Consider the following 57,671-nt stretch of genomic DNA (forward strand, 5'->3'; position numbering starts at 1 on the left):
TTCACCATCCACAAGAAGCTGCGTGCCCTTCTTGAGAAGCGCAAAGAGATGTCGCTGTCCGGCGGCATCGACTGGGGCTTCGCCGAGCTGCTGGCCTTCGGCTCGCTGCTCATGGACGGAATTCCTGTCCGCCTCGCCGGCCAGGACTCGCGTCGCGGCACATTCGTGCAGCGCCATTCGGTGCTCATCGACGCCGTCAACGGCAACGAGTGGACGCCGCTGCAGAATCTCAGCGACGAACAGGCCCGGTTCTGGGTCTACGACTCGCTGTTGAGCGAGTACGCGGCAGTCGGCTTCGAATACGGGTATTCGGTCGAGCGCAAGGATGCCCTGGTCGCCTGGGAAGCACAGTTCGGTGACTTCGCGCAGGGTGCCCAATCCGTCATCGACGAGTTCATCTCGTCCTCGGAGCAGAAGTGGCAGCAGAACTCCGGCGTCGTCATGCTCCTGCCCCACGGATACGAGGGACAGGGACCGGACCACTCCTCTGCTCGCATCGAGCGCTACCTGCAGCTGTGTGCTGAGTCGAACATGACGGTGGCTCTGCCATCGAGCGGTGCGTCGTACTTCCACCTGCTGCGTCGCCACGCGATGACGACGAACAAGCGTCCGCTCATCGTCTTCACACCGAAGTCGATGCTGCGGCTCAAGGCCGCGGCCAACTCTCCCGAGGACTTCACCTCGGGAACGTTCGAGGCCGTCATCGACGATGCCGTCGTCGATCCAGAGAAGGTCGACCGCGTCGTGATGGTCTCCGGCAAGCTCTACTGGGAGCTGCTGGCTCAGCGGGAGAAGCGTGAAGACACGAAGACTGCACTCGTGCGCGTCGAACAGCTCTACCCGCTCGACGAGGACTCCATCACGGCTCTGCTCGACCGGTACCCCGACAGCGCCGAGCTGGTCTGGGCACAGGAAGAGCCTGAAAACCAGGGAGCCTGGCCGTTCATGGCGCTGAACATGCCACAGCTGCTGGGTGACCGTGAGATCACCGTGATCTCACGTCCCGCCTCCGCTGCGACTGCCACCGGACTCAAGCATGTCCACGAAGTCCAGCAGCAGGAAGTCATCGACCGGATCTTCCGCCGGTGAGCACCGTGACTCCGACGACCGTTGCTGTGATCGGTGGCCCCCTGGTCGCCGGTCACGGCGATGGTCGTGGCCTCGGGTGGGTTGGACGCGTCACTGCCAGGACGTTGCCCAGCCTGCCCGATCTCAAGGTCTTCCCTTTGGCGGTGCCGCACGAGGACTCTTCAGGTCTGCATGCTCGCACCATCGCCGAGGCGTCCCTGAGGTTCACCTCGGACGGTGACAATCGGTTGGTCCTGGCTTTGGGTTCGGGCGATCTCGATTCGGGTCGTTCCGTCGCCCGCGCCCGTCTCGATGTGGCCAATGTTCTCGACGAGGCACTGGCACGAAAGGTTTCGGCGTTCGTCATCGGGCCTCCCCCTGAGTACAGCTCCGAACGCAATCGCGGAATCGCTGAGCTCAATACGAGCTTCTCCGATGTCGCAAAACGACGCGGCATCGCCTATGTCGATACATTCACGCCACTGCTCGGCCATCCTGTGTGGCAGCGCGAGATCGCATCCTCGCGCGAGCATCTTCCCGGACAGGAAGGCTACGGTCTGTTGGCCTGGCTGGTTCTGCACCGGGGGTGGTTCCCGTGGCTCGGTGTCCAAGATGCCATGGGCGATTCCTGACCTTCACACAGCCGTACGAGTCTGGTCTCTGGGACCCGAGTGACACTTTGCCCGGGCACAGTGGTCATGAAAGAATGAAGAATCTAGCGAAGGAGTGAAATCATGAGCAAGCGTAGCCGTAAGCGTCACGACCGCCGCCGTAACAAGGCGAACCATGGCAAGCGTCCCCTCGGCTGATTCGTTCGAATCGACGAGGATACGTGAAGAGGGCGGGGAGAATGGATATTCTCCCCGCCCTCTTCATTTGCCTGTAACAGGCGACTACGCTCCGGCTCCGGGCCAGACGGACTGTTCAGTGGCGATGCGCTGACGAATCTTCTCACGCAACCCCATCGGTGCCTCTTCCCGGCTGCAGGACCTGCGCACCAGCTCCTTGAGCAGTGCCTCGATCTCATACTCGTCGTGACATGACGGACATTGTTCGAGGTGGACAGAGATCTCACGGATCTCCGTCGTCGTCAGCTCTCCGTCAAGATAATGGTAGATGCGCGTCAGAGACTCTGCACGCACACTCTCACAGCATTCATCGCTCATTTCGCACCTCCCGCAGGTTTGGAGAAGCCGCGATCTGCTGCGTAATCGGCCAACCTGTCACGCAGCTGACGGCGCCCCCGGTGCAAGCGCGACATCACGGTGCCGATCGGCGTATCCATGATCTCAGCGATCTCCTTGTACGGCAGACCTTCGACGTCTGCGTAGTAGACGACCATGCGGAAATCCTCCGGAAGCTCCGACAACGCGTCTTTGACGTCGGAGTCGGGCAGATGGTCGAGTGCTTCGAGCTCCGCCGATCGGCCACCGGAGGAGGAATGGCTCGCGGCCTGGGCGATCTGCCAGTCCTCGATGTCCTCACTGCCGTGTTCGAGTGGCTGGCGCTGCTTCTTCCGGTAGTTGTTGATGAACGTGTTCGTCAGAATCCGGTACAGCCATGCCTTGAGGTTGGTTCCCGGCTTGTATTGGTGGAACGCCGCATAGGCCTTCGCGTAGGCCTCTTGGACGAGATCCTCGGCATCGGCAGGGTTTCGGGTCATCCGCAACGCAGCTGCGTAGAGCTGATTGAGATATTCCAGAGCGTCACGCTCGAAACGGGCCGAACGCTCGGCCTTGGTCTCGGGGACTTCTTTGACTGATTCGGTCATCGTAGTCAATGGTACGCCCGTTCTCTCTAGGACGGCAGTGGCGTTCACAGACTTCTCCTTCTGCCTTTCGACTCGGCACCGGCAGGATCGCCTCACCAGTGCGTGTTCCCTCATTCAACACCGGGGCGAGCCCCCACTATTCCCGGACAGCCGTTATGCTTGCCAGTGAGATGCCCGACACGTAGGAAGGACCATAGTGTCTCCAATCAGATTCCTCGCACGGCCCATGCTGGCCGCCGGCTACATCAGCAACGGGGTCGACCGTCTGCGCCGACCAGAAGCGGCAGCCGCATCGATCGGTCCGCTGCTGAATTTGGCACGCAAACAGATCGACGTGCCCATCGACGCACCTACCTTGGCACGCGCCACAGGAGCGGCTCAGGTCGCTGCGGGATCGTTGCTGGCTATCGGCAGATTCCCCCGCGTCAGCGCCACGATCCTCGTCGGCACTTACCTCCTCGACACCGTCGGTGAGCGTATCGCTGCGGATAAGACGACGTCGAAGGAAGACAAACGGGCGCGCACAGAGCGCACCCTGATCCGCACCTCGATGCTCGGCGGCGCACTGCTGGCCAGTGTCGACACAGCGGGCAAGCCAGGACTCTGGTGGCGCACACAGCATGCCGCCGAAGATCTCTGGTCCTCGGTCGAAGACACCTCGAAACAGGCAATGAGTGCGCTTGGCGTTGACTGACACACCCGATCTCACTGCACCCGCCACCGGCGACTGGCTGGCCCCAGCCGCCGGTGGCGGCGTCACCGCGAATGTCAGCGTTCCCGGTTCGAAGTCCCTGACCAACCGCTATCTCATCCTCGCGGCTCTGGCCGATTCCGAGTCGATCGTGCGCGGATGGCTGCGCAGCCGTGACACGGTGCTCATGGTCGAGGCGCTGAGAGCGCTCGGGGCCGACATCGATGAAGTCGACGGCAGTCTGCACATCACCCCCATTGACTTCTCCGCACACCGCGAAGGTCCTCCGATCACCATCGACTGCGGTCTGGCCGGAACCGTGATGCGCTTCGTTCCTCCGCTCGCCGCCGCCACCGGACGTGAGATCGTCCTCGATGGTGACGAGCAGGCCAGGGTCAGGCCGATGTCAGTCATCATCGAGGCTCTGACCCGCCTCGGCGCTTCCATCACTGCAGAGAACAATCTGCTGCCGATGACGATCCACGCACAATCCCACCTTCGTGGTGGGCACCTTGAGATCGACGCCAGCGCCTCCAGCCAATTCGTGTCGGGGATGCTCCTGACCGCCCCTGCGCTGCCCCTGGGAATCGAGCTCGTCAATCGCGGCGATTCTGTGCCCAGCCGGGCCCACGTCGATATGACCATCGAAGTCCTCGCCGATGCGGGGGTCGACGTCACAGAGCCCGAACCCGAACGATGGATCGTCGAGCCTGGCCTGCCGCGCGGGCTCGACGTCCACGTCGAACCGGATCTGTCGAACGCAGCGGCCTTCGTCGCCGCTGCTCTGGCCACCAACGGCGACGTCACCGTTCTCGACTGGCCAGCTCATACGACACAGGCCGGAGACGGATTCCGAGCCATTGCCGAAGCCTTCGGCGGTACTGTGACCCTGGACCGCAACGGTCTGCGGGTCCAGGGGCCCGAAGTCCTGCGAGCAGTCGACCTCGATCTCTCTGCTATCGGTGAACTCACGCCCGTCGTAGCTGCCCTGGCGGCACTGGCCGACGGCACGTCCAAGCTGACGGGGATCGGTCATCTCCGAGGGCATGAGACCGATCGGCTCTCTGCCCTGCGCCGCGAGCTCGGTGCCATCGGCGTCGACGTGGACGAACAGCCGACGTCTCTGACGATCACCGGTTCGGCCCCGCGCCGCGGAACGTGGCACACGTACAACGATCACCGGATGGTCATGGCCGGAGCCATTCTCGGTCTGCACGTCGATGGACTGGTCATCGAGAACGCCGACACTGTGGCGAAGACACTGCCCGAATTCACCCAGCTGTGGGAAGACATGCTGAGTCGGCGCGCCTGAGATGGCACGGATCTACCGCGACGAGGACTACCGCCCTCGCCCGAGCAGGCGCGGATCTAGGCCACGGACGAAGAACAGGCCGAACCACGACGAGGCGATCGAGGGACTCGTCACTGCCGTTGACCGCGGGCGATATCGAGTAGTCGTCGCCGATCATACCGGCGACGTTCGTGATTCCGGTGGGGCAGGTGCCACCACCTCAAACGTCACGGCTGTACGAGCCTCCCACCTGCGCAAGGACGCAGTGGTGCCCGGCGACATCGTCAAACTCGTCGGCGATACCTCGGGCAGCAAGGGATCATTGGCGCGACTGGTCGAGATCACAGAGCGGCGGTCCCTGCTGCGTCGCAGCGCCGACGACACGGATCCGACGGAACGAGTGATCGTTGCCAATGTCGATGTCATGGGCATCGTCACCGCCACCGAGGATCCGGAGCCCTCATACGGGCTCATCGATCGGGCACTGACAGCGGCTTTCGACGCCGGCATCGCTCCCCTGCTCATCGTGACCAAGACCGACCTGAGACCGGCCGATGACATCATTGAGCGGTTCTCGCAGACCGGAGTCGAGATCGTGTCATCCGGGCTCAGACCCGACGGAACACTGACCGATGCGACTGTGTTCGATCGTCTGCAGGGCCAGATCAGCGTCTTGGTCGGACATTCGGGTGTGGGAAAGTCGACTCTGATGAATGCGCTGGTCCCCCGCGCTGAGAGAGCCACGGGCCATGTCAATGACGTCACCGGGCGCGGTCGGCACACCTCGTCGTCGGCGATCTGCCTTCGTCTTGACGGTGGCGGCTGGCTCGTCGACACACCCGGCGTCCGCAGCTTCGGACTCGCCCACGTCGATCGGGGCACGCTCATCTCAGCCTTCCCTGAACTCGTCCAAGCCACCGCCGAGTGCCCACGCGGGTGCACCCATCAGGCCGATGCGCCGGGCTGTCGGCTCGACGCCTGGGTCGCTGCCGGCAATGCGGGACCCGGCGGAGTCTCACGGTTGGAGTCGCTGCGCAGGCTGCTGCCCTCGACTGGATAAGGTGGAGGAATGAACGACCTCGACCTGGCAACCGAACTCGCCGACCTCGCAGACTCCATCAGCTACCGTCATTTCGTGGCCCAGGACTTCACCGTCGAGACCAAACCCGATCTGACTCCCGTCACCGAATGCGACAGGGCTGTGGAGTCCGCGATCATGGAACGCCTCCACCGCGAACGACCGGCCGACAGTGTCCTCGGAGAGGAATTCGGTTCCCACGGAAGTTCACCGAGGCGGTGGATCATCGACCCGATCGACGGCACTAAGAACTTCGTCCGCGGAGTTCCCATCTGGGCCACCCTGATCTCGCTCTACGACGGCGAGACGCCGATCCTCGGCGTGGTCTCCGCTCCCGCTCTCGGACGCCGCTGGTGGGCCCAGGCAGGTCAAGGAGCATTCACCTCGGCGCTGGGAGAGGCCGCCAAACGCATCCACGTCTCCGACGTCGAGTCCCTCGGGGATGCCTCGATGTCCTACGCTTCGCTGTCCGGCTGGAAGGCCCTCGGGGTCCTCGACGAATTCCTTCTCCTGTGTGAGAGCCTGTGGCGGACTCGAGGCTACGGCGACTTCTACTCATACATGCTTCTGGCCGAAGGTGCGGTCGACATCGCATGCGAACCCGAACTCGAGCTCTACGACATGGGTGCGCTGGTTCCGATCGTTCGGGAAGCCGGTGGGACGTTCACAAACACGGCAGGGGTCAGCGGACCCTTCGGCGGCAATGCCCTGGCCAGCAATTCGCGCCTGCATGAACGTGCCCTTGATTCGCTGGGACGAATTGCTCCTGCCGCCCGTCCTCCCCGCACTCAAGTATGAGTTCGCACCGAAACCCAATCATTTCAGAGGAAGAGGAACCGATGCCCGATGTGATGCGTGCCGATCTCTGGCATTCTATGGCTGATGCAGCCGGTCTGATCAGGGCCGACGGAACAATCGGTGAAACCATCTACGGACAGATGACGGCATTGGCCGAGCGGACCGGAGCCGTGAATCTGGGGCAGGGCGCACCGGGCACTGCCCCTCCTGCCGAGCTCATCGACGCCGCTGCTGATGCCATGCGCGAGGGATACAACCAGTACGCTCCGGGACGGGGCTTTCCTGCTCTGCTCGAGGCTGTGGCTCAACAGCGGCGGCGGGACTTCGGTCACGAGATCTCGGCGGAGGACGTGCTGTATACGTGTGGGGCCACAGAAGGCCTCACCGCAGCCATTCTCGCGCTCCTGCCCCGTGGAGGCACCGTTCTCACTTTCGAGCCGTTCTACGACGGCTACCCGGCGGCTGTCGCCGCGGCGGGAGGCTCATTGGTCACTGTGCCGATCCTGCCCACCGACACGGGAGGCTTCGAACCGGACTGGGTTCGCTTCGACGACGCTGTCGGTGATGCCGAATCCACTCCTTCGATCATCATTGTCAACACCCCGCACAATCCCACTGGGTTCATGTTCAGCGCCGAAGACCTGGCTCGAATCGGCCATGCGGCAGTCGCCGCGGATGCTTGGGTTCTCACCGACGAGGTTTACGAGCAGCTCATCCTCGACGACGCGCCGCACGTGGCTCCGGCGGTTGCCATGGACGACAGTTCACGGGTTGTCACTGTCTCTTCGGCGGGGAAGTCATGGAACGCAACCGGCTGGAAGGTCGGATGGGTGATTGCTGAGCCCCAGGCCCTCCGCGCTATCCAAGCAGTCAAACAATTCCTCACGTTCACCGCGAGCGGCCCCCTGCAGATAGGTGTGGCGCGCAGCCTGGCCGACAACTCCGACTTCATCACCGAGAACCGTGCCTCGCTGCAGCAGCGCGCAGACGTTTTGGTGCCGGCATGTCGTGCCGTTGCCGGAATCATCGCGTCAACGCCGGCAGCCGGGTACTTCACCGTCGTCGACTTCTCGGCCCTGACCGATCTTGACGCCTTCGAGCTCAACGACCTGTTGGCCAGGCGGTACTCGATCGTCGGGATTCCCGTTCCTGCCCTGTGCCGGACTGGGTCCCCTGCACATACGGCATACCGGTCATCCATCCGCTACTCATTCTGCAAGTCTGCAGCCGATGTCGATCGCGGGGCACAGCTGTTCTACGACCTCGCCGCCGAGTTGGACCAGAATCCCGATGCGTTGCGCAGGGAGAGCTGATCTCACTGGCGCCGCTTGAGCACTGAAACAACTGCCCAGCGCAGATAGAGCAGGGGGCGGATCGCATTGCTGCGATCCGCCCCCATTCTTTGTTCGATGCGACCGCCTCGGCGTCAGTGCACCGGTGGCAGTATCAGGCGGTTCAGGCCTTGACGAGCTCGAGTTCGAGTTCGATCTTGATCTTGTTGGAGACGAGCAGCTCGCCGCCGCCGAGAACAGCATTGAACTCCATGCCGAAGTCCTTGCGATCGACCTTGGCGACAGCCGAGAGGCCTGCAACCTGGTTCTCGTTGGGATCAGTGGCAACTCCGCTGAATTCGGTGGCGAAGGCGACTTCCTTGGTCACGCCGCGCATGGTGAGGTCTCCGATGAGTTCGAACTCATCGTTGGACGCTGCATTGATCCCGGTGGACTTGAAAGTCAGTTTCGGGTTGGTCTCTGCCTCGAAGAAGTCAGCACTCTTGAGGTGACCGTCGCGCTGAGGATTGCGGGTGCTGATCGATTCGACGTCAGCCTCGGCGGTGACCGTGCTGTCTTCGAGGTTCTCCCCGACGTTGACGGTGCCCGCGATGTCTTCGAAGTGTCCGCGGACCTTCGAGACGCCGGCGTGGCGAGCGGTGAACGTGAACTCGGAGTGTACGGGGTCGATGTTCCAGGTTCCTGCGGTGAGTCCCTGTGGAAGAGCAGTCATGATTTCTCCTTTTGGTTGAAATTTGAAGTACAAGTGTGACTATAGTTTAGTTTTCAACCATCTGCAAGCCTGAGTCGTCATTGATTTCAGACTGCGTATCTCAGGTGAACGGCAGGTGGACATGTGGCGGACGTCACCTGGCTTCGGTTTGGCCTGCAGGAAACAGCTCGTGTAGAGTAGAGAACACGACGCGGGGTGGAGCAGTTCGGTAGCTCGCCGGGCTCATAACCCGGAGGTCGCAAGTTCAAATCTTGCCCCCGCCACGTTGTGAATGTGCCGCAGCATCGTTGATTCGATGTTGCGGCACATTTTTTGTTTCTGCCTCGCCTCTGTTTCTGACTCACTTCTCCTGGGAGTCCGACTCCACGGGGCACCAGAGAGCAATTGCGCGAAATGCACCCGATTATGCTTCTGACTTGCGAGGACGTAGTATTTAACGAGTAAACAAACGCCGCGGGGTGGAGCAGTTCGGTAGCTCGCCGGGCTCATAACCCGGAGGTCGCAAGTTCAAATCTTGCCCCCGCCACCAAAGTGGCAGAATCCCCAGTCAGTTCTTCTGGCTGGGGATTCTTCGTCTTCACTTCGACATGGACGCCCAACGCATCTCAAAAGGCTGAGCTCCAGCAATGGCAAGGTTATGCTTACCTTGTGACCATTTCTTCCCGCAGCACGCGCGCCGTGGCCGCGACCGCACTGACAGTCCTCCTGCTCACCAGCGCCTGCACCTCCGGCGCCGACACCGACAAGGACGAGGGCACCGGCAAGAAGGACGTCGCCACCGGTGGCAAAGCCTTCGCCACGGCAGACAAGGAAACCGCGAAGCTTGGCAGCGACGCCGAGCCCGGAGCATTCCCACGCACGGTGAGACATGCCAATGGCACCACCGAGATAGCAGAGCGGCCCAAACGCGTCGTCGTCCTCGACACCGGTGAGCTCGACGATGTCCTCGCTTTGGGCATCACGCCCGTCGGCATGGTCACAACCGAGGGGGCACACGCAGTGCCGTCCTATCTTGCCGATCAGGTCAAGGGCGTCGACACGGTCGGAACTATCAACGAACTCAACCTAGAGGCGATTGCCGAACTCGAGCCAGACCTGATTCTCGGTAGCCAGCTGCGTGCCGACACCCTCTACGAAGAACTCGATTCCATCGCACCCACCGTATTCTCGATTCGTCCGGGGTTCCCCTGGAAGGAGAACTTCGCTCTCGTCGGCGAAGCATTGGGTATGGAAGATGAAGCAGCAGACACGCTCAACGACTACACGAGAGCCACCGACGATCTCGATGAGGCAGTCGAAGGCAGACCGACGATATCGCTCGTACGCTTCATGCCCGAGAGACTGCGGCTGTACGGCAACAAGTCCCTGATCGGCGTCATCCTCGATGACGCCGGGTTCGCTCGTCCCGAAGCCCAGGACATTGCTGAACTCGCGGTGGAGATCTCTCCGGAGAACCTCGATCAGGCCGGTGGCGACTACGTCTTCTACACCAGTTATGGCGACCCTGCGGCAACCGGTGAGACCACAGCACTCTCCGGCAGCCAGTGGACGGGCCTGTCGGCCGTTGAGGACGGCAGAGCCTTCCGAGTCGATGACGACGTATGGTTCCTCGGATTGGGCCCCATCGGCGCGGGGCAGATCGTCGATGACCTCGACAGCTATCTGACCGACTGACTGAACGGGAAGAACGTCTCCTCCCCCATTGCGCTGACCGTCCTCTGAGAACCAGCACAGAAGTCGAGCCCTTGGAATCCGATCGGATTCCAAGGGCTCGACTCATTCAGCGTCGACCGGTGCAGACGTCAGTTGCCTCCGCCCTGATCGGCCGGGGCACTGGCCGGAGCCGAAGCTCCGTCCTTTGAACCATCCTCGGCCAGAGACGGATCGGCTGCCACCGCATCCTCAATCGCATTTTTGAGACGATCTTGAGCCTTTCCGTACTTCTCGAAATCGCCCTCCTTCAGGGCTGCGTCGGAGTCCTCCATCGCCTTCTTGGCTTCCTGCAGCGCCTCGTTGAGGTTCTGGTCAGCAGGCTTGGCACCGGAGTCACCGCCGCTGCTCGACCCACCTGACTCGCCGGAGCCGCTGTCCTCAGTGCCGGCGTCTCCGGCCTTGGCACCGGAGTCGCCGCCGAAGACCTGGTCGAGAGCCTCATCCAGGGTCGGAGCGAATCCGATGTCCTCACCGAAGGCCACCAGCACGTGTTGGAGCAGTGGGTAGGACGTGTCGCCGGCGGACCGGACGTAGACGGGCTGCACGTAGAGCAGGCCGCCGCCGACGGGCAGCGTCAGCAGGTTGCCGTTCTGAACTTCAGACTCGCCCTGACGCAGCAGGTTCAGGCTGCGCTGCACATCGGGGGCAGTGTTGAAGTTGTTCTGTGCCTGACCCGGACCGGGCACCGTCGTGTTACGCGGCAACTGCAGAAGACGGAGCTTGCCGTAGCCATCTGCCACTTCTCCCTTGGAACTGCCGGCGTCGGCATCCGCTGACAGGAAGCCGGTCAGGTTATTCCGTGCCTGCCCTTCAGAAGAGCGCGCTGGAATGTAGGAGCTCGTGAGCGAGAACGACGGAGTCTTCTGGCCCGGCATCTGCAGAGTCATGTAGAACGGAGGCTGCGTCAGACCGCTGTTGGCCTCCTTCGTCGGATCCGTGGGCAGCGTCCAGAAGTCCTGGCCGGTGTAGAACTCACTGGCCGTGGTCACGTGGTACTTCGTGAGCAGATCACGCTGCACCTTGAACAGATCTTCCGGATACCGCACGTGGCTCATCAGGTCACCCGACATCTCTGACGACGGTTTGATGAGGTCAGGGAATATCTTCATCCACGTCTTGAGGACGGGATCGTCTTTGTCCCACTGGAACATGTCGACCGTGCCGTCATAGGCATCGACCGTGATCTTGACGGAGTTCCGAATGTAGTTGACCTCTTCATCCGGAAGTGTGGCCACCGCGTTGGGCGCAGTTGCCGTCACTGAATCCTCGGTCGCCTCCTGCAGCGGCTGAGGCGTCGAATACGGGTAGTCCTTTGCCGTCGTGTAACCGTCAAGGATCCACTTGATCTTGCCGTCGACGACAGCGGGGTACGGGTCGCCGTCGATCTTGAGGAACGGTGCCAGCTTCTGCACGCGCTCACGTGGGTGACGCTCGTACAGGATCTGCGACTCATCGTTGACTGCATCGGAGAGCAGAATCTGCTCATCCTGATACTTCAGCGCGTAGGCCAGACGGTTGAACAGGTTGCCCAAGGTCGGACCGCCGTCGCCGGTGAACGTGTTATTCACCTGGCCCGAACCGCTTTCCTCATCGGAGGGATAATCGAGCTCCCGTGGTGTCGCGCCCTTCTCGCCGCCGACGATCGAGTAGTCCGGTGAGTTCTCACCGAAATACACGCGCGGCTCGTATTCGGGGAACTCCCCCTTAGGCGGAATATCGGACTCCATGAACAACGGCTCACCATCAGGGCTGCGCTGGTTGCCATTGGCGGCAACGACACCGAACCCGTGGGTGTAGACGATCGCACGGTTGTACCAGCTCTGGTTATTCACCGAGTCCGGGGCCAACTCACGAACCGCGATCACAGTGTCGCGCATATCGCCGTCGATCTCGTAGCGATCGACGTCGAGCTGCTCTGGGAAGGAGTAGTAGGGCCTGACCTGCTGCAGCTGGCGGAACGTGTCCGAGACCAGGTTCGGGTCGAGAAGACGGATCGACGCAGCGGTCTCAGCGTCTGCCCGCAGAGCGCCCTTCTCACCGCTGGTGCTCGGCTCATACGCAGTCACATCGATGTCGTCGAAGTCGAAGCCATCACGAGTCGCATCGATGTTGTGCTGAATGTACTCGGATTCCAGGCTCTGCTGAGAAGGGCCGACCTGGAACTGCTGGACCATCGCGGGATAGGCGATGATCGAGATGCCGCCGAGGACGATGAGCGTCGCGGTCGCGATCAATGAGATCCGCCAGTTCCCCTTCCAAGCCGTATAGACGAACAGGAACGCCACCAACACCGCTGCTATTGCAACGATGGCCATGGCCGGCAGCGCCGCCCTGTCATCGGTGTAGGTCACACCGGGAACGATGCCGCCGGTTGACGTCATCCGTTCGTACCTGGCCAGCCACAGACGGCCCGCCTGAACGAGGACCAGAACGCTGACGGTGATTCCCAGCTGCCACTGGGCCGTCTTCGTGAGGATGACACCCTTCTGCTCCCCTGGACGGATGCCGCCGAAGAGATAATGCCCGACGAGTGCGGCGATAAGCGCCAGCAGAACGGCCATCCCCACTTGATCTCCGATCAGTCGCAGACCGGGCAGAACGAAGACGAAGAACGACTTATCCATCCCGAACTGGGCGTCCTGCGAACCGAAGGAGGTCGAGTTCATCCACTGGAGAACGGTGTTCCAGTGCGAGGAAGCGGTGATTCCGCTGAGCACGCCGACGACTGCTGGGATGGCGAATGTCGCGACCCTGCGCAGCGGTTCGATAGCTTCACGGTACCGGTCGAGGTTCTCCTGACGCGGAGTGGTCGGCGCGTACACCGGACGATTGCGGAAGGCCAGATGCAGGCTCAGCCAGACTGGGACCGCCATGACCACGAATCCGGCCGCGAATGTCAGTCCGCGGGTGAACCACATGGTGCGGAACACCTGCGAGGCATCGATCTGTTTGAACCACAGGATTTCGGTGTACACCTGCGTGAATGAGATGAAAGCAACGAGCAGAATCGCCACTGACACGAGAGTGAGCAATAGGGGCGAACGTCTGGGCCGGTTCGTCGGCATTCGTGCGGAGGTGGGTGAGGACGGAGAGCTCACTACTGCCCTTTCTCGTTGTTGTCGGCGCTGCCAGCTGAACACTTCTTGAGATCCGAAGTGTCTCCGGCTGCGTACTGCTCCACGGCATTCTGCGCATCATCGAGCGTGTCGATGCGCGCCACCGTGATCTTGGACTGATCGGCAGCCTCGATGACCTCTGCGCAGTTGTCTGCGGGCGAGAGGAAGAGCTTCGCACCCTTCGCAGTCGAGGCCGCTACCTTCTGTCGAGCCCCACCGATGGGGCCCACATTTCCTGCAGGATCGATCTCGCCGGTCCCTGCCACATGCTTTCCACCGGTCATAGCACCGGGCGTGAGTTCGTCGACGATCGCCAATGCGAACATGGTGCCCGCTGAGGGGCCGCCGATGCCTTCGACGTTGAAGGCCACATCGACTGGGAACTCAAAGTCCTGTTTCATGCTGATACCGATGGCTTTGCGCCCGTCGATCGTCTCTGGTTTCAGCGCGACATCGACGTTCTTCCCACCGCGTTCGACAACGAGGTCGACCGAGTCGGAGGATTGAACCGTCTCACTCATCACCTGTGCAGCTGCCGGATCGGAATCCAATTTCTTCCCGTTCACGGAAATGATCCGGTCGCCCTTGCGCAGTGCCGCCTCGGCCGGCGAATCGGGAACCACATCACCGACGAGGAGGTGGACCTTATACGGTTTGTCGAGCTGTCCCATTGCTGCGGCAACGGCCACGTCCTGGCTGGATGACATCTCCACCGCATTGGAAGCGGCCACGTCTTCCCGCGTCGTATCAAGCGGGTAGTAGGCCTCCGTGGGGATGACCGTCTCCTTGCCGTGGAGCAGAGCGCCCAGCGCCTGCGAAGCATAGGTATCCCGGCCCGGGCCGCCGCTCACAGCCACTGTGAGCATATCGATGCGGCCACTGGTGGGGTAGGTTTTGGCACCGGAGACGTCGATCATGGGGTTGTCCTGGTAGTCACCGAGGGTGTTGAACACCGGCCCCGGCAGCTGCAGCATGTATGGCACCGGCAGCAAAACCGCAAGAGCGATGAGGATGTATGTCATGACCCCTGAAGTCGTGGTCAGACGTGGAGCGCGTCGTCGAGTGTCGCCACGCGTCGGTGCTGCGGGCACCGGCACGGCCCGAGGGGCATTAGCTGTCATGTGATCCTTTCGCTGCACCGCCCAACTAGTCTAGTTGAAACCTGACCGTGAGTTTCACAGACTCCTTTCGCCCGGTGCGAACATCATCCGAAACCTCCCGGAATTGGGAAGCTTCCCACATGCGGAACCGTTAACGTATAAGACAAACCGATCCTTGGGGGCTTTGAGAAAAATGAGCGATGACAACAACAACGAGCAGAATCCGTTCGAGCAGATCTTCGGAATGCTGTTCGGAGCGAACGGTCCCGGCTCCGGTCAGGGCGATGACAAGGACGGCAATCCTGGTGCGCAGGGTTTCCAGATCGACCCGGCGATGATGTCGACCATCATGAATCAGATGCAGGGTCTCTTCGGACAGGGAGCCGATCCCCAGGCGCAGGCGACGTCGATCGCGCAGAAGGCCGTTCCGACCCCTGACCCTGCGGTGGGTCAGGAATCCGTCAAAGCGACCACAGATGCCTTCCGACTTGCTGAACTGTGGCTCGCCGAGGCGACCGAATTCTCTGTGGCCAATCGAACGGCACGTACTCTGACCCGCGCGGAGTGGGTCAGTGAGACCATGCCGGGGTGGCAGAAATTCGTTCTCCCGATCAAAGAGAACATGTCCACTGCCCTGACAGAGACCCTTGAAACTCAGGTTCCGGCAGAGATGAAGGGCATCCTCGCCGGTGCCTCATCGATGTTCGGCTCGATGAGCGATTCGATGTTCGCCATGCAGATCGGTCAGGCAGTGGGTGCGTTGTCGGAGAGCGTTCTCACCGGCACCGAGGTGGGACTGCCCCTGCTGCCTCATGACAGCGCAGTGCTCGTGGAGACCAACGTGGAGAAGTTCGCCTCCGAGATCGACGTCGACGCCTCGGAAGTCAGGATCTACCTGGCCGCCCAGGAACTCGCGCACCTCGCACTGTTCGAACGCGCTCCCTGGCTCAGCGCACAGGTCGAAACTGCACTGACCCGCTATGCGCAGGGTCTGAAGGTCGACACTTCACAGATTGAGGACATGGCTTCGCAGGTCGATCCGTCCAACATCTCCGACCTCAGCGACAATATCCGTCAGGGCCTGTTCAATCCTCCGACCACCGAGGATCAGAAGAAGGCACTGACGAATCTGGAGAACCTCCTCGCAGTCATCGCGGGCTGGGTCGACGTGGTCGTCTATTCCGCCTGTGCGCATCTTCCCGGACGCGATCAGATCCGTGAGGCCCTGCGCCGCCGCCGAGCCACGGCAGGCCCTGCCGAGAAGACTTTCTCAACCTTGGTCGGCTTGGAGTTCAATCCACGGCGTCTGCGCGACGCTGCGGCTCTGTTCGGATACCTCGAGACCCAGGGAGGCACCGGGGCCAGAGACAAGGTGTTCTCCCACCCCGACCTGTTGCCGACTACACAGGACCTCGACGACCCGTTGGGCTACTCCGAACGCCGGCACGCCGAATGGACGAGCGAATCCACCCTTGACGAAGCACTGAGTCGAATTCTTGACGAAGGCATTGAAGGCACCGAGTCCAGCGAAGAATCGGAGCCGCAGAACGATGCCGGCTCAGATACCGACGCATCCGATGCCGACTCAGATTCCGACGGTGGATCAGACGACGGCGATGAGACCGGCGGTCGCAGCGAGAACTGAATGATTCATCTCGACACAGCTCGCGCCGAGATCGGTGCCACATCAACGCCGACTGACTTCGCGGCCGACTTCGAACGCCTGTTCTCTGCCGTCGGTGACGGAGCACTGCGCCGCGGGGTCGGCGCTGAGCATGTCACTGCCAGCTGCCTCGTCTTCGACCCTGACACCGAGTCCGTGCTTCTCAACCACCACCGCAAGGCTGGCCTCTGGGGTCAGTTCGGTGGGCACCTCGAGGCCGAGGACGACAGTCTGCGCTCAGCGGCACGCAGAGAGGCCATGGAGGAGAGCGGGCTGAGCCGGCTGACCTGGTTCTCACCTGCCCCGATCGATCTCCATGTGCATGATCTCTCGGCTTCGTTCGGCGCCTGTGAACGTCATTTCGACGTGGTGTTCGCCGCAGTCGCTTCCGTGGATCAGGTCCCCGTCGTCTCCGACGAGTCCCTCGCAGTGAAGTGGTTCCCGCTCAGCGCGCTGCCATCCTCACTCATACCCGATCTCGTCGTACGACTGCCGAAGCTCTACCGGGCAGGGGTGGCATCCCAGCAGCTCAGCGACCGCCACCCCGGCTGAACTGCTCCCCCGCACTGAAACCCTCAAGGTAGAGCTTCGCGTCCGCCTGCCTGGGGTGCCTGTCCGCCAACTCGTGGAATGCCCTGGAATGCGGGCCTATCTGCAGATGCGCAAGTTCATGGACGATGACTGTCTCCAACACCCAACGAGGCACTGTCTGCAGACGGTGGGAAACCCTGATGTCGCCTGACGACGTCGTCGTCGATGCCCATCGACTGATGTTCTGATTCGTCACCCACCTGATCGACTGCGGACGCAGACGTCCGTCGAAATAGCGCTGGCTCATCTCATCCGCCAGAGAGACGAGGTCGGCCGCCGAAGAATGGTCCCTGGCGGCAAGCCGATTGAAGAGATCGGTCAACGACCGAATATTGTGCTCCACGCTGTATCTCACAGGCGTGCTGAGAACGTATGTATCCACTTCCTTCGAGACCGAGATGGTCTTCTTCCGACGTGTAGAGCGGCGCACTTCGATCTCTCCGCGGGCAATCGCCCGCAGCACGTCCTCTTCGGTCCATCGCTGTTGAGTTGCCACAGACCAATCATAGGAAATTCAACGGACATTATTTCGCTCGTCTCTAGTTGTGAGTTTCCTGAGTATCGATATTCTGCACTGCCTGCCGGGCTGTCCACAGGCCGAATTGCCCGCCATGGGCTCCAGGTGCGGAAGTGACCTACGCTTTCACTCTCCGCGGAGCAACTCCTTCAATTATTCAAGGCACCTTTTCTCCACAGCTCATGGCGAGATATCCACAGGTTATCCACACGCTGTTGACTCGTCTGTGCATGAACCGACATTGACGGGGCGGCAAATGCAGAATAGGTTCTATGATTGACCCCGGAAAACCCGGAGATGCGTGCGGAAGGGGAAGCTGCACGAGTCTCCGCGAGCGCCTGGGGCACACAGCGGTTGAGGGCACGTCGGAATGCATTTTCCGGCTTGCCCTCAACTGTTTTCCACAGGGTTTTCCACAGTTCCATCTCGGCCATGGCGGATGTCGTCCACCTTCACTACTGTGGAAGTTCGAGGCGTTCGAGGCGAGGTGGAGACATGTTCCGAATTTTTCCCAGTGTGCCGATCACATGGCGTTCACCATCGTGCGTGCAGTTCGGCGTCGATGATCCTGCCCTCATCGACGGTCTCCTGCCCGCAGATGTCGCTCTCGTCGAGGAGCTGCGGATGGGTGTCGGTTCAGCCCAGTACTACTCGAGAGCTCAGGATCTCGGTGCCGACCTGGGCCGGGCGAGCTCGCTGATCACACTGCTCGATGAAGCAGGCGTCATGGTTCCCGACGATTCCGATGCCGTCATGACGACGAAGAGTTCGCCGCTGTTGGCGACTGCGCAGATCTTCGCCCTCTCACCAGATCGTGTATCGCGGGTCCTAGGAGATTCGCCGATTCTGGTGGTGGGGCCGCTGAGAGCCGTCACAGAACAGTATCTCTCCGCCTCCGGTTTCGCCATAGCAGATCAGCATCGCGTCGAAGACCTCGATCTGATGTCCTCACCGCTGGTGATCACAACTTCGTACCTCGTACCAGACATTCACACTGCCACTTGGCTCACGGACCGTGAGGTCCCGCATTGCCAGATCGTGATCGGGGAATACTCTCTCGAGATCAGCGGTCTCATCCGGCCCGGGACGACGCCGTGCGCCGTGTGTGAGTGCCTGCGGAGGAAAGACGCCGATGATTCCTGGCTGGACCAGTACCCCCACGTCCGAGCCCTGCCAGACCGTGAGAGCCTCAGCGATCCCTTGTCACGTGGAGTGGGCGCACTCAACGCCGTCCAGATCCTCAGACGAGCTCTGCTGCGCCCAGACACCGAACCGGTGCGCAGAAGCGTCTCTCTGGCCACAGGTATCGGCACAGACGAGGCTCTGTCGTTCCATCCTCGCTGCCAGTGCCGCGTTTCCGTCCCCCACTTCGACCTAATCGACGAGCAGGCTCAGTAACCCTGACCCATAGAGTTCGAGTTTGGTGGCGCCGACTCCAGGGATCTTCGCCAATGACGTCATGTCCTGCGGTCTGATCTCTGCGATCGCGGAGATCGATGTGTCGGTGAGAACGAGATAGGGAGGCAGTCCCTGTTCCAAACCGACGTGGGCCCGCCATCGTCGCAGTCTGTCGAGGAGTTCGAGGTCGACGTCGGCAGGGCAGTTCGCACACCTGGACAGGGCTCGGTCGACCTGGGATACGAGCACCTTGCCACACGATCTGCAGCGATTCATCGCCACCGAGGTCGCAGTCCGACGGCCCTGGCCCACTGTTTGATCGACTCGCCCGAGTTCACTGAGGAATCGGGACGGCTTACGTGGTCGCTGCTTGGAGTCATGGCGTGACTGTGACCAGCTCAGGCTGAGGTCACGGCCCGCACGAGTCAGTGCGACATAGAACAGACGCCGCTCCTCAGCGACCGTTCGCGGCGTCTGGGCGTAGCTGATGGGCAACAGGCCTTCACTGAGCCCGACGAGGTGCACACTGTCCCATTCAAGACCTTTGGCCGCGTGAAATGAGGCGAGGGTGACACCCTCGATGTCAGGGGCGAATTGGTGTTCGGCTCGATCGCTGAGGTCTGCGAGAAACGTTTCCAATGGCACCGGCAGCTCAGATCCTGACTGATGGGTCTCCGCCAGATCGACCAGAGCCTTCAGAGATTCCAGTTTCTGTCTGCTTGCCCCTGCCGCGGGTGGTTTGCTCGAGTATCCCAGGGACACCAGCACCTCGGCAACGACCTCCGGCAGGGGTCTGCCGCTCGAGGTGGCGCGGGCCGCTTTCAGCATGAGGACGGCCTCTTTGACCTCCTTGCGCGCGAAGTACCTTTCCCCGCCGCGCAGAACGTACGGGATTCCGGCCGCCGCCAGAGCCTGCTCATAAGCGGTACTCTGTCCATTCGTACGGAACAGAACCGCGATGTTTCGCGGTCGGCGACCGGCGTTGATCTCGGCAGAAATGGCCTTGACGACCCCGGCGGCTTCAGCGTCATCGGTCGGATACTCGGTCATCGCCGGCTGCTGTCCCTCGGGATTGTCTGTGCGCAGGGTCAGTGCCGAGCGGGATGTATGCCGAAGCAGGTTGTTCGCCGTCGACACAATCGCCTTCGTCGACCGGTAGTTGCGGACCAGCTGGATCGTCGTCGACGTAGGCAGTGACGCGTCGAGGGTCCTCAGAAGTGAAGAATCTGCTCCGGCGAACGAATAGATCGTCTGTGCCGGGTCACCGACTACGCAGAGGTTGTCCCGTGGCCCCAGCCAGCGCGAGAGCACATCATATTGGAGGGGTGAGACGTCTTGGAACTCGTCGACGACGAAGTGTCGATACTGATCACGAATGTCTGCTGCGATGGCCGGGTATTCTGCGAGCATTCCGTCCAGAACGAGCAGAACGTCTTCGAAGTCCATCAATCGGCCGCGTGTCTTCGCTTCGCTGTATGCCTCGAAGATGCGCACCATGTCTTCGACGCCCAATTGTCCCGGAAGATCGCGTGCTGCGGCTTGGGTGGCATAGTCATCGACACCGAGGAGGGACGCGGCAGCGAATTCGAGTTCGGAGGCCACATCTCGATTCAGTTCCCGGCTGGTCTCGATCCCCATGCTCTGCAGCACTGAACCGAGGATCCCGGCCTTATTGTCGATGATTCGGGGGAAGTCGCCGGTCGCGAATCGATCCCAGAAGAAGCGCAGCTGGCGAAGAGCTGCCGAGTGAAAGGTTCGAGCCTGGACAGCGGGAACCCCGAGGTCGCGCAGACGAGACCGCATCTCTCCTGCTGCCTTGGCGGTGAAGGTCAGAGCCAGAACGTGGTTGGGAGGGAAGACATCGGTGGCAATGCCGTAGGCGATGCGATGGGTCATGGCACGGGTCTTGCCCGTTCCGGCTCCGGCCAGGACGATCACCGGTGTGGAGAACTGGGTGGCGACCTCTTTCTGCTCCTCGTCGAGAGCGTCGAGCAGCGCTGCGGCCTGAGCGTTCAAATGTTGTCCAACCAGCTGTAGAGGAGCTGCCCTGCGATCGAGACGAGTCCAGGTGCCCGGACCGTGCCGTGTTCGATGGCTGCGCGCAGTTCCTCACGCGTGAACCAGGTCAAGGTGGCGATCTCGGCCTCGTCGGCAGCGAATTCGAGGCTCGGAGCCTCAGCTGAGAAGCCGAGCATGAGTGAGCACGGGAACGGCCAGGGTTGGGATCCGAGGTACTTCGGGTCCACGACTTCGACGTGGGCCTCTTCGAACACCTCACGAATGACTGCGTGTTCCAGGGTCTCACCGGGTTCGACGAATCCGGCCAGCAGGGAGTAGCGGTCGACTTCCCACGCTGCATTGTTTCCCAGCAGCACTCTTTCGACCCCGTCCTCGTCTGTGTTGATGATGAGGACGATCACGGCCGGGTCGGTGCGAGGGAAGTGTTCGCTGCCGTTGTCTGGGTCCGTTCTCACCCAGCCGCCGAGGGTGGGACGGGTCGGCTGCCCTGTGCGGGGCGAGAACTGGTGGGCTCTGTGCCAATTGCCCAGGCCCACGATCTCGCATGCCAGAGACACCTGCACGTCGTCGAGAGACTCGGCCAGCTGACGCAGCGGCATCCACACAGGCTCGGCGCTGTCGATACCCTCGCCCGGAGCGGTCAGCAGATCTGTGGCGTCGCGGGCACGAGAAGTCGCCAGCGAGGTGTCGAGCTGGCTGCGACCGGAATCATCAAGGGAGACCCCGATGTACCGGTTTCCTTCGTCATCGCGGCCGAGGTAGATCTCTGTCTGCTCCCCCGGAACCATTCCGGGGTCGCTGATGAACAGGCCCCCGGCCGCCACGAGGAGTGACCCACGATGTTCGAACACGGGTTTTGCTCCGCTGGCCCACAGTTCCTGCAGGTCACCGTCCTGACCACGAGAGAGATGGTCTCGATCGATTCCGTGGCGGGCCAGACTGATCGGCTTCACGAGTGGCAGTGGCTTCATGCCCTCCACGATAACGCAGGGCCCTGACGCCGGAAGTGTGGGTGCTGACACGCTCAACAGCCGAATCTCCGGTCTCCGGCCGCGCCAGACGGTAGATTGGGGAGGGTGAATACCAAGGCGCTCAAGTTGGCAGCTGTCGCGGCAACGATGCTCGAAGACTTTACCCCGACGCAGTGGGTCCCCCTGCCGTCACTGGGGTTGGGAATCAGAGTACTGCTTGACGATGGTCAGCAGCAGTTGGTTGCGACGGCACAGACGAGTCTCGATCGATCCGCAGACACCGGTTCGGCCGCTGAAGCTGCTCGAATCTACGACACGATGTACCCGCATGCCGGGTTCACTTGGCCCCATCTGCGCGCCATCATCGAGGTTGAGGCCGACTACTTCGATACGTCTGCGCCCATCACGGTGACTCTCATCGAGCCCTTGCCCGGTGCCCCCGTAGGCGATCAGGCCATCGCTGACATCGCGCGGGCGAGCTCGTTGGCACAGGCCCTGGCCACCCTGCATTCGGCGGCTCCGGAATCGATCTCCGAGGCGGGGTTCCCCGTCGAAGACCCGTCTCGTTTCCAGTTTCAGATCTTGGAGCGCCTCGATCAGGCCGCAGCCACGGGCCGGGTGCCGGCGGATCTGCTCCAACATTGGGAAGAGGAGTTCGAGAAGGTCTCCCTCTGGCGCTTCCTCGCCACCCCCATCCACGGAGCGATCGACGAGACGAGCGTCTACACCGACCAGGAGCGGGTGCTCGCGCTGTCGGGAATCGAACGTCTGCGGGTCTCCGATCCTGCCATCGATCTGGCCGCAGCCTCTGCGCTCATCGACCCTGCCGCTGTGCCGACATTCTTCAGTGAGTACAGAAACTCACGACCCCGCGCCGACGAACATGTGATCACTCGTGCCGAACTCCTGGCCGAGTTCGCTGTCCTCGACTGGCTCCTCGAAGCGGTGGATTCCGGCGATGAGGAGGCTGTACAGGACGCGGGAGAACTTCTGTCCTCGTTCAACGACGTCCTCTTCGCGAAGGACGCCGCAGCCCCCAATGCCGCTTCCCCCGGTCCGGCAGCCGCGAGCACCGACCACGGCTCAGCTCCAGAGGCGGGTATGGCGCCGGACGAGCGCGAGTCGGAGTCACAGAGCAAGTCGCAGACCGATGCTGGGCTCGAGACCGAGACCGTCATCGACGAGGAGTCTGAACTGGACGATGTTCAACCGGATGACGCTGACTCAGACGATGCTGAGCCCGACGACGGAGTTCACCGCCCCTGATCCGGACCTGGTCCTGAGCTGAGGACCGCATCCGTTCGCCGGCCCAGACTGTTTCACCGCCTCATCTGCTGTCGTTGTCCTCCAGCCACGCAATGATCTCGGCTTCCTCAGGAAGCTGAGTGAACTTCACAATGTCGTCGCTGCCGACGAAGTAGAAGGTTCCCGTCACCTCGGTGATTTCGGGGTGGACACGTTGGATGGCGAAACGATAGAGAGCCAGCTGCCATTTCATCACCTCAAGCGTCTTCTCATCCGGCTGTTTGGAGGTCTTCCAGTCGACGACTTCAGCATGATCGCCGGTGATGAATACCGCATCGATCTTCCCGGGGACTCTGAATCGGCCGAGGACCAGTTCGAAGGACATTTCGATGTGGTCGGCATGCCTGCTCGCGAACTCGGAGTCGATGAACGTCTGCTGCAGACGCTCAATCGTGGTCTTGTCGATGGCCTGGACCTGCTGTTCGTCGTCGACGTCGATGCTCGCCTGTCCGAAATGCTGCTCGACCCAGGAATGGAAGGTGGTCCCGATCTCGGCGGCTCTGCTCGGCGGATTCGGGATCGGGCGCAGGGTCTGGGTGATGAACTGCTGTGGGTCTCTGCGCCACGAGACAAGAGCGGTCGCCGACAGTCGATCCGGGACGCTTCCTGTGCTTGCTGTGCCTGGACGGCTGCTGATCCGCAGTGCCTGTCGCGCATATTCGCCCACGAGCCCCGGGCGCTTTGCCAGTTCGCCAAGACCGGCTGGTGCGGCGGAGCTGACCCATTCGGCCGCACGTCGAGCCGTGGACACACGTTCTGTTCGCGGCACGGGCCAGATGCTTGTCTCGATACGGTCCTCCGCGGATTCTTCGGCAGGTTCCGGCATCTCGACGTCGCGCTGCAGCACTTCGATCGCTTCGGTCAGGAACGGGGACGGCTCGTCGGGGTTGGCTCTGGCACCCATCAGTTCTGCGCCCAACCACAGATAGTGCTTGGCTCGGGTGAATGCGACGTAGGCGAGGCGGCGCTCTTCTTCCTCATGTGCGTCGGCGATGGCTGGTTTGATGAATTCGCTGACCCATTCGTCGAGTGCCTTCTTCGTGTCGAAGTCGGCAGTGCGAAGATCATAGTCAACCAGATGGGCTCGGTCACCCCGCAGCGGATACGGCAGAGCGGTCCTGTCCATCCACCCCTCTTTGTCACGCGGTTCCGTCGGGAAGTCCTTGACCACCAGTGACGGCACAGCGACTGCATCGAATTCGAGGCCCTTCGAGGCGTGCACGGTCATGATATCGATCGCGTCTGAGGCGGAATTCGGTTCAGCCACGCTCAGTGAGTCCTTTGCCTCCATCAAGGTCAGCCACTCCAGGAAACCCGGCACCGATGGCTGGTCATCGGTTGCAGAATATTGGCTTGCTGCTGACAGGAAGGAGTCAATCGCTGAGCGATGAAGGTTGCGCAGCGAATCGCTCAGCCCCCAGATGTCGGAGTCGACTCCGGTTTCGGTCATCGCGGTGCGGATGATCGAGGCGATGGTGCCGGAACCGGAACGGACATGACGCAGAGCTCGTGCCAATCTCACCAGTCGTTCCAGTGCCACCGAGCTCAGACCCGAATTGCGGAAGCTGTTCACCATGGCTCGTGCGCTTCCGGTGTTTGCCGAGCCTGCAAGTGCGTCGGAGAGATCGACGAGTTCGTCGAGGCCTTCGACGATCGTGGGCTGATCGATGGCCTCGGGCACGATTCCCGTGCCGTCAGGGCTGTCCCCCAGAAACTCGCTCAGTCGCAGATCGTTCTGCTTCCGGGTGAATGTCTGCAGGGCGGCGATGTCTGTGGCGCCGAGACCCAGCAGGCGACCGCTGATCAGCCTCATCAGACTGTCGCCGGCCATCGGGTCGACGGCGGCAGTGAGGACTGCCCGCAGATCGGCGACGAAGGGGTCGCTCAGGAGACCTGATGAGCCATGCACGTGAACGGCATGACCCGCAGCCTCCAGCGCTGCGGCAACGGGCGCGAAGTGGGCACGTTTGCGGCACAGGACCGCTGTCGACGATCCTGCGGGCAGTGTGGCGACCCATTCGGTCAGTGACCGGAGTCCGACGGTGAGGAAGTCGGGGTCATGCGCTCCTGAGCTGATGTCGATGGCCACGTCACCGTCTCCTGCTCCTGTGCGAGCTGTCAGCGGTTTCTCCCGGCTCCCGGCCAGTCCGTCCGCTGTTCGGTTGGCGACCTTCAGGATCGTGTGGTCGTTGCGCCAGCTGGTGCTCAGGGTCAGCGGCACCACGTTTGAGAAGTCCGCAGAGAAGCGGATCATATTGTCGGCGCTGGCACCGCGCCAACCGTAGATGGCCTGTCGGGGATCTCCCACAGCTGTCACCGCGGTGGAATGAAACAGATCGCGCAGCAGTTTCAGCTGGGCGACCGAGGTGTCTTGGAACTCATCGAGGAGGACGATTGACCACCGCTGCTGCTCGGCACTGCGAGCGGCCGGCACTTCGTCGAGGATGCGTTGTGCGAACCGAACCTGGTCCGAGAAGTCCATGGCCAAGTTGCGACGTTTGGCGCTCATGTATGCGCCGGCCAGTTTCGCTGTCTTGATCTTTGCTTCGAGCTTGGCCCGGCGACCGTTGGGGTCCACGGGTTTGCCCTTGCTTGAGACCAGTGCCTGCAGACACTGGTCGAGATAGTCAGTGACCTCCTCGACGTCGCGACCGTGGTCATTCATCGCCGCTGCCAGCGAGATGATGTCGGCGATCATCGTCTCTCGTGCGAAGTTGCCGGGGATCTCCTCTGTTGAGGTTGAGTCGATGATCGAGCCGGCGATGGTGTGAGCAGCGGCGTCATCAAGGAGCACCGTCTCGGGTTCGATGCCGATGCTGACTCCGTGCTCGCTGACGATCGAGGCCGCATAGGAGTTGTAGGTCGAGACAGTGGGGTTGTCGAGACCGGGAAGGCTCATGTCCGAACCCATCCCGAGGCTGTGGCGCAGGCGGGCCAAGAGCACCCTGATCCGACCACCCAGTTCGCCCACGGCCTTCCGAGTGAAGGTGAGTCCCAAGATCTCTTCGGGCGCGACGAAGCCGTTGGCTACGAGCCACACCACCCGCTGGGAGATCACTGTCGTCTTGCCGGAGCCGGCGCCGGCAGTGACCTTCATCGACTGCTGAGGGTCGGCTTCGATGATGATTCGCTGCTCTTCGCTCGGGGGGAACGCCTGAGCAGGGTCGGCGGCGGTCAGGCGGGCCAGTTGTTCTGCGGTGAAGCGCATCAGGACTCTTCCAAGGTCTGGGGCCCGATTGCCGGGCAGGAGGTGCGGACAGGACAGCTCAGGCATTTCTGAGGCTCGACCCTGGCTGGGAACTGGGCAGCCCGCATACGATCGGAGACACCGTTGATGAGGTCGCGGGCCCAGCCCGGATCCTCGTCGATCTCGAGCGCGGACTGCTCTCTCGTCGTCTGCTTGGAATTGCGCAGGAACACGAGTTCGGCACCATAGGCCTTGGCGTCGATGACCTGGTCCTCGCCGATGGTGATGGTCCCGGAGTTGATCGCCTCCTGGTAAACGCCGAGTTGGGCGTGACGGGGCATCTCCTGACCTCTGACCACGTTCTTTCCTGTTTTGAAGTCGACGATCCGGATGCCGTCCGGCGTCTGCTCGAGCCGATCGAGGCGACCGGTGACCTTCCATTCCTGGCCTTTGTCATCAACCCCGGTGGCGTACACCTGGGCTTCGACGCCGATGGGTTCACCGGGCGCGGTCTTGATATATTCGCCGAGGCGGTCGGCCATCTTCATCGCCAAGGTGCGTTCGCGATCTCTCTCCCATTCCGCGTCGAACTCGAGTGTCGTGAACTCCTTGTCCACGTAGTCGCGGATCGCCGAGGGCGGGCCCTGTGGGAAGTTCTCCGCCGCGGCGTGGATGATCGTCCCCAAGCTCTGCGCCAGGGAACCTGGCCTGTCACCGCCGTTGCGGGTGAGGAACCACCGCAGCGAGCAGTCGGTGAAGGACTCGACCTGGGACGGTGAGACTCTCACCGTGTCTTCGGAGGTGAAGAGAGGCTCGGAGGAGCTGATGTCTTCGATCTCGCGCCACTGTTCAGGTGGTTCGACTGCCGTGCTCTTGGCAGTCAGTGCCGCCAGCAGCTGCGCCCAGGCATCCACGTCTTCGTCGGGCTCTTCCTGTGCCGGTTCAGCTGCGGCTCTCAGCAGTCGTGCCCGAGTGTGTGCAGCCATCTCTTCAAGGGACAGCGGCAGAAGTTCGTCCTCGTGAGTGATGGCGTAGCTGTCCGCTTCTTCTGTGCCCTTCGCTGTCCGCGCCGCGATCACGTCGAAGAAGGGCGAGGGATTGCTCTCGGCATCGGAGATTGCGGTGACGATGACATGCTCTTCGGCGCGAGTCAGCGCCGTGTAGAAGAGTTCGCCCTCTTCACGCAGATTCCTCCGTTTGGCGTGGGCGTGGTAGCCCGGGTCACCGGTCGCGGTCTCACCAGTTGTCAGCACAGAGCTGAGATCATCGAGCCCGAGGATGCCGCCGCGAATCTTCGGGTTGGGCCACACTCCTTCGTTCACCTCGGCGATGATGACGAGCGGGACTCGCAGATGTGCCAGGGATGACGGGGTGCCGACCTGTACGTGATCGTCTGTGCCGGCCCGCGCAGCCAGGGAATCCTGCGCGATGTCCTGCTCTGCCACGATCCCGGCGAACGAGCGGGCTGTGAATCCGCCACGATCGGAGATCTTCTGCGCCAAGGTGAACAGCCGCAGCACCGAGTCCAGGTGCGAATTCGCCACGAATTCCGGGTCGCGAAGGGCCTCCGACTGCCATTTCTCTGCGACGCCTGAGGCCTCCCAGATCATCCAGAGGGCTTGATGCGGGTCGACCGATCGCACCTCGGCTGCTGCGTGCAGCATCCGGGAGATCGTCGCCAGCTCGGTTGGGGATGCGTCGTCGACATCGCTGCGCAGCGCCTGTGCCAGCGAGCTCGAACTGTTCGCTGCCGGAAAATTCTTCCTCACCACACGCTTGAACCGCCTGATCTGCACCGGGTCGAGGCGGACATAGACGCTTCCGGCCAAGGCCAGGGCCTGTGCGGCGATCGATTCGTCGTCGGCGAAGTCCGGGGTGCGTGAGAGCAGCTCGAGCAGCGGTGCTGTGGCGGGGTCGACGCTGAGAGGCTGCATGATGTTCGCGGTGGCCACGCCGGAGGCACTCAGTTCGTTCGCGACGACTCGAGCTGTCGACGTGTTGCGACACAGCACAGCCACATCCGACCATGCATGTCCGTCTTCGACGAAACTCGTCACTCGACGTGCCAGGTACCGGTAGCTCGAAGCGGCACCCTCGAACACATGGGTCTCCACCGTATCCGGCAGGTCTTGCGAAGACGCGGGAACAGCGTCATCAACGGCGACCGAGGCCTCGTCTGAGGTGTCAGGCACGCCGCTGGGGCGTGGCATATGGTGCAGGCCCCACCGAGTGGTGATGCGACGGCCGAAGTCATCGCTGACGTTGACGGTGTCGGGCCCTGTGCCCTTCACCTCAGGCAGGATCACGGTGGTGAATCCGTCATCGGCGGCGCTGCGATCGATGATCGAGGCATCAGCTCCGTGGAAACGTCCAGTCACGGTCTCAGGACTGCCGAAGAGCGCCAAAGCACTTCCGCGCTCACGCAGCTGCTCAAGCAGACCCCAGCTCGCAGCGGGAAAGTCCTGAACCCCGTCGGCAAGGACCACGGTGGGCACCGCATCGGGCGCAAAGGTCCAGGATCGGCCCGCGGTCACCTCGGCGGGTTCGCGCAGAACCTCGAATGCCGCCCGCGCCAGAACAGTCGCAGAGTCCGTGCCTCCGTAGCCGGGCATGCTCATGATGTCGAGGTATTCGTCGAGAACCTGGGCTACCGCCTCCCACCTCGGATCGTGATGCCGCTCAAGCGCACGATCGAGCACGCTGCGCCCGAAGTCGAACACGAACTCGGGTGTCTGCGCGGGCCCGCCGCCGACGGTCGGGGCCGGGACCCGCACACCGAAATCGAATTCCATGACTCTGTTGAGGAAATCTCGGACCTCGGTCCGAAACGCCGAGGTCGATCGCACCTCCGCGGTGATCTCGGCGGGCCAAGCCGGCCCACGGCCATGGCCGAGTTCGTGGCCGGCGAGGAGATCGGCGAGGAACACGTCCTGATCAGCGCCCGAGATGAACTCGAGGTCATCGCCGGTCTGCGTCGTGTGAGCAGCGCGCGCAATTCCGTAGGCGAACGATGAGATGCTTCGAGCCGGGGCCGAGGCCAGCACCGCGTCTGTGGGTACGGCGAGACGGTTGCGCAGCACATCGGCATGATCGCGGTTGGGCGTGAGAACCAGCACCGAGGCGGGACTGACCTCGGCCATCAGCTGTGCATACACGGATTCGAGCATCCAGGTCTTGCCCGTCCCGGGACGTCCGACGACTGTCACCGACTCCCCCGCGAGCAGTTTCGCGCTGATCCCATCAGTCACTTCATCCATACTCGTATTCCATCATGAGCCACGGACATGAGAACGATGTGGCCAGACCCGAGCGCGTTGACCGGTCCCGGACCTCGTTTTCGCGTAGCATGAAGGAATGTCAAGCCCGCAACAGAGATTGCCCCGTGAACAGCGCCGTGACCAGTTGGTGGGGGTGGCACGTTCGGTCTTTGCGACTCGCGGATACCGGACCACCTCGATGGACACGATCGCAGAGGCGGCCGGTGTCTCAAAGCCTGTCCTCTACCAGCACTTCGCATCGAAGCAAGACCTCTACCTGGCACTCATAGACGATTCTGCCGCGCACCTCGACACGACGCTCGACGCTGCGATCGGATCAACTGATGATCCTCATGAGAAGGTTCGTGCCACCTATCGCTCCTACTTCGAGTTCGTTGTCTCCCATCGTGAGGAGTTCATCATCCTCTTCAACTCCGATGTCTACGAACCGGAGGCACAGGAGCGGATCCGCAGCCTGCGAGAACGCACCGCATCACGTGTCATGACTGCACTGAAGAGCTACACCGATCTCGATGACATCCAGGCCCGTATGCTGTGCCGGACTCTCATCGGCACCGCCGAGGTCGTCGTCAAGCAGCTCGAGACGACGCCGGAGATCGACGTCGACACCGCCGTCAGCCTGCTCACCCAGATGAGCTGGGGCGGCCTCCAGTCCTTCACCACGAAGTGATTGCGAACTCTGATCTGACGAGGGAAGAAAACACGACCTCGCTGACGTTATGCTGAGGACGACTCACACCACGACCCGTACAAGGAGCACAATGGAAATCAAGATCGGCGTCAAGCAGTCACCGCGCGAAATCGTCATGGAATCTGACGAGACACCGAAGGATCTGGCCGCGCGCATCGAAGAATCCGTCAAGGCCGATTCGCTGCTGTCCTTCACAGACCTGAAGGGACGCCAGGTATTCGTCCCGGCTTCCGCTCTGGCCTACGTCGAGATCGGCACGGAAGCTGCCCGTCGCGTCGGCTTCGGTGCCTGAACGACTGCCTGCACAACGCATCGTGCGCGGATGAACGCCGCATCTCGGTGAATTCCCCGTGAATAGGCTGAGGGCCCGGTTTCTGACCGGGCCCTCAGCCTATTCACTCAACGGAATCAAGGAGCTTCAGGCCACCAGACCCAGGGCCGACATCCGCTTCGAGTGGTTGGCCGTCACTGCCGGCATCGAAGCCACCACCAGCTCCTCATCGATGCCCAGAAAAGGATCGGTGAGAAGGCTGCGTGCGCGCCCCAATGTTTCGGCCACGAGCTTGCGTCCCCACAGCGCCAGACGCGAGGCCAGTTGGGTGTCGGCAGCGACGTCGGCCGTCAGGCGATTGCGCACATATTCGGTCGCACGTGTATCATCGAGAATTGTAATTGCCAGGCTGTATCCGGGCTCGCTGAGCTCCTCCACGGCCGTGCGGTAGAAGTCATTCATGATTCCGTCGAAGACGAATCCCTTCATGAGACTTTCGTGCCAGTCACGAGGACGAGTCCGTTCAGCCAGCACGGTGAAGGTCGGCTCGAAATGCTGACAGAGCTCGACCGCATCCTGGCCCAATCGACTGATGTGCTGTGAGAGCTCTTCGAAGTTCGCAAAGGACAGAGAGGCCAGCCGCGCCAGAGTGACTTTATCGTCCATGTGCACCGCGGTCGTCGCGTTGGTGGCCATTCGTTCGAAAGCGGTCAACTCGCCGAACGCCAGCAGCGCGAGCGTAGCAGCATTATTACCGGCCAATGGGGCAGAATCGGGCATAACTCAAGAGTACCGGTTCACGACCATGACGAGCGCGAAGGCGCTAAAAGGAGTTTGAAACATGGCGGAGACAGAACCAGATTTCGCTGAGCTTGGAGTCGCTGGACCGATCGTGGCCGCATTGGCTGCCAAGGGCATCACACATCCCTTCCCGATCCAGGCGATGACGCTGCCGGTGGCACTGTCCGGGGCCGACATCATCGGACAGGCGAAGACAGGAACCGGCAAGACGCTGGGCTTCGGCATTCCTCTCCTGCAGCGTGTCACCGGCAAGAATGAAGACGGCGCTGTCCCGTCAGCCCCGGAGAACACGCCGGACATCGTGTCTGACAGCACCGAGACACGCCTCCCTCAGGCTCTGGTCGTCGTGCCCACCCGTGAGCTGGCCAAGCAGGTCGCTGCCGATCTGGTGACGGCCTCGACACAGCGTGACATCGACATCATGACGATCTACGGCGGCATGGACTTCGATCCGCAGATCAAGAAGCTCAAGTCGGGTGTCGATGTCGTCGTCGGCACTCCCGGTCGCCTCCTCGACCTCTATGGTCGCAAGGTCCTCCGGCTGCACAAGGTTCGCACGGTCGTCCTCGACGAAGCCGATGAGATGCTCGATCTCGGGTTCCTGCCCGATGTCGAGAAGATCATCAACGCTGTGCCCGCGCACCGTCAGACCATGCTCTTCTCCGCCACCATGCCCGGCGCGGTCATCACCCTGGCCCGCCGCTACATGAGCCGCCCCACCCATATTCGCGCCCACGACAACGAAGATCTGTCGCTGTTGGGCAAGAACACGGCTCAGTACGTCTATCGTGCCCACTCGATGGACAAGAGCGAACTCGTCGCCCGGATGCTGCAGGCCGAGGGACGTGGACGCACCATCATCTTCACCCGCACCAAACGGACCGCGGACAAGCTCGCCGCCGAGCTCAGCGACCGCGGCTTCGCGGTCAAGCCGCTGCACGGCGACCTCGGTCAGGCGCAGCGCGAGAAGGCCCTGAAGTCCTTCCGCGACGGTCAGGTCGATGTCCTCGTCGCCACCGATGTCGCGGCACGCGGAATCGACATCGACGATGTCACCCACGTCGTGAATTACCAGTGCCCAGACGACGAGAAGACCTACGTCCACCGCATCGGCCGCACCGGCCGTGCCGGCAACACCGGCATCGCAGTCACCCTTGTCGATTGGGACGACATGCCTCGCTGGCGACTGATCAACAAGGCCCTCGGACTCGACCATGACGAGCCAGCCGAGACCTACTCGACGTCGCCGCACTTCTTCGCCGATCTCTCCATTCCGAAGGGAACAAAGGGTCGTCTGCGCCGACAGCAGACCGAAGGCGCCGAGGACCACTCCGGACCCAAGAAGCCCGAACCGCGCCGAGGCGGTTCCTCAGGTCGCAGCGGTTCCTCCGCGGGTGACGAAGGACCGAAGAAGCCACGACGCAACCGCGAACGACGACGCACCCGTGGCGGTAGGCCTGTGGGACGCACCTCGAGTGCCCCCAGCGACAGCCAGCCCTCCGCGGAATAGGCAACAGGCCCCACACAGGCGCAAGATGAACGAGCGGCTCCGACCACTATGGTTGGGGCCGCTCGTTCATCTTGCGTTCAATTCGTGCCCAGACAATGGCGGAGCCCATGTCGTCTAGCATGAACGAGAGTGAGTTTTGTTCGGTTCACATCGACCGGACGCGGAGTCCGTCGCAGCAGCACAGGATGGTATCCGTCCCCAGATCCAGACTCAGGAATTCCCTCTCGCCTCCCGGGGCCACCGACATGACGTCGACGTCATGCGTGTCCTGGCTGGACTGACCGTGATGGTCGGCCACTCCGGTGGAGTCCTCATCGGACGAGGTCAGGACGCGGACAGCAATGCCTGGCTGTTGGGCCACCTCGCCGAGGCGGTCAATCCGTGGGCGGTCCCGATGTTCTTCATGATCGCCGGCTGGGCGACCCTCGTGGGTGCGCCTCCGAAGTCGGGGGCGAAGGTGTGGGACCGCATCATCCGTCACTTCGTGCCGCTGTTCGCTTGGTCGATCATCTTCATCCTCGGCTTCAATCTCTTCGACAGCGACGGTGTCGACGTTCGCCACGATCTGGTCCGAACCTTCCTCGAGGCCGGCCGGCCTGCATTCCATCTCTGGTACCTCTACGCCTATATCCCGCTCATCCTCGTGTGCGGGACCCTTGTCCTGTTCTGGCGCGGACAGCGGCCGTGGAAGCTCGCCGGCCTGGCCGTCGTGCTGGCCTGTTCGAGTGTGTGGGCGCCGTTCGTGCTCGAACAGCTCGGTTCCAGCCAGGACGCGTGGAAGTGGGGCTTTGCAACCTACCAGGTGGTGTACTTCTGTATGGGTGCATTCTTCATCCACTATGCGAAGGACCTTCGTCCGCCGATGTGGACGTTGGTACTCGCCTTCGGAGTCTGCGCGGCCGGAGTCTTCTGGTGGGAATCGGACTACGAGTATCCGATCGCCAATGCGAATCCGCTCATCGTGGGACTGGCGGTCAGCGTCATCCTCATCATCTCCCGCATCGAACTGGGCGAACGCTCGAAACGCCTCTTCACCAAACTGGCGTCGGCCTCATTCGGCGCATTTCTCGTTCATGTGTTCTTCCTCGAACTGTTCTTCGAGCATCTCTTCGTCGTCGAAGCCTCGCCTCTGCTGCTGGTCGTGCAGTATGTGGGCTACCTCGGACTGACCGCGGTCCTGTCCTACGCGCTCAGCCTGACATGGGGAATGCTGCGCCTGCGCAGGATCCTCGGTTGAGATCGGAGAGCACCGGTCGGCACCCAGCGGCTGTGTCTCAGCCCTGAATGAAGTCGACTCCCCCGGGACGGGAGTTCGCACGATCGAGGAGCTTCGCGAACATATGGTCCGAGGTCGCGTGCTCGCCCAGGCGGTTGGGCTTTCCGGTGCCGTGGTAGTCACTCGATCCGGTGATGATGAGGTCTTGGTCGTGGGCGAGCCTGCGCATGACCTCACGTTCACTCGGCGGGTTGTCACGATGATCGACTTCAAGTCCGTCGAGACCGGCTGCGATGAATTCGGTCATTGCCGTATCGGGAACGACCAGGCCGCGCATCGCGGCACGCGGGTGGGCGAAGACGGAGACTCCCCCAGCATCTCGAATCAGTGAGATGGCCGTGATGGGGTCGATCGTCGGCAGGCTGACATGGTATTTTCCGTGGCTGGACAGGATCGAGGCGAAGGCTTCGGTACGTGACTCGACGAGGCCTGCAGCCACCAGAGCGTCAGCGATATGGGGTCGACCGATGGTCGCGTCTTCGCCGGAGACGGAGAGGACCGCATCCATGTCGATGGGATAGTCCTCCGCGAGGCGGTCGATGATCAGGTGTGTGCGGTCCAGACGTGCACGTCGAGTCTCCTCGACGACCGCTGCCAAGTCGGTGTCATAGGGGTCGTGGAGGTAGGACAGCAGGTGCACGCTGATTCCCTCATGCCGACACGAGATCTCCATTCCCCGAACCAGACCCAGCCCATAGACCCGTGCGGCAGCCTCTGCGGGCGCCCACCCGGCGGTGGTGTCATGGTCCGTGACGCCGAGTACATCGATGCCTTCCATCGCCGCTTCGGATATGAGTTCGGACGGGGTTTGAGTCCCGTCCGAGAATGCAGTGTGCACATGGAGATCGTTGACCATGCACCCAGTCTATCCGCAGTCGCGTGGGATACTGGTCCTCGTCCCGGCATGGTCTCCGGGCAGTGCCTAGAATGGAAGCATGACAGCCCAGAATGCAGACAGCACCGAGAAGACCCAGGCCCTCGACGATCGCGTCAACAACCGCTCCCACCGCCCCAATTCGCAGGCTTTCCGCGATTTCGTCGCCGAGGGGTGGGACCGAACACCGCTTGACGCCCAGGCTCTCGCCGCAGCCGGATTCACTCCCGCCCGACGGGCGAAGGTCTCCGCAGCCTTTCCCGGTGAGCGACTGGTCATCCCAGCCGGTGGCCACAAGGTCCGGTCCAATGACACCGACTACCGGTTCCGTGCCCATTCGGCATTCATCCATCTGACCGGTCTTGAAGCCGACTCCGAGCCGGATGCCGTCCTCGTCTTCGAACCCGAGGACGACGCCCACAGCGTGACCCTGTACTTCCGTCCCCGCGCGGGTTCGGACACCGTCGAGTTCTTCTCCGATTCCCGCTACGGCGAGTACTGGGTCGGACCCCGCGCCGATCTCGAGGCGATGTCGACGATGACGGGCATCGCCACTGAGAGCTCAGCGACGGTCGACGATGCGATCACGAAAGACCTCGGTGCGATCTCCGTGAGACTCGTCCGCCAGGCCGATGTCCGCATCGACTCGGTCATCGACGTCGCCCGCACTCGGGTGCAGGCCGATCTCGAGACCTCGGAGGCCGGCGATGCCGAATTGGCCCAGCTGCTGTCCGAGCTGCGACTTGTCAAGGACGAGCACGAGGTCCAGGCTCTGCGTGAGGCCGTCGCCATCACCCGCTCGGGCTTCGACAACGTCATCGCCGCTCTGCCCACCGCTCTCGCTCATCGTCGCGGCGAACGCGTCATCGAGACGGCCTTCGAAACGGCTGCCCGATCCGATGGCAACGGCATCGGCTATGACACGATCGCGGCCGCCGGCAACCATGCCTGCACTCTGCACTGGATCCGCAATGACGGTGCGGTCCGGGACGGGGACCTCGTCCTCGTCGATGCCGGGGCAGAGGCCGATTCCCTCTACACAGCCGACATCACCCGCACGCTCCCTGTCTCCGGAACCTTCACCGAGGTCCAGGCCAAGATCTACGACGCCGTCCTCGACGCCTCGGACGCGGCCTTCGTCGTCGCCGCTGACCACGTCAACCGCGAGGTGAAGTTCCGCGAGATCCACGAAGCGGCGATGGAGGTCATCGCCGCCCGACTCGAGGAATTCGGCATCCTGCCGGTCTCCGCGGCACAGTCGCTGTCGCCGGAGGGCCAGCATCACCGCCGTTGGATGGTCCACGGAACCAGCCACCACCTCGGACTCGACGTCCACGACTGTGCCCAGGCTCGCGCAGAGATGTATCTCGATGCAGCGTTGGAACCCGGCATGGTCTTCACGATCGAACCGGGCCTGTACTTCAAAACCGATGACCTGCTCCTGCCCGAGGAATTCCGCGGCAACGGTGTGCGCATCGAGGACGACGTCCTCGTCACTGCCGACGGTGTCGACAACCTCTCTGCAGGCTTCCCGCGCACCCGCGCCGAGGTCGAGGCCTGGGTTCAGGGACGATGACCGTTGCTCCGATCCGGGGCCGGGGAATTCTGGAGATCCCGGGGATCGCTGTGGGCCACGCCGGTCACTTCGCCCCGGATGGGCTGACCGGGGTCACTGCCGTCCTGCCCCCACCGGGTGCCCGGGTGGGCGTCGACGTCCGCGGCGGCGGCCCGGCCACCCATGAGACCGACGTCATCGCTCCCGGCACTCATTCCTACGGTGCCGATGCGATCGTGATCACCGGCGGCTCAGCCCTGGGACTGCAGTCGGTGAGCGGTGTCGTTCGCACCCTCGCCGAGGCAGGACGTGGATTCCCTGCCCCGGGCCTGACGGACACCGTCGTTCCACTCGTCCCTGCTGCCGCGATCTTCGACCTCGGACGAGGCGATGGGCCCGTGCGTCCGCCCACGGACTCCGACGGGGCGACCGCGGCCCGTGCGGCGCTTCGATCCACCCACGACGGGGCAGAGCCCACCGCCGTCAGGGGCAGCCTGGGCGCGGGTCTCGGTGCTCGTTCGGGAATGCAGAGCATGCGCAGCTCTTTGGGATCCGTCTCGATCCGTCTGCCCGGCGGATACCTCGTTGCCGCGCTTGTGGTGGCTAACCCGTTCGGGACGATCGGGACGCCCGATGGCACGCTGTGGACGCACCCTCTCCTGAACTCCTATGGGTTCGATCTGCCGAGCATCGGGCATCTGCCCACGGCTCCCACATCCACGGTGGAGGCCACCTCGGCGAAGAACACGACCATCGCCATCGTGGCCACGAACGCGGCCTTGGATCCTGCCCAGGTCACGCGTATGGCCGCTGGTGCCCAGGCCGGAATCGCCCGCGCGATCCGGCCCTCGCACACGCTCTTCGACGGTGACACGGTCTTCGGCATCGCCACCGGCGAAGTGGCACTTCCTGATGACTTCGCAGCCTCGACACTTGATCAGGTGATGATCACGGCGACTGCCGCGGATGCCCTGAGCCTGGCGGTCATCGATGCTCACGTCGCCGCTGCATCGGTGGAAGACTCGTGGGGCCAGCCGCCGACGCTCAGCGATGTCGCCCCCGAATTTGCAGGGGCCTTCGCCGCACTGCCCTGAGCAGATCACAGCTGCGGCTCGGACAGCCGAATGCAGACAGATGCTGGGGGCGGGCGCCGACATCAGTGATGTCGGCGCCCGCCCCCAGCTGTGCAGATCTGCTTCAGAAGTCTCGCTCTGATTCAGCAGTCTCGCTCAGGGGAACCGATCAGTTCGAGTTCGCCTGGCGAGCCTCGTCCGAGTCGAGTCCCTGACGGTCGTCTTCGTCGACCTTCTTCTCCTGCTGAGTGCTGAAGCCGTCCTTCGTCAGCTGCTTCTTCGAGGTCTGCTCCGCAGCGGCTTCGTCCTCGACAACGGTGAAGCGGATGGTCTCCGTGTACTCACGACCGTAGCGGTCCGTGCCGGTCACTTCGGCACTGTGGGTGCCGAGGTCGAGATCAGTCGGCAACTCGGCTCGCCACAGGTGCGAGCTTGACTGTCCGACGCTGCCCGATGTCCGCAGGTTCTGTGAGGCCGTGTACGGATCGGTGTACTCCCAGCCCTTCGCCAGCGACTCGCCCTTACCGGGCTGGGTGTGCTCGGCGACGGTATTCGACTTGCCGTCGAAACTGACCTCGACCCGAGCATCTGATGTGCCGGCGAGGAAGCTCGATGTCAGCCAGGAGTCGCCCTGCTTGAGGTCGTCACGGGTCACGACGCGCTCGGAGATCGCCTTTGGCTCTTCTCCTGCCTTGTCGGCGTCCTGCCAGTCCTGTGCCTTCTGTGCCCAATCGCGCCATTCTGGTGAGTTCACGCCCAGCAGCAGCTGGTGGTCATCGGACTCGTTGCGGACGGTGTAGCGTTCGCTGCGGTCGGAACCGTCGAATGAGAGGGTTTGGACGCCCGGTTCGGAGGCATCACCGGTGAAGGAGTAGGGCAGCCCATCCGCGTTGAGTCCGCCCGAGTACCAGTCACCGGAGACGGCACCGGCGACGATCTGGGTGTTGGGGAGGGTGTCGATGCCCTCGTCGGCCCATTCCTTGCGCTGCTCACCAGCCACGAGGTTCTCCTGCGTGTGCGTGTGACCGCCGACGGTCACCGCGTTCGGGTAGTCGGAGATGACGTCATAGAATTCTTTGGCGTCCTCGGCGACAACCTGTTTGTGAGTCACGATCGGTACGTGCGTCGCGATGACGACGTGGGCGTTGTTCGGCACATTCTTGAGATCGTTTTCGAGCCATTCGAGCTGCTCTGCTCCGATCTTCTCCTTGTACTTCTTCGTCGACTGGTTGCCCGAGTATTCGATGCTGTCGAGGACGACGAAGTGCGTCTTGCCGACGTCGTAGGAGAAGTGGCCGGGTCCGAACTGGTCACGGAAGGTGTCGAGTGCGTGGGCGTCGTCCGGGGAGTCGTAGTCCTGGTCGTGGTTGCCGGGAGCGGCACGAACCGGGCCGTTCATCTCAGAATAGATATCGCGGAGCTCGTCGTTGAGGCTGAGGTCATCGCCCACATTGTCTCCGAGCAGGAGGACGCCGCAGCCATTGTAGTCGTCACGATCGGCAAGGTCGCCGACGGCGCCGTCACGGGCGTAGCCCATTTCGGTCTTGTCATAGGCCTGGGTGTCGGAGGCGATTGCGCAGTCCTGTTTCGCCGAGGCGGTCGCCGATGACTCGATCATCGGGAAGTTCACGGCCTTCGGGGTGTCCCCTGTCGGTTTGATTCCACCGAACTTGAGCTGTGGCGAACCCTTCGGCAGGTGGTTGTAGCTGAACTGCGCGAAGTTGTCCGAGTCGACCGGGACCTGCCAGCCGGACGGCTGGGTGATGGAGACCGTCATGTTGTCACGAACGGGCAGCTCGTAGGAACCCTTGCCGTCGGTCTGCACGACGTCGACGCCGTTGGTCACGGCGACGTCGGCGATGCCCGTTTCGTCTCCGTCGAGCTTCGAATTCTCGTTGACGTCATCGAAGACCTGACCTTTCAGAGTCTCAGGGTCATCGGCCTGGCCGCGGTCCACCTGCACGTGGCCTTCGTAGAGTTCGGCGGGGGAATCGGCGGCCGCTGCGGAGCTTGCGCCCACCAGCGGCGCCATCAGGGCGAGAGCTGCGCAGGCGCTGAGTCCCGTCACCGCACGCGGACGAATTCGTCTTTCAGACATAAAGGTCTCCTTGTATTCGGTAGTGGGAAGTTCTGCCGAGAAAAGACCCTAGGGAGGCTGAGAGACTCCTGTGTGACCTCGGCACGGCCCGTTAATGAACAACAAGTGATGTCGGAATGGCGGAGCTCGACGATCCCGATCCGTGCCGCCTCTCTCACACTGCGTCCATGACCCCGTAGGCTTGAGATCATGAGTGGTCCACCGAAAAGAGTCTTCGTCGCGCGCCTCATCGCCGTCCCCGTCTTCGACCCTCTCGGGGACCAGGTCGGGCGCGTGAGAGACGCCGTCATCGTCTACCGCGCCACCATGCGGCAGTTCCCTCGGGTCATCGGCCTCGTCGTCGAAGTTCCCGGTCGCAGACGCGTCTTCGTGCCGATGGGCAGGGTGACCTCAATCGACTCCGGTCAGGTCATCACCACCGGATTGGTGAACATGCGCCGCTTCGAACAGCGCCGCTCGGAGACGCTGGTGATCAACGACCTCCTCGACCGTCGTCTGCGCCTGCGCGAGGACGACTCCCCCATCCAAATCGAAGACGTCGGCATCGAACAGCAGGTCAACAAGGACTGGGAGGTGACTCGCCTCTTTGTGCGAAGAGTCCAGGAACGCAGTGCCTTCTCGGCATTCCGACGGCGCGGTGAGACGATGCAGATCTCCTGGACCGACACCGAGCATCCGGCCGACTCCGACGTCGATCAGGAGGCCACACAGCTCATTGCGGCCTACCAGGACACGAAGCCCGCCGACCTCGCCGATGTCCTGTTCGAGATGAAGCCCGAACGTCGACTCCAAGTCGCCCGGGCCCTCGACGACGTGCGTTTGGCCGATGTCATCGAGGAGCTGCCCGATGAGACACAGGTCGAGCTGCTTTCCGCTCTCGACACCGAACGTGCGGTGACGGTGCTCGAAGAGATGGAACCCGATGACGCGGCCGACCTCCTCGGCGAGCTCAGCGATGAGCAGGCAGAACGGTTCCTCGCACTGATGGAGCCCGATGACGCCGAGGATGTGCGCACCCTGCTGTCCTACGACGATGACACCGCCGGTGGGCTGATGACCACGGAACCGGTCATCCTGACCCCCGAGACCACCGTCGCCGAGGCGCTGGCCCATGTCCGACGCGAGGACCTTCCCGCTGCACTGGCGGCAGCTGTCTTCGTCTGCCGCCAGCCCATCGAGACTCCGACGGGCAAGTATCTGGGCATCGTCCACATTCAGGAGATGCTGCGACATCCTCCGCACGAGGCGGTCGGCATCATGCTCGACACGGAGGTCGAGGCGCTGCCTCCGGATTCGCCGTTGGGCGAGGTCACCAAACTGCTGGCAGCGTACAATCTGGTGTCCGTGCCGATCACCGACGAGAACGACCACCTCATCGGTGTTGTCACCGTCGATGACGTCCTCGACGAGCTGCTGCCCGACGACTGGCGGGTCACCGGTCGTGATGATCTCAGGAGGGGATAGCAGTGGCTGCTGACGATTTCGACGTTCCCCGTTCAAGCAAACGCAAACTCCCCAACATCGCGATGTCGCCGGAGACCTTCGGCCGTGGTGCCGAGGGCTTCGCCCGGTTCATGGGCACTCCCGCGTTCCTCGTCGGTATGACCGTGTTCTGCGCCGTCTGGCTGATTTGGAACACTCTCCTGCCCGAGGCCTGGCAGTTCGATCCTCGGTCGTTGAACTTCACACTCCTGACGCTGATCCTGTCGCTGCAGGCCTCCTATGCCGCACCGCTGATCCTGTTGGCAGAGAACCGCAGCACAGACCGTGACCGTGTCGAGTTCGAACATGACAGGCAGCGTGCCGAGCGCAACCTCGCCGACACCGAATACCTGGCCCGTGAAGTCGCTGCTCTGCGCATCGCCATGCGCGAGGTGGCCACACGCGACTTCATCCGTTCCGAGCTCAAAGACCTGCTCAAGGAACTCGAAGAGGACGCAAAGGCACCTGAGGACAATCCGATCCGAAGTGACCGCTCCGACGACGAACAGGTAGGCTGAAGGCCCCGAGAACACTCATCGGGAAGAGAAAGGACGTGAGCACATGAGTGAACCATCCGAGGACAACGTTCGGGAAGCTCTGACAGGCGTCATCGACCCGGAGATCCGCCGCAGCATCGTGGAACTCGACATGGTCGAGTCCATCAGCATCGACGGCGGCAAGGTCACCGTCACCGTTCTTCTCACCATCTCCGGCTGTCCTCTCAAGGACACGATCACCAAGGACACCACGGCGGCGGTGTCGAAGGTCGAGGGCGTCACCGAGGTGTCGGTCATCCTCGGCACCATGACTCCCGAGCAGCGCACCGCGATGCGCGAGAAGCTCCAGGGCGCCGGTACGAGCCGCGAGGTCCCGTTCAACAAGCCTGACTCCCTGACGAAGGTCTATGCGATCGCCTCGGGTAAGGGCGGCGTAGGCAAGTCCTCGATCACTGCGAACCTCGCCGTGTCTCTGGCCCAGAGCGGTCTGCGGGTGGGCGTCGTCGATGCCGACATCTACGGCTTCTCGATCCCGGTCATGCTCGGACTCTCCGGCAAGCCGACTCGGGTCGATGACATGATCATTCCGCAGGTCGCACACGATGTGAAGGTCATGAGCATCGGCATGTTCGTGCCGGCCAACCAGGCCGTCGTATGGCGCGGACCGATGCTCCACCGCGCCCTCCAGCAGTTCCTCACCGATGTCTTCTGGGGCGACCTCGACGTGCTCCTTCTCGACTTGCCTCCGGGCACCGGCGACATTGCGATCTCTGTGGCGCAGCTGCTCCCGGGATCCGAGCTCCTCGTCGTCACCACCCCTCAGCAGGCTGCCGCACAGGTCGCCGAACGCGCAGGTTCGATCGCGACTCAGACCGACCAGCGGCTGGCCGGTGTGATTGAGAACATGTCCTGGATGGAGATGCCCGATGGCACTCGACTGGATGTCTTCGGCTCCGGAGGCGGGGCCCAAGTGGCCGCGAATCTGTCCGAGACGATCGGTTCACAGGTCGAACTGCTGGCTCAGGTGCCGCTGGATACTCAGGTCCGCGAAGGTTCGGACTCCGGAACCCCAGTTGTTCTGGGACAACCGGACTCCCCTGCCGCGCGGGAATTCGCGTCTCTGGCCTCGACGCTGGCTCATCGCTCACGCGGTCTGTCCGGACGATCTCTGGGCCTCAGCCCCGTCTGATCCGTCTGCTCGTCCCGACCCAGGTCGTTCCGAGCCAGGTCGTTCTGAGCCAAGCTGTCCTATCTGAGCTCGTCCCGATCAAGGTCGTTCTGACTCAGGTTGCTTCAGTATCGAAGGGCGCGTTGATGGAGCGGTCACGCAGGACGGTCTGGGCCTGGAATCGTTCGATCGGCGACAGGGTCTTCGGGCGAGACTCGGCAGCTGAATCTGCAAGGTCTGTGGAGCCCTCGGAATCGATCGCCTGAGCGGGTTTGTCGCTGGCTGGCGTGGACTGCTCCCGAAGCTTCGACTCGCGGATGGCTGAATCCTCCTCGACGAGAGCCTCGCGTACGATCCGGCGTGGATCGTACTGGCGCGGATCCAGCTTCTGCCAATCGACGTCGTTGAAGTCATCCCCGAAGTCTCGACGCACACTGTCCTTCGCGCCCTCAGCCATGCGACGCATCTGGCGCACCAGGTCGCGCAGCTTCTGCGCATATTCGGGCAGGCGTTTGGGCCCGATGACGACAAGAGCGACTACCACCAGGATCAACATCTCGGTGCCGTTGATACCCAACATGAGAACAAGTCTACCGTGCAGCGCAGTAGGCTCGACTCACGGTCAGCACAGGATCGGTCACATGCCACAGGAGGGAGCTGCGCGAATGGACGAGGTGGTCGTGGAACGAGTGCTGCGCATCGTCGAACTTGTGCCGGAGGGCAACGTCGTCAATTACGGGGCCATCGGACTGGTCGCCTCCTGCTCACCGCGCTACGTCGGGCGGGTGATGAAGGAATTCGGCTCGAATGTCACCTGGTGGAGGGTCGTCAACGCCGCTGGAGTGCTGCCGGAGGCCCTGCTTCCCACGGCTCGCGAACACTGGGACGAGGAGGGCACCCCGCACACGCATGAGAAGGTCAGCAGATCAGCCTTCGTCGACGTCGAAGATCTCGAGGAGCTGTGGCGGACCCACGGAATCGAACCCGGGAGCGGTTAGACTTGGAACCAATTATCAGCCGAAAGGGAGGGTCGATTGTCACGCGAGAACGCAGGTGATCTCACCTTCTCCGAACAGTACAACGGGCCTGATCCGCTCCTGGACGCCGCGCGGGCGCTCTCACACGAGAACGGCCTGGCCCCGGTGTCGCAGACGACGGCGTCGACGCTGACTCTTCTGGCCCGTCTGCTCACACCTGTGGCCGCGGTCGAAGTCGGTACCGGCGCCGGCACCTCCACATTGGCGCTGCTGCGGGGAATGCCGAATGCAGGGATCCTGACCTCGATCGACACGAACTCCACAGCTCAGAGTGCCGCCCGCGACCTCATCGACATGGCAGGCATCCGACACAGCCGTCTGCGCCTGATGAGCGGGCGTGCCGAAGACGTCCTCCAACGGCTGGCACCGAGCGCCTATGACATGGTCTTCATCGACTCGGAACCGACCAACCTCGAACGCATGATCGAACCTGCACTGCGTCTGCTCGACGCGCACGGGCTTCTCGTCATCCACCAGACGCTGCTCAAAGGCGGCGTAGCAGATCCCGTCGACCGTTCGCCGCGGACCCAGGCGGCGCGGGGACTGCTCAACCGACTGGCCGAACAGGAACGCCTCGAACGCGTCCTGCTGCCCATCGGCCAGGGCCTGCTGATGGTGCAGAAGACCCGGCGGTGAATGCGGAAACAGCAGAGACTCTGCGAAGTCTCTGCTGTTCGTTTCGCTGAGCTGTCTGCTCAGCTGGGAAAATGTGCTGTGCTGCTCACTGGCCCAAGGTCTCGGCCAGGGTGTCGTGCAGGTCTGTGGCTTCGTCTCTGCTGAGTTCGATCACCAGACGGCCTCCGCCCTCGACTGGGAGCCGCATCACCATGCCTCGACCTTCTTTGGTCACTTCCAGAGGTCCGTCGCCGGTGCGGGGTTTCTGGGCTGCCATGTGGGCTCTTCCTTCCGTTGATTATGCAAAGACGGTTCACGCTCGATGAACCGAATGTTATACACACGATTATTCCATGATCCGGTCAAGGACGGGTAACGCGATCGAATTATGACATCTGATCCTGTCTGTCAGGGCGGCAGATCCGCCGGTGGAGTGAAGTGCCACAGGTAGGCGACCCACACGATCTGAAGCAGGACGAACGCGCACAGCACCGCCGCCCGGTACCCCCGAGAGCGGACCAGAGAAAGGGTCAGCGCCATCGGGAACAGCGGCAGCAGCAGTCGCAGCGTCGAGGTCTGCGGAGTGAAGAAGATGAGGAGGTAGACACCGTAGGCCAGGCAGAAGTACTGCAGGGTTCGGCCCATCCTGGCCCCCGCTGGGGAGAAGATCAGGGCCACCATGCCCGCGATGACGACGAAGAGGAGCACCGGGCCCAGCGGACCGATGAGACTGTTGGCCTGAGCCAACCACTGCACAAGGTAGGTCGACTCCCCCGTGTGCCATGCCGCCTCGGTGTCTGTGTATGCCGTCAACGATCCCGTCGTCAACCACGCGTGGGCGGGGTGGACCAGGGCCGCGACGCACGAGAGCACACCCAAGGCCCAGGATCGGACCACCTCGGCGACGGGATACGCATCCTGCTTGCGGTGAGCGAAACGATCGATGAGGTGCAGCAGCATGAAGAAGGAGAAGGCGACGCCGATGGGGCGGGACAGATCCATCAGGAATACGACGGGTATCGCGCTCAGGTAGCGGCGTTCGACGACGAGGAAGAGCGCGGTGGCCTGCAGGAGGAGCGTCACAGACTCCGCATACCCGGTGGAGAAGATGGCGGCCGGGGGAAAGAACATGACAAGGGCCAGACCCGTCAGGGCCTGTCCCGGGTCCGTGTATCTGCGAAACAGCGCAAGGATGACGATGGCGGCGAGTCCGGCTGCAACTGTCGAGACGATCGGTGAGATCACCTCGTAGCTCAGGCCGGTCGCGCTCGAGAGGTTGCCGACCACGGCCGGATGCAGCGGATAGAACGCCCATTGGTTCTCCGTCACCGCTCCCGACTCATCGGTCGGCAGGATGCTCGGGTAACCCTCCTTCGCGACTCGGCCGTACCAGCCGCCGTCCCAGAAGTTGAGGAAGTCGTTGAGGGTGGTGGTGACAGGACTTGAGGACCAGTTCGCCGGGTCCTGGCGCTTGAGGACAGCGGCGAAGATCGAGATGCTCACGACTCGTGAGACGAAGTAGACGGCGATGGCCTGAACCCACACGGGCAGGGTGAGGAACAGGTTGCCGAATCGTGACAGGCGGGAGGAGCTGAAGACTTCAGGGGCGAGGGTGATTCCGGGGAGGTCGTGGGCTCTGCTCATTGCTGCCCGCGTGCGGCTTCCAACTCGTGAATGCGGGTGCGCAGCACTCTCATCGCCTCGTCGACGTCCTCCATGCGATAGCCCCGCAGGGCGGGCCGGAACGAGAGTCCGTCGAGATCCTCAGGTGTGAAGTCATGAGGCAGAGGCTCCCAAGCCGCTTCGGTCTCCTCAGCAGATTCGGCGGAGAAGACGTTGAATGTTGCCGCCAGCACGATCACGAGCACGAAGATCGCTGCGGCCACTCCGATCACAATCCACAATGGCATACGGTCATTTTCTCACAGTGGGCTCACCTGCTCAGCGCAGGCCGCGCACGGTGTGTTCGGGTACCGCATCTCCGCTGATCGCCAGGGTCACCGCGAGGGCGTCTGCAGTGGCACGGACGTCGTGGGTGCGGATCATCGCGGCACCCTTGGCTACGGCCAGTGCGGTGGCCGCGATCGTTCCGTGGAGTCGCTGCGAGGGTCCCACGTCGCCGATGGCCTCGCCGACGAAGTCCTTACGGGAGATTGCCAGCAGCACTCGGAATCGGGTCTCGGTGAACACCTGAAGTTCACGCAGCAGCCGCAGTGACTGATAGGTGTTCTTCCCGAAGTCAGGTGTCGGATCGATGATGATCTTCTCGGCCGTGACGCCGGCGTCCAGGGCGGCCTCGGCCAGCCCGATCACTCCGGCCAGGGTGCGGTCGACGACTTCGCCGGCGCTCAGGCCGTATCGGTTGCGGTGGGCATCGGTGCGCGGAGACAGACCGCCCGTATGCGAGCAGACGATGCCTACGTCGTTCTTCGCTGCCACTGATGCCAGCTCGGGATCGACACCGGCCCAGGTGTCGTTGAGCAGACCGGCTCCAGCCGCGCAGGCCGCCTCGGCGACCTCGTGACGCCAGGTGTCGACGCTGATGAGAATGTTGGGGTGACTGTGTGCGACGGCTTCGATGACGGGGCAGACACGGTCGATCTCCTCGGCGACGGAGATCTCCCGGCCCCGGCCGGCTCGCACTCCCCCGATGTCGACGATGTGCGCTCCCTCCTGCGCAGCTGCGGCGACCGCGTCGATGGCTTCTTCGGCGGTGGACGCTGATTCGTAGAAGGAGTCCGTGGTCCTGTTGATCACGGCCATGATGGCAGGATTGCCCGGCCGGGCATGTGACAGGCGGAAGCCGCCGAGGTGGGGGCTTGGCTGCGCTGCGTCCCTCACTGTCCGTCTCCGTCTTCGGCGATGGCGGTGCCGATGATGTCGACGACCTCATCGATGTCGTCGGTGAGGGTGAACAGGTTCATGTCCCGGTCGCCGATGGTGCCTTCGGCCAGAAGGGTCGTGGTCATCCAGTCGACGAGTCCCTGCCAGTAGGCGGTGCCGAAGAGCACGATCGGAAACGAGGTGACCTTTCCGGTCTGGACCATGGTGAAGGCTTCGAAGAGTTCGTCGAGGGTGCCGAAGCCGCCGGGCATGACGACGAAGCCCCGTGAGTATTTGAGGAACATCGTCTTGCGGACGAAGAAGTAGCGGAAGTTCACGCCGAGTTCGACGTGATCGTTGAGTCCGGATTCGAAGGGCAGCTCGATGCCGAGCCCGATCGAGACTCCTCCCGCCTCCCGGGCGCCCAGGTTCCCGGCTTCCATGATGCCTGGTCCGCCGCCGGTGATGATCGCGTTGCCACGGGCGGCGATTCGTCGGGAGATCTCACGGGCGTCCTGATAGGCCTGCGTGTCCGCGCTCAGTCGGGCCGAGCCGAAGATCGACACGGCAGGTCCGATCTCTGCCAGCGAGCCGAAGCCCTCGACGAATTCGGATTGGATCCGCAGCACTCGCCAGGGGTCCTCGTGGACCCAGTCGGAGGTGTCCCGGGATTCGAGCAGGCTCTGGTCCGCTGTGGTCGTGGGCACCTGAGAGCCGCGCAGACGCAGAGGCCCTTTGCTGTAGAACGCAGCGTCTATGGGTGCGGGGCCATCGCTCGGGGATTCGGCCACGGCCGGATCGTTGGCGCTTGGTTCGTTGACGGTTGGTTCGTTGACAGTTGGTCCGCCGGCAGCCGGATCATGCTCGCCCATCGGGTCTCAGCGCCCTTCGAGGTAGTCGCGCAGCGTCCGGGCGCTCTCTTCGACCTCTGTGACGGCGACATGCTCATCGGACTTGTGGGCGTACAGGGGGTTGCCCGGCCCGAAGTTCACTGCAGGCACTCCCAATGCGCTGAACCTCGAGACATCGGTCCATCCCAGCTTCGGTGCTGGTGAAAGCCCAAGTGTGTCGATGAAGTCCTGAGCGATCTCGCGATCGAGACCGGGCCTGGCGCCTTCTGCCGCATCCGTGACGACGACGTCGAAGCCGGTGAAGAACTCGCGCAGGAAGCCCTCCGCCTCGGCCGCGGACTTGCTCGGGGCGAAACGGTAGTTCACGGCGACTGTGCAGGCATCGGGCACGACGTTGCCCGCCACTCCCCCGGAGATCGAAACAGCGGACAGGGATTCACGGTAGTCGAGTCCGTCGACGTTCACGGTCCCGGTCTCGTGCTCGGCCAGGCGCCCCAGCACTTCTGCGGCGGCATGGATTGCGTTGACCCCCATGAAGGCACGTGCGGAATGGGCACGGACCCCCGTCGTGGACACGTTGACCCTGATGGTGCCGTTGCAGCCGCCTTCGACGGAAGCGTTCGAGGGTTCTCCGAGGATCGCGAAATCACCGCCCAGCCAGTCGGGGTGGTTGCGTGAGACTCGTCCGAGTCCGTTGAGGGAGGCATCGACCTCTTCGTGGTCGTAGAAGACCCAGCTGACGTCACGGTTCGGTTCGCGCAGGGCCGCGGCAGTGACCAGCGCCATCGCGACTCCTGCCTTCATATCGCAGGCGCCTCTGCCCCAGATGACCTCGGCGTCGGTGTAATCGGCACCGTCCAGGTGCGTGCGCCGAGGCGGCAGGTTGTTCTCCACCGGCACCGTGTCCAGGTGACCGGCGACGACGATGCGTTCGGGATGCCCCAGCTGGGTGCGAGCGACGATGGTGTCTCCGTCGCGCAGGATCTCCAGGTCCGGCCCGGGCCCGGCACCGATACGGTTGAGCACCTCGGCGACGGCATCGGTGATCGTCGTCTCATTGCCGGAGACCGATTCGATGGCACATAGGCGACCCGTGAGCTCGGCAGGGTTATTGAGTGCTTCGAACAGGTAATCGGCCAGGTCACCGGCGGGGGTGAAAACGGATTCGGTCTCAGCAGATGGATCGACAGTCATACCGCTTAGCCTAGTACTGCCGCCACCGACTAGTCTTGGTGGCATGACAGAACGCATAGTTTCCGCGCGTGGCCTGGCCACCCTGCACAACGACTCAGTCCTCACCGCCTGGTACCCCACCCTGAGCACGGGAGAAACCCCGGACGCCGCCGAGGAGACCGCCGCCTCCCGTGCGAACACCGACGGGCTCGATGCCCTCGTCGGCACCGATGAAGCCCGTAGCACTCGAACCGAGGTCGTGACCACGACGATCGATCTCGACGCCGGTCCCGCCTCAGCCGCCGATGCCTACCTGCGCCTGCACGCGCTGTCTCACCGTGTGATCGCGCCCAATGACGTCAACCTCGACGGGATCTTCGGTCACCTCGCGAACATCGTGTGGACCTCTGCCGGCGCCTGCTCTCCGGAGGACTTCGAAGCCACCCGCGCCAAGCTGCTGGCCAAGGGTCCTGTCGCCGTCTTCGGTCTGGACAAGTTCCCGCGTATGACCGACTTCGTCATTCCCTCCGGTGTCCGCATCGCCGATGCCGATCGTGTCCGCCTCGGCGCACATCTGGCCTCGGGCACGACCGTCATGCACGAGGGCTTCGTGAACTTCAATGCCGGCACGCTGGGCTCGGCGATGGTCGAGGGACGCATCTCCCAGGGCGTCGTCGTCGGCGACGGTTCCGACATCGGCGGCGGTGCCTCCATCATGGGCACCCTGTCGGGCGGCGGCACGCACCGCATCTCGATCGGCAACGGCAGCCTGCTGGGTGCGAACTCCGGTGTGGGCATCTCCATCGGAGACGACTGCATCGTCGAAGCCGGGCTCTACATCACCGCCGGCACGCGCGTCACCGTCCCAGGTGACGACGAGACGGTCGTGAAGGCCTCCGAACTCAGCGGTCAGAACAACATTCTCTTCCGCCGCAACTCCGTCACCGGCGCCGTCGAGGCGATCTCACGCTCGTCCAAGGGCATTGAGCTCAACCCCGACCTTCACTGAACTTCAGGCTGCTGGCCTCTTTGCTGAGCAGGCGGTGAACTGACACCCACGAGGGCGCGTCCACGAAAGTGGGCGCGCCCTTGTGGTGTCTCAACCTCGTGGTGTCTCAGCCTTGTCATGTCTCAGCCTCGGACAGCCGGCGTGAGCGTGCCGGCCAGGGCAGACATGACAATACGCCCTACACTCGGCTGCTGAACACCGTCTTGCAACGGGTTGCAGCAGTGCTGAGTGTAGGGCGTATTTGACCAGCGGTGCCTATTGCCACCAGCGGTGCCGGTTACGGCCCGGTCTGCCGGTTGAGAATGACGGTGCGAATCAGCGCTCGTTCATGTCTTTGTAGTCACGCGAGTAGGCACCCGTGTAGATCTGGCGCGGACGGCCGATCTTGGTCTCCGGGTCGTTGATCATCTCGCGCCACTGGGCGATCCAGCCCGGAAGACGACCGACGGCGAAGAGCACCGTGAACATATTCGTCGGGAATCCGAGAGCCTTGTAGATCAGGCCGGTGTAGAAGTCCACGTTCGGATAGAGCTTGCGCTCGACGAAGTAGTCATCGGCCAGTGCGATCTCTTCGAGCTTCTGTGCCACCTCGAGCAGCGGGTCGCCACCGGAACGCGCCAGGACCTCGTCGGCGGTCTTCTTGATGATCTTCGCCCGCGGGTCGTAGTTCTTGTACACGCGGTGACCGAAGCCCATGAGACGAACGCCGTCTTCTTTGTTCTTCACACGCTCCATGAACTTCTCGGGACCATCGTCGGAGGCCGAGATCTCCTCGAGCATCGTCAGGACTGCGGAGTTCGCGCCGCCGTGCAGCGGACCGGCCAGAGCGTTGACACCGGCGGAGATCGACTGGAACAGGTTTGCCTGCGACGAGCCGACGAGGCGCACCGTCGAGGTCGAGCAGTTCTGCTCGTGGTCGGCGTGGAGGATGAAGAGCTGGTCCATGGCTTTGACGGCCAGTGGGTCCGGCTCGTACTCCTCTGCGGGAACGCCGAAGTTCACGCGCAGGAAGTTCTCGACGAGGCTCAGGGAGTTGTCTGGGTGGATGACCGGCAGACCCATGTTCTTGCGGTGGGCAAGCGCGGCGATCGTCGGCATCTTCGCGAGCAGTCGGAATGTGGAGGTGTCGACCTGGCCCTCGTCAAAGACATCGAGGTCATCTTGGTAGAAAGTCGACAAAGCCGCGACGGCAGCTGCCACCATGGGCATCGGATGCGCATCGTAGGGGAAGGCCCGGAAGAAGCGACGCAGGTCTTCGTGGACGATGGTGTGACCGCGAAGCCGACCATCGAATGCGTCGTACTGCTCCTGGGTCGGGAGTTCTCCATGAATGAGGAGGTAACTGACTTCGACGAAGTTGGAATGCTCGGCAAGCTGCTCGATGGGATAGCCGCGATACTGCAGAACGCCCGCGTCACCATCGATGTAGGTGATGGCCGAGGAGCTTGATGCCGTATTGGCGAACCCTGGGTCGTAGGTGACCGCGCCGGTGTCTTTCAGCAGAGAGCCGATGCGATATCCGTTGTTGCCCGCCGAGGATGCCACCTCGGGCAGTGTCAGTTCTGTGTCCCCGACCTGCAGACTCGCATCCGATGGCATATGTTCTCCTCAGCTTGGACCCACCTCAAGAACTTCCTGAGGTGTCTTGCACAATTCCCTCAAAGACTACCGATAACTGTCAGAATCAAAAAATCACAGCCACCCGCTGATACCGGACAGTAACCTACTTGAACTGGCCGCACAGAGGGTTCTCGGGCTCAAATTCGGGTACTGAAGTGACCAGCCTTCTGGCTGCCGATCGGCTCAGCCGGCCGCCTGGTGCAAGCGCTGTGCGGCGGCGCGAATACGCTCATCGCTTGCGGTCAGGGCGATGCGCACATGATCGGTGGCGGCCTCACCATAGAATTCGCCAGGACCGGCGATGATGCCGATGTCTGCCAATTCCGACAGTGAGTCCCAACAGTTGACATCGGCGCTCGACCACAGATAGAGACCCGCACTGGAGTGATCGATGCGGAATCCGTAGGCTTCGAGTCCGCTGCGCAGCAGCTCTCGACGAGTCCGATAGCGTTCCTTCTGCTCGAAGACATGAGCAGTGTCCCGCAGACCGGCGATCATCGCAGCCTGGACGGGGAAAGGCACGATCATGCCGGCGTGTTTGCGCGACTTGGTGAGATCACCGATGAGCTGACTGTCCCCGGCCACGAAGGCCGCACGATACCCGGCGAGGTTCGACTGCTTCGACATCGAGTACACGCTGAGCACACCGCTGTGATCGAAACCGGCGGCATTGAGAACACTCGGAGCGGGAGACTCGGATTCCCAATTCAGGAGTCCGTAGCATTCGTCTGAGGCAAGGATGACTCCGGCGCCGCGGGCCCGGCGGACGACCTCTGCGAGGGTAGCGGTGTCGAGCACTTCCCCCGTGGGATTGCCAGGGGTGTTGATCCAAAGCAGACCGATCCCGTCGAGGGAGGCTCCGGCGGCAACGTCTGCCGCGTCGAGGCGCCGGCAGTCGACGCCTGCGATCGTGGCGCCCATCTCGTAGGTCGGGTAGGCCGCCGACGGACAGGCCACGTCCAGACCGGCCTGGCGCAGGCCCAGCAGGGTGGGCAGCCACGCGACCATTTCCTTCGAACCGATTGTGGGCAGCACCTCGGCGGCGGGGTCGAGCCTGACCCCGTGCCAGTTCTGATACCACCAGGAGATGGCTTCGCGCAGCTCATCCGTACCTGCCGTCGTCGGGTAGCCGTGGGCATCACCGGCGTCGGACAACGCGGACTGGATCACCTGCGGTGTGGGATCGACCGGTGTGCCGATGGACAGATCACAGGCGCCGTCAGGATGTTCTGCGGCCCGATTGCGAAATTCGGTGAGCCGGTCCCAGGGGTAGTCGGGCAAGTTGAGGCCGAAGCGAGAAGACATGGCTCAGTCGTGCTGCTGCAGGGGCAGGGCAGAGATGATCGGGTGGTCCAGGCCCGTGTTGCCCAGCTTCGCGGCACCACCTGGTGAACCGAGCTCGTCGAAGAACTCGACGTTGGCTTTGTAGTACTCAGACCATTCTTCGGGAGTGTCGTCTTCGTAGAAGATCGCCTCCACCGGGCAGACCGGTTCGCAGGCACCGCAGTCGACGCATTCGTCGGGGTGGATGTAGAGGCTGCGCTCACCTTCGTAGATGCAGTCGACCGGACATTCGTCGACGCAGGCCTTGTCCTTCAGATCGACACAAGGCTGGGCAATGATGTACGTCACGAGTACGACTCCTATTAAGACTCAACGAGGTTGCACGTATACAGCCTAAGACTACGCCTTCTGACTGTGCAGGGTCCCATCGGGTCGACGTGATCCTGCTTTCACATTCGTGTCCTCCGTCACGCCTGCAGCGACTGCGGCAGAGCCTGGATTAGGCTGGAGGCTCCAGTACTTAGAGGCGTTTCGACGGAAGGCGACAAGTGGACGATCTGCAGCCCGGCAAAAGAGTGGTCGTAAGGTATTCGCTCGCGCCCGGCGACACGCATTCGACCTCGGATGCCCTCGGCGTCGTCAACAGCGCTGACGAGTCATCGGTGGAGATCGGGACCAAACGCGGGCCGATCCGCATCCCCCGGGAGCAGATCATGCTCGTCCACGAAGTTCCGCCCGCACCGACGAAATCGGGTCGCACCCACGAGATCGTCTCTGCAGTCGACCTGCGCAGGATCTCTGCCGCGGCATGGCTGCCTCAGGACATCTCCTGGCTGCACATGGAGAATCTGCGCAATGAGAGCGCCGAGACCGATGCCGACATCGGATTGCTGCAGAAGGGTTGGCTGCTGCGCAGCTCCGAATCGGTGACCAGGCGTGCCAACAGCTGCCTTCCGGTCACTGACACCGGAATGGACTGGGAGCAGAGCCTCGATGCTGTCGAGGCCTGGTACTCGGCACGCCAGAAGCCAAGCTGCATCCAGATCTATTCGAGCGAGGATTCCAATTCGCTTGCCCCGGCGTGCGAAGGTCTGGCACCACTTCTCTCGGCCCGGGGATATTCTCCCTCTGAGCCGGTGTTTCTGCTGGCCGGTTCCACCGCCGAGGCGGCATCTGGGGCAACGCATCCCGGTGACGCGGCCGCACCCGGCCTGTCGATCGACGTCAGTGAGGAACCGAGTCCCATGCACTATGCGGCGTGGGCCAGTGAGCGCGACCCGGGTTCGGAGGAGGCCTTCCGTGGGCTCATCGAAGCCTCGGATCCCTGTCAGTTCATCACGGCCTATGCCGACCATCCGGATGGCAGCCGGTCCATGGTGGCCGGTGCCCGAATCGTTGAGCGCAGCAAATGGGGTGTGCTGACGAACCTCGTCACCCATCCGGATCTGCGCCGGCGCGGGGCAGGCCGTTCTGTGGCCCGGGCCGCTGCCGCACTGTTGTCGCAGCGAGGAGTCCGTTCATACCTCATTGATGTGGAGGCCAGCAATGAGGCCTCGTTGAACCTCTTCACATCACTCGGTGCCACAGTCCGACACCGGTCCTGGTACGCCAGTCGCGGCTGAGGCAGATCAGTCCTTGCACTCAACCTTGTTCACCGGCCGGTAGACGGTCACGAATGAGTCCTTCGAAGTCTTGCCCGACTCGATGTCCTTCATCGTCCGTGTGATCTTGATCGACCAGCCCTGTTTCGGAGTCTGCGGCGTGCACTCGGGGCCCGAATCGGTCACGGAGCCGGGCGAACTGTAGTTGTAACGGTCGGAGGAATCTGAGCCGACCTTGAGCTTCTTGTCGCCGAATACCTTCGCGTGGACCTCACCACCGGACAGATACATGTCGAGAACGATCGGCTGCTTCGATGTGTTCGTGAACTTCATGTCGATGGTCGACCAGTCCAGCGTGGCTTCCCGACCTTCCGGATAGCGGGAGATATAGCGCGAATGAGCCTGGTGTTCGTCGAGTCCGAAGCCGGCGAAGAAGGCGGCGTTGAACAGCGTCGTCGACACCTGGGATACTCCACCGCCGAAGTCTTCCTTCATCTGGCCATCAGAGATGACTCCAGCAGCCTTGTATCCGTTGGCTGCGGTGCGCTGCCCGATGGTTTCGTTGAGGGAGAACTGTTCCCCCGGCTGAACGACTGTGCCGGAGACCTTCTTCGCGGCGACTCTGAGGTTGGTGTCGCGGTTGGGTTCCGAGGAATAGCCGGTTGAGAATTCCGACATCACATCGGACACGTCGGCCTTCTTCGCGTCCTGCGTGGTGAAGTCCGGCTTCACCGAGGCGAGCGTGACCGTGGGCTTGTCGGTCTTGCCCGTGATGGCGTCGGTGACGGCCGTGGTCAGTTCGTCCTTTTTGATGCCGATTCCCGTTTCGGACTCCACCACTTCAGGCTTACCGTCCTTGATCGTGAAGCTGGCGTCCTTCGCTGGTTTGCCGACGTCTCTGTTAGACGACAGGACACGCTTCTGCAGGTCCTCTTCGTCGAAGACGGGGGCCAACTTCGAGTCCTTCGACTCAAAGGTCAGTGTCTTCGCGATCGTTGTCGGGCTGATCGTGAGATCGCCGGCATCGACATCCGAGTCGGCGTCCTTCGCAGGTTCCGCGCGCACCGTGAGATCCTTGCTCACTGCGTCTTCGGCGAAGCCGTCGGCGACGTCCTTGGCCTCGGTTGTGGTGATGTCGGGTTCGACCTTGCTCGCTGTGACCGGCAGTGCATCGTCCGTGCGCAGCCACGAATCCTCGATGGCTGTACGCACCTGTTCGGCATCGACGGTCTGACCGTTGGTGCCGTCTTTGATCTCCGGCTTGGCCTTGACGTAGCTGACCTCGGCGTCGACTGGATCAACCTCGAGGGATTTCGTCACCTTGCCGGTGGCTTCTTCGAAGGATTCGTTGTCGATGCTGATGACGGGTTCGATTTCGTCATCGCCGAAGAGCCGGTCCCAGATGATCGTCGGATCCAGCGTGAATCCGGTGGCCCGGCTGATGGTCTCCGGGATGTCGAAGCTGACTCCGGCCTTCTCTGGGTCGAGTTCGGCGGTGGGCTTTCCCGCCTTGAGCTCGATCTTCGCCCCGGCCGTCTCACCCAGCTCCTCTCGCAGAGTCGCTTCGGCCGTGGTGGTGGACTGGCCTCCGATATCGATGCCTGCGACCGTCGTCCCTGGCGACAGGACTCGTCCGGTGAGGAACCCGACTACCAGGTAGATGACAGCGAGTACGAGGACGATGAAGAGCGCGATCAACCACGGCTTGCGTTTCGGGGTCTCCGTCGTACCCTGCGGGCGACCGCCGGGATTCGGTGAGGAGTGGGACAGGGTCTGAGTCGGCATAGTTCTCCCGATTCTAACGGGCTGCTTCGGGCCGCCGCACCTTGATGAACGCGAAGACAGCAGCGATGAGCATCGGACCGATCAGCCAGACTGCTGAGCGCAGCATCCCGGTCATGATGATGTCCGCGCCAGGCAGCCACGTCGGCTGGCCGAGGATATAGGAGAGGATGACGATGACGAATGCGGCAATGAGCATCGGTGAGGAGCTCAGGTACATCGTTTTGAGGTGCCAAAGTCCGCAGGCCACCAGGAGTAGGGACAGGGCAAGCCCCCAGGGCAGGATGACCGGGGTTCCTGCCAGGTCGAACACGCTCACGTTGAGGTGCTGCATGGCGCCGAGGAAGCCGATGAGTACGGCCAGCACCACCGCGTGGGCATAGGCGAAGAAGCCCGGCTTCTTCGGCTCCCGACGTCGGCGGCGCAGAGGAGGAGCGGCGGAGCCGGCAGCTCCGGCCGCGGTTCCGGCGCCGGAATCCTGCGACTCACAGGCGTCGATGTCGAGGTCGGTGAGCACATGGGGTGCGGGACCCGAACGCAGCCGCAGGTCAGAGATGGGGGCTCCTGCGCCGATGGAGTAGTACTCGTGGTCGAGGATCTTCATGCCGATGCCGTTCGACAGGGCGAAGAAGGCCCCGGAGACCGTCACCTGGGTCCGATGGGCGGCCAAGGCGCCACGTTTGGCGCCGAGGACAGAAGAGATGTCCTGGGCGACGACGATATCGCTCACAGGCGGCTTGGTCGGGATCGTCTGAGCCGGTGCGAAACCGGTGTCGGCAAATCCCGGCTGGTTCGGGTCGAATGTCTCTCGGGCCGCTTCAGCCGGGACATCGACGAACAGGAGTCGCCCGGCCTTCCAATCGGCTGTGTCGACGGCAGCGACGGTTGCCTCGTGGACGCGCACATGGTCGGGGTGACCATAGCCGCCGTTGGAAGCGTAGGTGATGACCGCATGCGGTCGGACTTCGTCGATGACGGCGGCGATGTAGCGAGCAACGGCCGTCAGTTCGGCCGCGCAGAG

The 57,671-nt window shown here is 62.7% G+C and carries 52 protein-coding genes and 2 tRNA genes (2 of these 54 cut by a window edge); 28 read left to right on the plus strand and 26 right to left on the minus strand.

Going from position 1 to position 57,671, the window contains the following annotated elements; translation table 11 throughout:
* The 3 genes from HU144_RS13890 to HU144_RS19560 all read left to right on the plus strand — a co-directional run.
* Positions 1 to 1,089: the end of a multifunctional oxoglutarate decarboxylase/oxoglutarate dehydrogenase thiamine pyrophosphate-binding subunit/dihydrolipoyllysine-residue succinyltransferase subunit gene (locus tag HU144_RS13890; RefSeq protein ID WP_235351805.1), read on the plus strand. Its footprint begins 2,679 nt before the window's first position; only the last 1,089 of its 3,768 coding nucleotides appear in the window; its start codon lies off the left edge, out of view; it ends in the stop codon at positions 1,087 to 1,089.
* On the plus strand, positions 1,086 to 1,700 hold the full coding sequence (locus HU144_RS13895; RefSeq protein WP_235351806.1) for a GDSL-type esterase/lipase family protein: 615 nt from the start codon (positions 1,086 to 1,088) through the stop codon (positions 1,698 to 1,700). Before HU144_RS13890 ends, HU144_RS13895 begins: the two co-directional genes overlap by 4 nt.
* Before the next feature lie 102 nt (positions 1,701 to 1,802).
* Positions 1,803 to 1,877 carry a 50S ribosomal protein bL37 gene (locus HU144_RS19560; RefSeq protein ID WP_371860662.1) on the plus strand — a complete coding sequence of 25 codons (75 nt, stop codon included), beginning with the start codon at positions 1,803 to 1,805 and terminating at the stop codon, positions 1,875 to 1,877.
* A gap of 84 nt (positions 1,878 to 1,961) precedes the next feature.
* Here the strand turns inward: HU144_RS19560 and rsrA are convergent, their stop codons facing one another.
* Both rsrA and HU144_RS13905 read right to left on the minus strand, forming a co-directional pair.
* Positions 1,962 to 2,234 (minus strand): mycothiol system anti-sigma-R factor, encoded by a 273-nt coding sequence (rsrA, locus tag HU144_RS13900; RefSeq protein WP_235351807.1) that lies wholly within the window; start codon positions 2,232 to 2,234, stop codon positions 1,962 to 1,964.
* Entirely contained in the window at positions 2,231 to 2,953 is a 723-nt protein-coding gene (locus HU144_RS13905; protein ID WP_408610718.1) for a sigma-70 family RNA polymerase sigma factor, read from the minus strand. The genes rsrA and HU144_RS13905 overlap by 4 nt, the downstream gene beginning before the upstream one ends.
* Before the next feature lie 82 nt (positions 2,954 to 3,035).
* On the opposite strand from HU144_RS13905, the gene HU144_RS13910 reads away from it, so the two are divergent.
* The 5 genes from HU144_RS13910 to HU144_RS13930 are packed head-to-tail and all read left to right on the plus strand — an operon-like array spanning position 3,036 to position 8,010.
* Entirely contained in the window at positions 3,036 to 3,533 is a 498-nt protein-coding gene (locus HU144_RS13910; protein ID WP_198395496.1) for a DoxX family protein, read from the plus strand.
* Complete coding sequence (aroA, locus tag HU144_RS13915; protein ID WP_235351808.1) at positions 3,526 to 4,842, plus strand: 3-phosphoshikimate 1-carboxyvinyltransferase; 1,317 nt, start codon at positions 3,526 to 3,528, stop codon at positions 4,840 to 4,842. Before HU144_RS13910 ends, aroA begins: the two co-directional genes overlap by 8 nt.
* 1 nt (position 4,843) lies before the next feature.
* Positions 4,844 to 5,881: a ribosome small subunit-dependent GTPase A gene (rsgA, locus tag HU144_RS13920; RefSeq protein WP_235351809.1), complete on the plus strand. Its 1,038-nt coding sequence runs from the start codon at positions 4,844 to 4,846 to the stop codon at positions 5,879 to 5,881.
* 9 nt (positions 5,882 to 5,890) lie between these two features.
* Complete coding sequence (hisN, locus tag HU144_RS13925) at positions 5,891 to 6,697, plus strand: histidinol-phosphatase (RefSeq protein ID WP_235351810.1); 807 nt, start codon at positions 5,891 to 5,893, stop codon at positions 6,695 to 6,697.
* Between the two features lie 41 nt (positions 6,698 to 6,738).
* The gene (locus HU144_RS13930; protein ID WP_235351811.1) at positions 6,739 to 8,010 is read left to right on the plus strand and encodes an aminotransferase class I/II-fold pyridoxal phosphate-dependent enzyme; all 1,272 of its coding nucleotides are present in this window, start codon (positions 6,739 to 6,741) and stop codon (positions 8,008 to 8,010) included.
* Between the two features lie 142 nt (positions 8,011 to 8,152).
* Here HU144_RS13930 and HU144_RS13935 read toward each other — a convergent pair whose 3' ends face one another.
* Entirely contained in the window at positions 8,153 to 8,701 is a 549-nt protein-coding gene (locus tag HU144_RS13935; RefSeq protein WP_235351813.1) for a YceI family protein, read from the minus strand.
* Positions 8,702 to 8,890: 189 nt separating this feature from the next.
* Between HU144_RS13935 and HU144_RS13940 the strand changes: the two genes are divergently transcribed.
* From HU144_RS13940 to HU144_RS13950, 3 genes are all read left to right on the plus strand, one after another.
* Positions 8,891 to 8,964 (plus strand) — tRNA-Met (locus tag HU144_RS13940).
* 189 nt (positions 8,965 to 9,153) lie between these two features.
* A tRNA-Met gene (locus tag HU144_RS13945) sits at positions 9,154 to 9,230 on the plus strand.
* A gap of 119 nt (positions 9,231 to 9,349) precedes the next feature.
* Positions 9,350 to 10,375: an ABC transporter substrate-binding protein gene (locus HU144_RS13950; RefSeq protein WP_235351814.1), complete on the plus strand. Its 1,026-nt coding sequence runs from the start codon at positions 9,350 to 9,352 to the stop codon at positions 10,373 to 10,375.
* Positions 10,376 to 10,503: 128 nt separating this feature from the next.
* Here the strand turns inward: HU144_RS13950 and HU144_RS13955 are convergent, their stop codons facing one another.
* Both HU144_RS13955 and HU144_RS13960 read right to left on the minus strand, forming a co-directional pair.
* The gene (locus tag HU144_RS13955) at positions 10,504 to 13,479 is read right to left on the minus strand and encodes a UPF0182 family membrane protein (protein ID WP_235352709.1); all 2,976 of its coding nucleotides are present in this window, start codon (positions 13,477 to 13,479) and stop codon (positions 10,504 to 10,506) included.
* A 32-nt stretch (positions 13,480 to 13,511) separates the two neighbouring features.
* Entirely contained in the window at positions 13,512 to 14,651 is a 1,140-nt protein-coding gene (locus HU144_RS13960) for a YlbL family protein (RefSeq protein ID WP_235351815.1), read from the minus strand.
* A 172-nt stretch (positions 14,652 to 14,823) separates the two neighbouring features.
* Between HU144_RS13960 and HU144_RS13965 the strand changes: the two genes are divergently transcribed.
* Entirely contained in the window at positions 14,824 to 16,275 is a 1,452-nt protein-coding gene (locus tag HU144_RS13965; RefSeq protein ID WP_235351816.1) for a zinc-dependent metalloprotease, read from the plus strand.
* Positions 16,276 to 16,845: an NUDIX hydrolase gene (locus tag HU144_RS13970; protein WP_235351818.1), complete on the plus strand. Its 570-nt coding sequence runs from the start codon at positions 16,276 to 16,278 to the stop codon at positions 16,843 to 16,845.
* Here the strand turns inward: HU144_RS13970 and HU144_RS13975 are convergent.
* Together HU144_RS13975 and HU144_RS13980 are read right to left on the minus strand one after the other, a co-directional pair.
* Positions 16,823 to 17,380: a M48 metallopeptidase family protein gene (locus HU144_RS13975; RefSeq protein ID WP_235351820.1), complete on the minus strand. Its 558-nt coding sequence runs from the start codon at positions 17,378 to 17,380 to the stop codon at positions 16,823 to 16,825. The genes HU144_RS13970 and HU144_RS13975 overlap by 23 nt on opposite strands.
* Positions 17,381 to 17,550: 170 nt before the next feature.
* A complete protein-coding gene (locus HU144_RS13980) occupies positions 17,551 to 17,835 on the minus strand; it encodes a hypothetical protein (RefSeq protein WP_235351821.1) in 285 nt (94 codons plus the stop codon).
* 61 nt (positions 17,836 to 17,896) lie between these two features.
* Between HU144_RS13980 and HU144_RS13985 the strand changes: the two genes are divergently transcribed.
* Entirely contained in the window at positions 17,897 to 18,799 is a 903-nt protein-coding gene (locus HU144_RS13985; RefSeq protein WP_235351822.1) for a hypothetical protein, read from the plus strand.
* Here HU144_RS13985 and HU144_RS13990 read toward each other — a convergent pair.
* Positions 18,776 to 20,815, minus strand: coding sequence for an ATP-dependent DNA helicase UvrD2 (locus tag HU144_RS13990; RefSeq protein WP_235351823.1), 2,040 nt, complete (start codon positions 20,813 to 20,815; stop codon positions 18,776 to 18,778). The two genes, HU144_RS13985 and HU144_RS13990, sit on opposite strands and share 24 nt — an antisense overlap.
* Positions 20,812 to 21,789, minus strand: coding sequence for an NAD(+) diphosphatase (nudC, locus tag HU144_RS13995; protein ID WP_235351824.1), 978 nt, complete (start codon positions 21,787 to 21,789; stop codon positions 20,812 to 20,814). Before nudC ends, HU144_RS13990 begins: the two co-directional genes overlap by 4 nt.
* A 105-nt stretch (positions 21,790 to 21,894) precedes the next feature.
* Between nudC and HU144_RS14000 the strand changes: the two genes are divergently transcribed.
* Entirely contained in the window at positions 21,895 to 23,055 is a 1,161-nt protein-coding gene (locus HU144_RS14000; RefSeq protein ID WP_235351826.1) for an aminoglycoside phosphotransferase, read from the plus strand.
* A gap of 61 nt (positions 23,056 to 23,116) precedes the next feature.
* Here the strand turns inward: HU144_RS14000 and HU144_RS14005 are convergent, their stop codons facing one another.
* Together HU144_RS14005 and HU144_RS14010 are read right to left on the minus strand one after the other, a co-directional pair.
* Complete coding sequence (locus tag HU144_RS14005) at positions 23,117 to 26,302, minus strand: ATP-dependent helicase (protein WP_235351827.1); 3,186 nt, start codon at positions 26,300 to 26,302, stop codon at positions 23,117 to 23,119.
* A complete protein-coding gene (locus tag HU144_RS14010; RefSeq protein ID WP_235351828.1) occupies positions 26,302 to 29,538 on the minus strand; it encodes a PD-(D/E)XK nuclease family protein in 3,237 nt (1,078 codons plus the stop codon). Before HU144_RS14010 ends, HU144_RS14005 begins: the two co-directional genes overlap by 1 nt.
* Before the next feature lie 97 nt (positions 29,539 to 29,635).
* On the opposite strand from HU144_RS14010, the gene HU144_RS14015 reads away from it, so the two are divergent.
* Positions 29,636 to 30,229 (plus strand): TetR/AcrR family transcriptional regulator, encoded by a 594-nt coding sequence (locus HU144_RS14015; protein ID WP_232488043.1) that lies wholly within the window; start codon positions 29,636 to 29,638, stop codon positions 30,227 to 30,229.
* Positions 30,230 to 30,320: 91 nt separating this feature from the next.
* Positions 30,321 to 30,542, plus strand: a complete 222-nt coding sequence (locus HU144_RS14020) for a DUF3107 domain-containing protein (RefSeq protein ID WP_198395478.1) — start codon at positions 30,321 to 30,323, stop codon at positions 30,540 to 30,542.
* Between the two features lie 126 nt (positions 30,543 to 30,668).
* Here the strand turns inward: HU144_RS14020 and HU144_RS14025 are convergent, their stop codons facing one another.
* A complete protein-coding gene (locus tag HU144_RS14025; RefSeq protein WP_198395477.1) occupies positions 30,669 to 31,301 on the minus strand; it encodes a ferritin-like fold-containing protein in 633 nt (210 codons plus the stop codon).
* 61 nt (positions 31,302 to 31,362) lie between these two features.
* On the opposite strand from HU144_RS14025, the gene HU144_RS14030 reads away from it, so the two are divergent.
* Together HU144_RS14030 and HU144_RS14035 are read left to right on the plus strand one after the other, a co-directional pair.
* Positions 31,363 to 32,832 carry a DEAD/DEAH box helicase gene (locus HU144_RS14030; protein WP_235351829.1) on the plus strand — a complete coding sequence of 490 codons (1,470 nt, stop codon included), beginning with the start codon at positions 31,363 to 31,365 and terminating at the stop codon, positions 32,830 to 32,832.
* 136 nt (positions 32,833 to 32,968) lie between these two features.
* Positions 32,969 to 34,069 (plus strand): acyltransferase, encoded by a 1,101-nt coding sequence (locus tag HU144_RS14035; RefSeq protein WP_235351830.1) that lies wholly within the window; start codon positions 32,969 to 32,971, stop codon positions 34,067 to 34,069.
* 37 nt (positions 34,070 to 34,106) lie between these two features.
* Here HU144_RS14035 and HU144_RS14040 read toward each other — a convergent pair whose 3' ends face one another.
* Positions 34,107 to 34,964 (minus strand): PHP domain-containing protein, encoded by an 858-nt coding sequence (locus tag HU144_RS14040; RefSeq protein WP_235351832.1) that lies wholly within the window; start codon positions 34,962 to 34,964, stop codon positions 34,107 to 34,109.
* Positions 34,965 to 35,043: 79 nt separating this feature from the next.
* Here HU144_RS14040 and HU144_RS14045 point away from each other — a divergent pair, with 79 nt between their 5' ends.
* Together HU144_RS14045 and HU144_RS14050 are read left to right on the plus strand one after the other, a co-directional pair.
* Positions 35,044 to 36,558 carry an aminopeptidase P family protein gene (locus tag HU144_RS14045; RefSeq protein ID WP_235351833.1) on the plus strand — a complete coding sequence of 505 codons (1,515 nt, stop codon included), beginning with the start codon at positions 35,044 to 35,046 and terminating at the stop codon, positions 36,556 to 36,558.
* The gene (locus tag HU144_RS14050) at positions 36,555 to 37,631 is read left to right on the plus strand and encodes a P1 family peptidase (protein WP_235351834.1); all 1,077 of its coding nucleotides are present in this window, start codon (positions 36,555 to 36,557) and stop codon (positions 37,629 to 37,631) included. The genes HU144_RS14045 and HU144_RS14050 overlap by 4 nt, the downstream gene beginning before the upstream one ends.
* A gap of 148 nt (positions 37,632 to 37,779) precedes the next feature.
* On the opposite strand, the gene HU144_RS14055 is transcribed toward HU144_RS14050, so the two are convergent.
* Positions 37,780 to 39,708 (minus strand): calcineurin-like phosphoesterase family protein, encoded by a 1,929-nt coding sequence (locus HU144_RS14055; protein ID WP_235351835.1) that lies wholly within the window; start codon positions 39,706 to 39,708, stop codon positions 37,780 to 37,782.
* 189 nt (positions 39,709 to 39,897) lie between these two features.
* Between HU144_RS14055 and HU144_RS14060 the strand changes: the two genes are divergently transcribed.
* Genes HU144_RS14060 through HU144_RS14070 form a run of 3 tightly spaced genes read left to right on the plus strand, consistent with a single transcriptional unit; the run spans position 39,898 to position 42,876 of the window.
* Complete coding sequence (locus HU144_RS14060) at positions 39,898 to 41,172, plus strand: magnesium transporter MgtE N-terminal domain-containing protein (RefSeq protein WP_198395470.1); 1,275 nt, start codon at positions 39,898 to 39,900, stop codon at positions 41,170 to 41,172.
* Between the two features lie 2 nt (positions 41,173 to 41,174).
* Entirely contained in the window at positions 41,175 to 41,708 is a 534-nt protein-coding gene (locus HU144_RS14065) for a DUF1003 domain-containing protein (protein ID WP_198395469.1), read from the plus strand.
* Between the two features lie 43 nt (positions 41,709 to 41,751).
* A complete protein-coding gene (locus HU144_RS14070; RefSeq protein ID WP_235351836.1) occupies positions 41,752 to 42,876 on the plus strand; it encodes an Mrp/NBP35 family ATP-binding protein in 1,125 nt (374 codons plus the stop codon).
* A gap of 94 nt (positions 42,877 to 42,970) precedes the next feature.
* Here HU144_RS14070 and HU144_RS14075 read toward each other — a convergent pair whose 3' ends face one another.
* On the minus strand, positions 42,971 to 43,435 hold the full coding sequence (locus HU144_RS14075) for a twin-arginine translocase TatA/TatE family subunit (protein WP_235351837.1): 465 nt from the start codon (positions 43,433 to 43,435) through the stop codon (positions 42,971 to 42,973).
* A 61-nt stretch (positions 43,436 to 43,496) separates the two neighbouring features.
* On the opposite strand from HU144_RS14075, the gene HU144_RS14080 reads away from it, so the two are divergent.
* Both HU144_RS14080 and HU144_RS14085 read left to right on the plus strand, forming a co-directional pair.
* Positions 43,497 to 43,853, plus strand: coding sequence for an MGMT family protein (locus tag HU144_RS14080; protein ID WP_235351839.1), 357 nt, complete (start codon positions 43,497 to 43,499; stop codon positions 43,851 to 43,853).
* 36 nt (positions 43,854 to 43,889) lie between these two features.
* Positions 43,890 to 44,528 (plus strand): O-methyltransferase, encoded by a 639-nt coding sequence (locus tag HU144_RS14085; RefSeq protein WP_198395466.1) that lies wholly within the window; start codon positions 43,890 to 43,892, stop codon positions 44,526 to 44,528.
* 85 nt (positions 44,529 to 44,613) lie between these two features.
* Here HU144_RS14085 and HU144_RS14090 read toward each other — a convergent pair whose 3' ends face one another.
* From HU144_RS14090 to dapE, 6 genes are all read right to left on the minus strand, one after another.
* A complete protein-coding gene (locus HU144_RS14090; protein WP_009881711.1) occupies positions 44,614 to 44,784 on the minus strand; it encodes a DUF3117 domain-containing protein in 171 nt (56 codons plus the stop codon).
* A gap of 131 nt (positions 44,785 to 44,915) precedes the next feature.
* On the minus strand, positions 44,916 to 46,151 hold the full coding sequence (locus HU144_RS14095; protein ID WP_235351840.1) for a hypothetical protein: 1,236 nt from the start codon (positions 46,149 to 46,151) through the stop codon (positions 44,916 to 44,918).
* Positions 46,148 to 46,417, minus strand: coding sequence for a DivIVA domain-containing protein (locus tag HU144_RS14100; RefSeq protein WP_235344782.1), 270 nt, complete (start codon positions 46,415 to 46,417; stop codon positions 46,148 to 46,150). Before HU144_RS14100 ends, HU144_RS14095 begins: the two co-directional genes overlap by 4 nt.
* 31 nt (positions 46,418 to 46,448) lie before the next feature.
* Entirely contained in the window at positions 46,449 to 47,348 is a 900-nt protein-coding gene (gene folP / locus HU144_RS14105; RefSeq protein ID WP_235351841.1) for a dihydropteroate synthase, read from the minus strand.
* On the minus strand, positions 47,345 to 48,202 hold the full coding sequence (locus HU144_RS14110; protein WP_235351843.1) for a TIGR00730 family Rossman fold protein: 858 nt from the start codon (positions 48,200 to 48,202) through the stop codon (positions 47,345 to 47,347). Before HU144_RS14110 ends, folP begins: the two co-directional genes overlap by 4 nt.
* A 6-nt stretch (positions 48,203 to 48,208) precedes the next feature.
* Positions 48,209 to 49,375 carry a succinyl-diaminopimelate desuccinylase gene (gene dapE / locus HU144_RS14115; protein WP_235351847.1) on the minus strand — a complete coding sequence of 389 codons (1,167 nt, stop codon included), beginning with the start codon at positions 49,373 to 49,375 and terminating at the stop codon, positions 48,209 to 48,211.
* Positions 49,376 to 49,418: 43 nt separating this feature from the next.
* Between dapE and dapD the strand changes: the two genes are divergently transcribed.
* Positions 49,419 to 50,363: a 2,3,4,5-tetrahydropyridine-2,6-dicarboxylate N-succinyltransferase gene (dapD, locus tag HU144_RS14120; protein WP_235351849.1), complete on the plus strand. Its 945-nt coding sequence runs from the start codon at positions 49,419 to 49,421 to the stop codon at positions 50,361 to 50,363.
* 315 nt (positions 50,364 to 50,678) lie between these two features.
* Here the strand turns inward: dapD and HU144_RS14125 are convergent, their stop codons facing one another.
* The 3 genes from HU144_RS14125 to fdxA form a co-directional block, all read right to left on the minus strand.
* Positions 50,679 to 51,962, minus strand: coding sequence for a citrate synthase (locus tag HU144_RS14125; RefSeq protein ID WP_204233809.1), 1,284 nt, complete (start codon positions 51,960 to 51,962; stop codon positions 50,679 to 50,681).
* A 204-nt stretch (positions 51,963 to 52,166) separates the two neighbouring features.
* Complete coding sequence (gene dapC, locus HU144_RS14130; protein WP_235351850.1) at positions 52,167 to 53,288, minus strand: succinyldiaminopimelate transaminase; 1,122 nt, start codon at positions 53,286 to 53,288, stop codon at positions 52,167 to 52,169.
* 3 nt (positions 53,289 to 53,291) lie between these two features.
* On the minus strand, positions 53,292 to 53,615 hold the full coding sequence (gene fdxA / locus HU144_RS14135; protein WP_143921374.1) for a ferredoxin: 324 nt from the start codon (positions 53,613 to 53,615) through the stop codon (positions 53,292 to 53,294).
* 200 nt (positions 53,616 to 53,815) lie between these two features.
* On the opposite strand from fdxA, the gene HU144_RS14140 reads away from it, so the two are divergent.
* Positions 53,816 to 54,889, plus strand: a complete 1,074-nt coding sequence (locus tag HU144_RS14140; protein ID WP_235351851.1) for a GNAT family N-acetyltransferase — start codon at positions 53,816 to 53,818, stop codon at positions 54,887 to 54,889.
* Between the two features lie 6 nt (positions 54,890 to 54,895).
* Here the strand turns inward: HU144_RS14140 and HU144_RS14145 are convergent, their stop codons facing one another.
* Together HU144_RS14145 and HU144_RS14150 are read right to left on the minus strand one after the other, a co-directional pair.
* Positions 54,896 to 56,653, minus strand: a complete 1,758-nt coding sequence (locus HU144_RS14145; RefSeq protein WP_235351852.1) for a VanW family protein — start codon at positions 56,651 to 56,653, stop codon at positions 54,896 to 54,898.
* A gap of 13 nt (positions 56,654 to 56,666) precedes the next feature.
* Positions 56,667 to 57,671: the 3' portion of a PIG-L family deacetylase gene (locus HU144_RS14150; protein ID WP_235351853.1), read on the minus strand. 348 nt of this gene lie beyond the right edge of the window; the window shows 1,005 of its 1,353 coding nt (coding positions 349-1,353); its start codon lies off the right edge, out of view; it ends in the stop codon at positions 56,667 to 56,669.

Origin of the sequence: Brevibacterium sp. UCMA 11752, from assembly GCF_021532235.1 — a bacterium.
Lineage (GTDB): Bacteria > Actinomycetota > Actinomycetes > Actinomycetales > Brevibacteriaceae > Brevibacterium > Brevibacterium antiquum.

Coding starts and splice junctions, on each gene's coding strand:
- HU144_RS14045 (WP_235351833.1), top strand. CDS start 35,044: ATGACAGCCCAGAATGCAGACAGCACCGAGAAGACCCAGGCCCTCGAC.
- HU144_RS13905 (WP_408610718.1), bottom strand. CDS start 2,953: ATGAGGGAACACGCACTGGTGAGGCGATCCTGCCGGTGCCGAGTCGAA.
- HU144_RS14040 (WP_235351832.1), bottom strand. CDS start 34,964: ATGGTCAACGATCTCCATGTGCACACTGCATTCTCGGACGGGACTCAA.
- HU144_RS13980 (WP_235351821.1), bottom strand. CDS start 17,835: ATGGCCGAGATGGAACTGTGGAAAACCCTGTGGAAAACAGTTGAGGGC.
- HU144_RS14010 (WP_235351828.1), bottom strand. CDS start 29,538: ATGGATGAAGTGACTGATGGGATCAGCGCGAAACTGCTCGCGGGGGAG.
- HU144_RS13955 (WP_235352709.1), bottom strand. CDS start 13,479: ATGCCGACGAACCGGCCCAGACGTTCGCCCCTATTGCTCACTCTCGTG.
- rsrA (WP_235351807.1), bottom strand. CDS start 2,234: ATGAGCGATGAATGCTGTGAGAGTGTGCGTGCAGAGTCTCTGACGCGC.
- rsgA (WP_235351809.1), top strand. CDS start 4,844: ATGGCACGGATCTACCGCGACGAGGACTACCGCCCTCGCCCGAGCAGG.
- HU144_RS13960 (WP_235351815.1), bottom strand. CDS start 14,651: ATGACAGCTAATGCCCCTCGGGCCGTGCCGGTGCCCGCAGCACCGACG.
- HU144_RS14025 (WP_198395477.1), bottom strand. CDS start 31,301: ATGCCCGATTCTGCCCCATTGGCCGGTAATAATGCTGCTACGCTCGCG.
- HU144_RS14095 (WP_235351840.1), bottom strand. CDS start 46,151: ATGAGCAGAGCCCACGACCTCCCCGGAATCACCCTCGCCCCTGAAGTC.
- dapE (WP_235351847.1), bottom strand. CDS start 49,375: ATGACTGTCGATCCATCTGCTGAGACCGAATCCGTTTTCACCCCCGCC.
- HU144_RS14125 (WP_204233809.1), bottom strand. CDS start 51,962: ATGCCATCGGATGCGAGTCTGCAGGTCGGGGACACAGAACTGACACTG.
- HU144_RS14005 (WP_235351827.1), bottom strand. CDS start 26,302: ATGCGCTTCACCGCAGAACAACTGGCCCGCCTGACCGCCGCCGACCCT.
- HU144_RS14050 (WP_235351834.1), top strand. CDS start 36,555: ATGACCGTTGCTCCGATCCGGGGCCGGGGAATTCTGGAGATCCCGGGG.
- HU144_RS13970 (WP_235351818.1), top strand. CDS start 16,276: ATGATTCATCTCGACACAGCTCGCGCCGAGATCGGTGCCACATCAACG.
- hisN (WP_235351810.1), top strand. CDS start 5,891: ATGAACGACCTCGACCTGGCAACCGAACTCGCCGACCTCGCAGACTCC.
- HU144_RS14020 (WP_198395478.1), top strand. CDS start 30,321: ATGGAAATCAAGATCGGCGTCAAGCAGTCACCGCGCGAAATCGTCATG.
- HU144_RS14100 (WP_235344782.1), bottom strand. CDS start 46,417: ATGCCATTGTGGATTGTGATCGGAGTGGCCGCAGCGATCTTCGTGCTC.
- HU144_RS14110 (WP_235351843.1), bottom strand. CDS start 48,202: ATGGGCGAGCATGATCCGGCTGCCGGCGGACCAACTGTCAACGAACCA.
- HU144_RS14060 (WP_198395470.1), top strand. CDS start 39,898: ATGAGTGGTCCACCGAAAAGAGTCTTCGTCGCGCGCCTCATCGCCGTC.
- HU144_RS14055 (WP_235351835.1), bottom strand. CDS start 39,708: ATGTCTGAAAGACGAATTCGTCCGCGTGCGGTGACGGGACTCAGCGCC.
- HU144_RS14145 (WP_235351852.1), bottom strand. CDS start 56,653: ATGCCGACTCAGACCCTGTCCCACTCCTCACCGAATCCCGGCGGTCGC.
- dapC (WP_235351850.1), bottom strand. CDS start 53,288: ATGTCTTCTCGCTTCGGCCTCAACTTGCCCGACTACCCCTGGGACCGG.
- dapD (WP_235351849.1), top strand. CDS start 49,419: ATGACAGAACGCATAGTTTCCGCGCGTGGCCTGGCCACCCTGCACAAC.
- HU144_RS14080 (WP_235351839.1), top strand. CDS start 43,497: ATGCCACAGGAGGGAGCTGCGCGAATGGACGAGGTGGTCGTGGAACGA.
- HU144_RS13930 (WP_235351811.1), top strand. CDS start 6,739: ATGCCCGATGTGATGCGTGCCGATCTCTGGCATTCTATGGCTGATGCA.
- HU144_RS14015 (WP_232488043.1), top strand. CDS start 29,636: ATGTCAAGCCCGCAACAGAGATTGCCCCGTGAACAGCGCCGTGACCAG.
- HU144_RS13935 (WP_235351813.1), bottom strand. CDS start 8,701: ATGACTGCTCTTCCACAGGGACTCACCGCAGGAACCTGGAACATCGAC.
- HU144_RS13965 (WP_235351816.1), top strand. CDS start 14,824: ATGAGCGATGACAACAACAACGAGCAGAATCCGTTCGAGCAGATCTTC.
- HU144_RS14075 (WP_235351837.1), bottom strand. CDS start 43,435: ATGTTGGGTATCAACGGCACCGAGATGTTGATCCTGGTGGTAGTCGCT.
- HU144_RS14090 (WP_009881711.1), bottom strand. CDS start 44,784: ATGGCAGCCCAGAAACCCCGCACCGGCGACGGACCTCTGGAAGTGACC.
- HU144_RS14030 (WP_235351829.1), top strand. CDS start 31,363: ATGGCGGAGACAGAACCAGATTTCGCTGAGCTTGGAGTCGCTGGACCG.
- nudC (WP_235351824.1), bottom strand. CDS start 21,789: ATGAAGCCACTGCCACTCGTGAAGCCGATCAGTCTGGCCCGCCACGGA.
- HU144_RS14070 (WP_235351836.1), top strand. CDS start 41,752: ATGAGTGAACCATCCGAGGACAACGTTCGGGAAGCTCTGACAGGCGTC.
- HU144_RS13985 (WP_235351822.1), top strand. CDS start 17,897: ATGTTCCGAATTTTTCCCAGTGTGCCGATCACATGGCGTTCACCATCG.